Annotated in this window: 49 protein-coding genes and 2 pseudogenes (1 of these 51 cut by a window edge); 47 read left to right on the top strand and 4 right to left on the bottom strand. The window is 42.6% G+C overall.

All coding sequences use genetic code 11. From position 1 onward, the window contains the following. From pgsB to EBO34_RS13635, 5 genes are all read left to right on the top strand, one after another. A protein-coding gene (gene pgsB / locus EBO34_RS13650) for a poly-gamma-glutamate synthase PgsB (protein ID WP_122900105.1) crosses the window boundary here: on the top strand, positions 1–86 show its final stretch. Its footprint begins 1,108 nt before the window's first position; 86 of the gene's 1,194 nt are visible here — the last part of the coding sequence; its start codon lies off the left edge, out of view; its stop codon occupies positions 84–86. Between the two features lie 20 nt (positions 87–106). After that, positions 107–571, top strand: a complete 465-nt coding sequence (gene pgsC / locus EBO34_RS13645; protein ID WP_122899467.1) for a poly-gamma-glutamate biosynthesis protein PgsC — start codon at positions 107–109, stop codon at positions 569–571. Between the two features lie 27 nt (positions 572–598). Next, a complete protein-coding gene (locus EBO34_RS20740) occupies positions 599–763 on the top strand; it encodes a hypothetical protein (RefSeq protein ID WP_183163881.1) in 165 nt (54 codons plus the stop codon). A gap of 197 nt (positions 764–960) precedes the next feature. Beyond that, a complete protein-coding gene (locus EBO34_RS13640; protein WP_122899464.1) occupies positions 961–3,945 on the top strand; it encodes a gamma-glutamyltransferase in 2,985 nt (994 codons plus the stop codon). 253 nt (positions 3,946–4,198) lie between these two features. Next, the gene (locus EBO34_RS13635; protein ID WP_122899462.1) at positions 4,199–5,107 is read left to right on the top strand and encodes an LCP family glycopolymer transferase; all 909 of its coding nucleotides are present in this window, start codon (positions 4,199–4,201) and stop codon (positions 5,105–5,107) included. A 51-nt stretch (positions 5,108–5,158) separates the two neighbouring features. On the opposite strand, the gene EBO34_RS13630 is transcribed toward EBO34_RS13635, so the two are convergent. After that, the gene (locus tag EBO34_RS13630; protein ID WP_122899460.1) at positions 5,159–6,118 is read right to left on the bottom strand and encodes an LCP family glycopolymer transferase; all 960 of its coding nucleotides are present in this window, start codon (positions 6,116–6,118) and stop codon (positions 5,159–5,161) included. Between the two features lie 247 nt (positions 6,119–6,365). Here EBO34_RS13630 and EBO34_RS13625 point away from each other — a divergent pair, with 247 nt between their 5' ends. The 17 genes and pseudogenes from EBO34_RS13625 to EBO34_RS13545 all read left to right on the top strand — a co-directional run bounded on the left by EBO34_RS13625 (position 6,366) and on the right by EBO34_RS13545 (position 24,544). Beyond that, entirely contained in the window at positions 6,366–7,115 is a 750-nt protein-coding gene (locus tag EBO34_RS13625) for a YveK family protein (RefSeq protein ID WP_122899457.1), read from the top strand. Then, a complete protein-coding gene (locus EBO34_RS13620; protein WP_122899455.1) occupies positions 7,066–7,806 on the top strand; it encodes a CpsD/CapB family tyrosine-protein kinase in 741 nt (246 codons plus the stop codon). The genes EBO34_RS13625 and EBO34_RS13620 overlap by 50 nt, the downstream gene beginning before the upstream one ends. A 132-nt stretch (positions 7,807–7,938) precedes the next feature. Further along, positions 7,939–8,703: a tyrosine-protein phosphatase gene (locus tag EBO34_RS13615; protein WP_122899453.1), complete on the top strand. Its 765-nt coding sequence runs from the start codon at positions 7,939–7,941 to the stop codon at positions 8,701–8,703. A 323-nt stretch (positions 8,704–9,026) separates the two neighbouring features. Next, complete coding sequence (locus EBO34_RS13610) at positions 9,027–10,847, top strand: nucleoside-diphosphate sugar epimerase/dehydratase (protein ID WP_122899451.1); 1,821 nt, start codon at positions 9,027–9,029, stop codon at positions 10,845–10,847. Between the two features lie 27 nt (positions 10,848–10,874). Beyond that, positions 10,875–11,761, top strand: a pseudogene (galU, locus tag EBO34_RS13605) (UTP--glucose-1-phosphate uridylyltransferase GalU). Between the two features lie 301 nt (positions 11,762–12,062). Beyond that, entirely contained in the window at positions 12,063–12,398 is a 336-nt protein-coding gene (locus EBO34_RS13600) for a type II secretion system protein (RefSeq protein WP_122899449.1), read from the top strand. A 330-nt stretch (positions 12,399–12,728) separates the two neighbouring features. Continuing rightward, a complete protein-coding gene (locus tag EBO34_RS13595) occupies positions 12,729–13,844 on the top strand; it encodes a DegT/DnrJ/EryC1/StrS family aminotransferase (RefSeq protein WP_122900103.1) in 1,116 nt (371 codons plus the stop codon). After that, positions 13,844–14,488: a sugar transferase gene (locus EBO34_RS13590; protein WP_122900101.1), complete on the top strand. Its 645-nt coding sequence runs from the start codon at positions 13,844–13,846 to the stop codon at positions 14,486–14,488. The genes EBO34_RS13595 and EBO34_RS13590 overlap by 1 nt, the downstream gene beginning before the upstream one ends. Then, positions 14,485–15,102: an acetyltransferase gene (locus tag EBO34_RS13585; protein ID WP_122899447.1), complete on the top strand. Its 618-nt coding sequence runs from the start codon at positions 14,485–14,487 to the stop codon at positions 15,100–15,102. Before EBO34_RS13590 ends, EBO34_RS13585 begins: the two co-directional genes overlap by 4 nt. A 3-nt stretch (positions 15,103–15,105) precedes the next feature. Next, positions 15,106–16,206: a glycosyltransferase family 4 protein gene (locus EBO34_RS13580; protein WP_221175153.1), complete on the top strand. Its 1,101-nt coding sequence runs from the start codon at positions 15,106–15,108 to the stop codon at positions 16,204–16,206. A 1-nt stretch (position 16,207) separates the two neighbouring features. Next, the gene (locus tag EBO34_RS13575; RefSeq protein ID WP_122899443.1) at positions 16,208–17,587 is read left to right on the top strand and encodes a nucleotide sugar dehydrogenase; all 1,380 of its coding nucleotides are present in this window, start codon (positions 16,208–16,210) and stop codon (positions 17,585–17,587) included. A gap of 2 nt (positions 17,588–17,589) precedes the next feature. Continuing rightward, the gene (locus tag EBO34_RS13570; RefSeq protein ID WP_122899441.1) at positions 17,590–18,570 is read left to right on the top strand and encodes an SDR family oxidoreductase; all 981 of its coding nucleotides are present in this window, start codon (positions 17,590–17,592) and stop codon (positions 18,568–18,570) included. A gap of 25 nt (positions 18,571–18,595) precedes the next feature. Continuing rightward, the gene (locus EBO34_RS13565; RefSeq protein WP_122899439.1) at positions 18,596–19,165 is read left to right on the top strand and encodes an acyltransferase; all 570 of its coding nucleotides are present in this window, start codon (positions 18,596–18,598) and stop codon (positions 19,163–19,165) included. Further along, entirely contained in the window at positions 19,165–20,328 is a 1,164-nt protein-coding gene (locus tag EBO34_RS13560; protein ID WP_122899437.1) for a glycosyltransferase, read from the top strand. The genes EBO34_RS13565 and EBO34_RS13560 overlap by 1 nt, the downstream gene beginning before the upstream one ends. 345 nt (positions 20,329–20,673) lie before the next feature. Beyond that, positions 20,674–21,885 carry an oligosaccharide flippase family protein gene (locus EBO34_RS13555; RefSeq protein WP_183163880.1) on the top strand — a complete coding sequence of 404 codons (1,212 nt, stop codon included), beginning with the start codon at positions 20,674–20,676 and terminating at the stop codon, positions 21,883–21,885. Between the two features lie 19 nt (positions 21,886–21,904). Beyond that, entirely contained in the window at positions 21,905–23,188 is a 1,284-nt protein-coding gene (locus EBO34_RS13550; RefSeq protein ID WP_122899433.1) for a hypothetical protein, read from the top strand. Between the two features lie 294 nt (positions 23,189–23,482). Then, on the top strand, positions 23,483–24,544 hold the full coding sequence (locus tag EBO34_RS13545) for a glycosyltransferase (protein WP_122899431.1): 1,062 nt from the start codon (positions 23,483–23,485) through the stop codon (positions 24,542–24,544). Positions 24,545–24,946: 402 nt separating this feature from the next. Here EBO34_RS13545 and EBO34_RS13540 read toward each other — a convergent pair whose 3' ends face one another. Beyond that, the gene (locus EBO34_RS13540; RefSeq protein ID WP_283234595.1) at positions 24,947–25,555 is read right to left on the bottom strand and encodes an Abi family protein; all 609 of its coding nucleotides are present in this window, start codon (positions 25,553–25,555) and stop codon (positions 24,947–24,949) included. A gap of 633 nt (positions 25,556–26,188) precedes the next feature. On the opposite strand from EBO34_RS13540, the gene EBO34_RS13535 reads away from it, so the two are divergent. The 5 genes from EBO34_RS13535 to EBO34_RS21095 all read left to right on the top strand — a co-directional run bounded on the left by EBO34_RS13535 (position 26,189) and on the right by EBO34_RS21095 (position 30,421). Then, complete coding sequence (locus tag EBO34_RS13535; RefSeq protein WP_346725804.1) at positions 26,189–26,353, top strand: transposase; 165 nt, start codon at positions 26,189–26,191, stop codon at positions 26,351–26,353. A gap of 109 nt (positions 26,354–26,462) precedes the next feature. Next, positions 26,463–26,810: a hypothetical protein gene (locus EBO34_RS13530; RefSeq protein ID WP_122899425.1), complete on the top strand. Its 348-nt coding sequence runs from the start codon at positions 26,463–26,465 to the stop codon at positions 26,808–26,810. A 347-nt stretch (positions 26,811–27,157) separates the two neighbouring features. After that, positions 27,158–28,399 (top strand): flagellin N-terminal helical domain-containing protein, encoded by a 1,242-nt coding sequence (locus EBO34_RS13525; protein WP_122899423.1) that lies wholly within the window; start codon positions 27,158–27,160, stop codon positions 28,397–28,399. A 150-nt stretch (positions 28,400–28,549) separates the two neighbouring features. Further along, a complete protein-coding gene (locus EBO34_RS13520) occupies positions 28,550–28,780 on the top strand; it encodes a carbon storage regulator (RefSeq protein ID WP_122899421.1) in 231 nt (76 codons plus the stop codon). Between the two features lie 63 nt (positions 28,781–28,843). Continuing rightward, entirely contained in the window at positions 28,844–30,421 is a 1,578-nt protein-coding gene (locus EBO34_RS21095) for a flagellin N-terminal helical domain-containing protein (protein ID WP_122899419.1), read from the top strand. 66 nt (positions 30,422–30,487) lie between these two features. On the opposite strand, the gene EBO34_RS13510 is transcribed toward EBO34_RS21095, so the two are convergent. Beyond that, positions 30,488–31,606, bottom strand: coding sequence for a response regulator transcription factor (locus tag EBO34_RS13510; protein WP_122899417.1), 1,119 nt, complete (start codon positions 31,604–31,606; stop codon positions 30,488–30,490). Then, positions 31,603–33,378, bottom strand: coding sequence for a cache domain-containing sensor histidine kinase (locus tag EBO34_RS13505; protein WP_183163879.1), 1,776 nt, complete (start codon positions 33,376–33,378; stop codon positions 31,603–31,605). The genes EBO34_RS13510 and EBO34_RS13505 overlap by 4 nt, the downstream gene beginning before the upstream one ends. Positions 33,379–33,672: 294 nt before the next feature. Here EBO34_RS13505 and EBO34_RS13500 point away from each other — a divergent pair, with 294 nt between their 5' ends. The 20 genes and pseudogenes from EBO34_RS13500 (at position 33,673) to EBO34_RS13410 (ending at position 57,601) form a co-directional block, all read left to right on the top strand. Further along, a complete protein-coding gene (locus EBO34_RS13500; RefSeq protein WP_249414097.1) occupies positions 33,673–34,575 on the top strand; it encodes an endonuclease/exonuclease/phosphatase family protein in 903 nt (300 codons plus the stop codon). Between the two features lie 402 nt (positions 34,576–34,977). After that, on the top strand, positions 34,978–36,000 hold the full coding sequence (locus EBO34_RS13495) for an ABC transporter substrate-binding protein (protein WP_122899413.1): 1,023 nt from the start codon (positions 34,978–34,980) through the stop codon (positions 35,998–36,000). A gap of 63 nt (positions 36,001–36,063) precedes the next feature. Continuing rightward, a complete protein-coding gene (locus EBO34_RS13490; RefSeq protein ID WP_122899411.1) occupies positions 36,064–37,173 on the top strand; it encodes an ABC transporter ATP-binding protein in 1,110 nt (369 codons plus the stop codon). Continuing rightward, positions 37,130–38,806, top strand: coding sequence for an ABC transporter permease (locus EBO34_RS13485; protein ID WP_122899409.1), 1,677 nt, complete (start codon positions 37,130–37,132; stop codon positions 38,804–38,806). The genes EBO34_RS13490 and EBO34_RS13485 overlap by 44 nt, the downstream gene beginning before the upstream one ends. Positions 38,807–38,887: 81 nt before the next feature. Further along, the gene (locus EBO34_RS13480) at positions 38,888–40,342 is read left to right on the top strand and encodes a phosphoglucomutase/phosphomannomutase family protein (protein ID WP_122899407.1); all 1,455 of its coding nucleotides are present in this window, start codon (positions 38,888–38,890) and stop codon (positions 40,340–40,342) included. 104 nt (positions 40,343–40,446) lie between these two features. Then, positions 40,447–41,613, top strand: a complete 1,167-nt coding sequence (locus EBO34_RS13475) for an ABC transporter substrate-binding protein (RefSeq protein ID WP_122899405.1) — start codon at positions 40,447–40,449, stop codon at positions 41,611–41,613. 4 nt (positions 41,614–41,617) lie between these two features. Then, entirely contained in the window at positions 41,618–42,241 is a 624-nt protein-coding gene (locus tag EBO34_RS13470; protein WP_183163878.1) for an NUDIX hydrolase, read from the top strand. Positions 42,242–42,253: 12 nt separating this feature from the next. Then, positions 42,254–43,081, top strand: coding sequence for a hypothetical protein (locus tag EBO34_RS13465; RefSeq protein WP_122899401.1), 828 nt, complete (start codon positions 42,254–42,256; stop codon positions 43,079–43,081). 294 nt (positions 43,082–43,375) lie between these two features. Further along, complete coding sequence (locus EBO34_RS13460; RefSeq protein ID WP_122899398.1) at positions 43,376–43,624, top strand: hypothetical protein; 249 nt, start codon at positions 43,376–43,378, stop codon at positions 43,622–43,624. 161 nt (positions 43,625–43,785) lie between these two features. Beyond that, the gene (locus tag EBO34_RS13455) at positions 43,786–45,525 is read left to right on the top strand and encodes an InlB B-repeat-containing protein (RefSeq protein ID WP_122899396.1); all 1,740 of its coding nucleotides are present in this window, start codon (positions 43,786–43,788) and stop codon (positions 45,523–45,525) included. A gap of 105 nt (positions 45,526–45,630) precedes the next feature. Beyond that, positions 45,631–45,762 (top strand): annotated as a pseudogene (locus EBO34_RS21225) (hypothetical protein); the annotation flags it as partial. Positions 45,763–46,025: 263 nt separating this feature from the next. Then, positions 46,026–47,027 carry a LacI family DNA-binding transcriptional regulator gene (locus EBO34_RS13450; RefSeq protein ID WP_122899394.1) on the top strand — a complete coding sequence of 334 codons (1,002 nt, stop codon included), beginning with the start codon at positions 46,026–46,028 and terminating at the stop codon, positions 47,025–47,027. 106 nt (positions 47,028–47,133) lie between these two features. Next, entirely contained in the window at positions 47,134–48,090 is a 957-nt protein-coding gene (locus EBO34_RS13445; protein WP_122900097.1) for an ABC transporter permease, read from the top strand. Between the two features lie 15 nt (positions 48,091–48,105). Then, positions 48,106–49,002, top strand: a complete 897-nt coding sequence (locus EBO34_RS13440; RefSeq protein ID WP_122899392.1) for a carbohydrate ABC transporter permease — start codon at positions 48,106–48,108, stop codon at positions 49,000–49,002. Positions 49,003–49,095: 93 nt separating this feature from the next. Then, entirely contained in the window at positions 49,096–50,697 is a 1,602-nt protein-coding gene (locus EBO34_RS13435) for an ABC transporter substrate-binding protein (protein WP_122899390.1), read from the top strand. 71 nt (positions 50,698–50,768) lie between these two features. Next, positions 50,769–51,395 (top strand): YesL family protein, encoded by a 627-nt coding sequence (locus EBO34_RS13430; RefSeq protein WP_183163877.1) that lies wholly within the window; start codon positions 50,769–50,771, stop codon positions 51,393–51,395. Then, positions 51,361–53,646, top strand: a complete 2,286-nt coding sequence (locus tag EBO34_RS13425; protein WP_122899385.1) for a GH32 C-terminal domain-containing protein — start codon at positions 51,361–51,363, stop codon at positions 53,644–53,646. Before EBO34_RS13430 ends, EBO34_RS13425 begins: the two co-directional genes overlap by 35 nt. Before the next feature lies 1 nt (position 53,647). Continuing rightward, positions 53,648–55,162 carry a glycoside hydrolase family 32 protein gene (locus EBO34_RS13420; protein WP_122899383.1) on the top strand — a complete coding sequence of 505 codons (1,515 nt, stop codon included), beginning with the start codon at positions 53,648–53,650 and terminating at the stop codon, positions 55,160–55,162. Between the two features lie 477 nt (positions 55,163–55,639). After that, on the top strand, positions 55,640–56,626 hold the full coding sequence (locus EBO34_RS13415) for a substrate-binding domain-containing protein (RefSeq protein WP_122899381.1): 987 nt from the start codon (positions 55,640–55,642) through the stop codon (positions 56,624–56,626). A gap of 24 nt (positions 56,627–56,650) precedes the next feature. Beyond that, positions 56,651–57,601: a sugar kinase gene (locus tag EBO34_RS13410; protein WP_122899379.1), complete on the top strand. Its 951-nt coding sequence runs from the start codon at positions 56,651–56,653 to the stop codon at positions 57,599–57,601. The last annotated feature ends 70 nt before the right edge of the window (positions 57,602–57,671 follow it).

Here is a 57,671-nt window from a genome sequence, read left to right as displayed (position 1 = left end):
TTTATGGTGTTGGAAACATCCACGGCGGTGCAGAGCAGCTCGTTGAAAAACTTGAAGAACAACAAAAAATTAACCAAACAGCATAGAAAGGAGGTTCGGTCAGAAGATGTTTGTCTTTGACTCAGGTGATGTTTATTTAGCCCTTATTGCAGGTGCCATACTCAGTTTGTTTTATACGGAAAAAACAGGTGTACTGCCGGCCGGACTTGTTGTACCGGGGTACATTGCGATGCTGTTTACCTTCCCTGTAAGCATTGCGGTTGTGTTTATGATCAGCTTTTTGACTTATTTTATCGTTATGAAATTCGTAGGAAGATTTACGATTCTTTACGGAAGAAGAAAGTTTACCGCGATGCTCACTGTCGCGATTATTCTTTCCATCGGGTTTGATTATTTGTTCCCGCACTTTTCTCCCCCGCATATTGTGAGCGGCCTTATGGCCATCGGGGTGATTGTGCCAGGTTTAATCGCCAATACCATCCAAAAGCAGGGTGTTATTCCGACAACATTAAGTACGCTGCTGCTCAGCTGCGCAACGTTTGGTGTTGTCATGATTGCAAGCTTTATATAAGTAAGGACTACTGAAGGAGGAATAGAAGTGGAAATAACATTAAAGGGTCAGAAGCAGGAAGAAAAACAGGTCACGTTAACGTTCAGCCAGTGGATGCTGTATACGATTAAAAAACATAAAAAACGAACGAACACGGATGCTGCCGTTGGACTGGTGGTAGCAGGTACGCTCTTTTTCATCACATTGATGTAGTCGATCGCACCTATGCCCGCTGTTCATGAGAAAAGCCCGGCAGCTGAGACATCTATCTGCCGGGCCCGCAGCGTGCAGATTTAAAGTCTCAAGTGAAGGTTTTTGGAAAAAGGCAGCCAGTATACAGGCGCTTTTGGGAGCGGTTGCCTCTTTCTAAAACCCTTCACGGCTGAAAAAACAGAGTAGAGGTGACATGAATGTTAAAAAAAATACTCACGATCACGTTACTGCTCAATACATTTCTCATCGGGATTGCCAACCCCCACCTTGTATCAGGTGAGGGAGAAAACACGGCTGAACAAGACGAAGATTACGACAACTACGGCGTCAGTGCGGCCCACCCCGCTGCTGTAGAAGCCGGAATGGAAGTGCTGGAAAACGGCGGGAACGCTGTCGATGCGGCCATTGCGGTTTCCTATGCCCTCGGTGTTGTTGAACCGTTCGGATCGGGGATCGGCGGCGGCGGAAAAATGCTGATTCTGCCTCCGGAAGAAGAAGACCCTGTCGTTTATGACTACCGTGCCGCAGCACCTTACGATGACGAATGGGGTGATAAGATCACCGGTGTGCCGGGGTTTGTTGAAGGACTGAACAGAGTCCATAACGATTACGGACTGATGCCCTTTGAGCACCTGATCTCTCCGGCAATTGACCTTGCGGAAGACGGGTTCAGAGTGGATTACCTTCTTTGGGAACGTCTTGAGGCGGCTTCCTACCGCCTCCCTGTAGAGGAGTTATCTCACTTTTACCCGCGGGGAGAGGCGATTAAACCCGGAAGAAACCTCAAGCAGCCGGAACTGGCTGAAACATTGACCAAAATTCAGGCACACGGTGCCCACGCTTTTAACCGTGATCAATTCGGAGAAATGATCAATAATGCTGTTCCCTACCTGGACGGCAGTGACCTGGACGAGTATGAAGTGGAGCTCACTGAGCCTGTGGTTGGAGAGCTGAAAGAGGGGACCATTTACTCGGCAGACCCGCCCCATGCCGGAGTTTCCCTTGTTCAGTCCCTGCTTCTGGCTGAAGAAATGAATATTGAAGAGACAAAAGGCGACGAAGAAGAATATGTTCACCTGATGTCTGAAATTTCGAAAGTCACAAAGCGTGACCGAATCGCCAATATCGGGGACGAGTCGGATTCGCTAAAAGAAGAACTCACGAGCGAGAACCATATTGAAGAGCTGGCAGACGAGATTTCATCCGATGAACCTTCTCCTGACATTGGTACAGAGGAAGAAAGCGGCGACGATGAAAAGACAGATACAACTCATTTTGTTGTCGTGGACCAGGATGGTATGGTGGTATCAACCACGAATACACTGAGCAACTTCTTCGGCTCGGGAGAGTATACGGACGGTTTCTTTTTAAACAACTCGATTCAGCAGTTCAGCGAATTCGAATCCTCCCCAAACAGCTATGAGCCCGGTAAGCGTTCAAGAAGTTTAACCGCGCCTTCCATTTACGTGGATGATGAACGTGTGGTGGGAATCGGAAGCCCGGGAGGAAACCGGGTACCTTCCGTTATGGCCCAGGTGCTCACAAGACATCTCTACTTTGATGAGCCATGGGAAGACGCCGTCAATGCGAAACGGTTTTATGGTGAGTCAGACATCCTTTATGTAGAGGAAGACTTTGACGAGTCGGTACTCGGCGCCCTCAGGGACCGGGGTTATGAGCCGGAAACACGGAACTTATCGGTCTTTTTCGGAGGCATTCAGGCTCTTGATTTTAATATGGAAGACGGCTCCATAGTGGGAATTGCCGATTTCCGGCGTGACGGCTTATGGGATGCAAAAGACAATGTATCATGGATGGAATATGCCCAGTACGGACTTGTCGGCTTGTTTATTCTGAGTATCATTTTCCCGCTGATGCATATCATCCACTGTCTGCCGTTTTTCCGGACGAAGAACGAAACCGTGAACCGCATCTTGAGAAAAGAAAAAGGCATGAGTATTCTCATCCCTTGCTACAATGAGCAGGGCATTATAAAAACGTCTCTCGAAACCATTGAATCGCTCTCGTATTCGAACTTTGAAGTGCTCTATATTAATGACGGCTCAACGGACAAAACGCTCGCGTACCTTGACAATTTTCTGCAGTTAAAGCCGAGTAACCGTACGCCGCACAGAAAGCTGGATCATAAAAAGGTAAAAACCGTCTATCAGTCCCAGCTTTATCCCCACATTTATGTAGTGGATAAATGGAACGGCGGAAAGGCCGACGCCCTTAATGCAGGGATCGAGTATGCCAGTGAGGATCTTGTGATTACCCTTGATGCGGATACGATGCTCACCGACCAGGCGATGCCGAAAGTCAATGAAACGTTTGAGGATGAGGATGTCGTGGCAGCGGGAGGAATGGTTCATGTCCTACAGACGAAAACGGCCAATTCCTTAAGCCGTCTGTCCCTTAAGCACACCAACCTGCTTGTACGCTTGCAGATGCTCGATTTCCTGAAGGCGTTCTATATTACAAAGGTATCCCTTGCCCGCTTTAATGCCCTGGCTGTTATTTCAGGAGCATTCGGGATTTTCAGAAGACAGGCCCTGATTGACGTAGGCGGCTACCGCTCCACTGTAGGGGAAGACATTGACATTACGTTGAGGATGCAAAAATACATTGCAGCAAACAAAAACAAGAAGGTTGTCCACATTAAGGATGCCATCTCCTATACCGAGATGCCTGAAACGGTGAAGGACTTCTTCAAACAGCGTGTCCGGTGGCAGAAAGCCTACATCGATTGTATTATTCACTTTAACTCGTTCTTTGCAAAAACGCTCTTCAGGAAGGCTGTCTCTTTCTTCTATATCTTTGAGTCTTTCCTTGTGGGAATTGTATCGGCGTTTATTTTGACGGCCTTTTTCGTCATCAACGGGATCTTTTATCCGCCTGATTCCTACTTGCAGTATGTACTGTTTTATCTGACCTACTTGTTCCTGTTCGGGGTCATCTATGATATTGCCGCTCTGATCTTTACGAGAGCCCACGGCTTTAAGTTCAGGATGAGGGATATCTTCATACTTGGCGCAACGATTTTGTTTGATATCTTTATCTACCGTTTCATCCTCATGTACATTGTAATGCACGGTACGATCGCCTACTTCTTTAATACAGACTGGAACAAGGTTGAGAGAACAGGCAGAGACTACAAAACCGAATCAAAACCCGCAGCGTAGGAATGACCGTAAAAGCCTTTTTAAAGGAGGCTTTTGCGGTATTCCACTATCTAATACATCAGTTTTTAAAAGAAAATGGTTGATTGGAGCGAATGCGCGACACTCCTGCGGGAGGAGCGAGTTCCGGGGAGACCCCGCAAGCGCAAAGCGCTGAGGAGGCTCCCGAACCGCCCGCGGAAAGGGAGTGCAATGAGCGGAAATCAACATTCCATAATAAGTGGAATTCCTAAAACAACTTTAGGAGGTGACAAGAATGGGAAAGAAAATACTTCTTATTACGCTTACTTTCCTTGTGGTTCTCGTTGTGGGAGCGGGAGGCTATGTGTGGCAGGCTGTGAATGCCACGATCGGAAGCATCCAGGAAAACATCGACCGCTCTCAGTCGGAAAAGCGCCAGGAAGCGATTGACCTGGAAGAGGGTGATCCCATCTCCATCCTTTTGATGGGGGTGGACGAGCTTGAGACCCGGGATGATTTGGGTCGTACGGATACAATCCTTCTGCTGACAGTTAATCCGAAAGAAGAATCGATCAACATGGTGAGTCTGCCCCGTGATACGCTGACCGAAATACGGGGGCAGCGTACAGAGGATAAAATCAGTCACGCCCATGCCATGGGAGGAAGTGAAACAGCCTTGTATACGGTGGAGCACTTCCTTGATATTCCTGTTGATTATTTTGTAAAAGTAAACATGGAAAGCTTCGTCGGTCTCGTTGATGCTGTCGGCGGAGTCGAAGTGGACAATGAGTTTGAGTTTACCTTCCACGAAATGCATTATCCGGAAGGAACAATCAAGCTGGACGGGGAGGAAGCCCTCGGCTACGCACGCATGAGAAAGGACGATCCTAAAGGAGACTTTGGCCGTCAGATCAGGCAGCGTGAAGTGATCGAAGAGCTTATTGATAAAGGAGCAAGCTTTTCTTCCATTACGAATCTGACTGAGATTCTTGAAGTAGTGGAAGACAACGTTCAGACGAATCTCTCACTCGATGAGATGTGGGATATTCAGTCGGGCTACAAAAACACCATCAATAACGTCGAGCAACATGAAATCGAAGGGGAAGACAGAAAAATGGACGGCATATCCTATTTCTTCCCTAATGAAAGTGAGCTGGAGTCGCTCTCTGACGAATTAAAAGAACACCTTGAAGTAGAAGAATAAGAGAAGGCACAAAAAACGCCCGTAAATCACAGTGGATTTACGGGCGTTTTATTATGATTCATCGTCGTCATTTTCATTAACTGCGACCGAGTCACTGCCGTCGAGTCCGAGGTGGGCGCGGAGCTCGCCGCTTACACGCTGGCGTTCGTTTTCATCAACAATATAGTACCAGATGCCGTCAATGCGGCTTCCGGATCCGGCGATTTCAAGTGTCTCTGAGTTGTGACGGGCATCACGGTAATTCGACTGAATTTTTACCATTTTATCAAAGTTTAAGTCTGTGCTGATGTTGTTGCCGAGTGCGTCCAGGATTTCACCTGCTTTTGTGATGGAGGAGAACTGGGCGCCTTCTTTAATGATGGCATCAACGATTTCCCGCTGACGTTCGTTACGTCCAAGGTCACCACGAGGGTCACTTTTTCTCATACGTGAATATTCAAGAGCTTGAGAGCCGTCCAAATCGATCTGACCTTGTTCAAATTCGTATGAGCCTTGCTTAAAGGCGAAGCTGTTATCCACGGTGACGCCACCGAGGGCATCAACGATATCCTTAAAACCATCCATATTTACTGTCATAAAGTAGTCAATTGGAATGTCCAGGAAGTTTTCAACGGAAGCCATGGCCATCTCGGGCCCTCCGAAAGCATAGGCGTGGTTGATTTTGTCATCAACGCCGCGACCGAACATTTCTGTTCTCGTGTCACGGGGAATGCTCATCATTTTCATGGATTCGTCTGCCGGGTTTACGGTTACTACCATTAATGTGTCCGTACGTCCACGGTCTGTACGGCTGCCCCCTGTGTCCACACCCATTAACAAAAATGAAAGAGGCTCCTGATCTTCAATATCCACTTCCAATTCGCGCTTTTCTGATTTTTCGCGATCTACTGTAACGTGCATTTGGTTATCCACTGTATTCTGAACGCTTGAGTACATGTAATAGCCATAGCCTGCGACAGATCCTAATATAACAAACAAAATAAGGCCACTTATAAGTAGAAACTTTTTCATTAAGCTAACTCTCCTCTTAAACTATGATTACTTTGATTATATTTCTCTACCCTCTATTAGACAAGAAATATTTATAAGTAAATGTATTTTTTACCTATTTGTCGCATTCTTTCGATTGAAAACGCTTAATATGAAAATCATGTTAAAATATGATGTGTTTTCTGAATTTTTCCTCGAAAACCATTTACATAACCTGTTATCTTGAGTAACATATACGGAGACCTAATGAAGGAAGCAGGAGGAAATAATGGAAGAGACAATCAGCTTAAAAGATATTTTCCAGACACTCAGAAAAAGACTTACACTGATCATCGGTATTACCGCTGTAGCAGTAGCAGCAAGTGCTATCATATCATACTTTTTTTTAACACCGATGTATCAATCATCCACTCAAATTCTCGTAAATAAATCCCAGGAAGACAGTGCCCAGGTAACCCAGGCGGATCTCAGGACGAACCTGGAACTCATCAATACATACAACGTTATTATGACATCCCCTAGAATCCTGGAGCCCGTGATTGAAGAAATGGGCATTGATGCAACACCTTCACAAATCCGGAATCAAGTATCCGTAGGAAGTGAACGTGACTCCCAGGTAGTAACGATCAGAGTCGAGAACACTGACCCAGGACAAGCTGTAGAGCTCGCAAACACTATAGCAATGGTTTTTCAAAGAGACATTGTTGACATTATGAATGTGGACAACGTATCGGTTTTATCACCGGCAGAATTATCGGACAATCCATCACCGGTCAGCCCGAACCCTGCATTAAACATGGCGATCGCCTTTGTGGTCGGACTTATGGGTGCAGTTGGACTCGCTTTCTTACTGGAGTTTCTGGATAACACCATTAAAGACGAGGATGACATTGAAGAAGCACTTGGCCTTCCGGTTCTTGCAAGTATCGGATCCATTGATGGTAAAACAATTGATATGAACAAGTTAAATGAAACATCGAGACAAAACAGAACGGGGCGTGGAAGCATTGGCGCGTAAACGTAAAAGCAACCAGTTAACAGACAAACAGCGGAGCCTGATCTCCCATCACGCTCAAAAATCACCTGTCACCGAACAGTTTCGTACATTAAGAACGAACATACAGTTTTCTTCTATTGATAAAGTCGTAAAGAAGATTTTGATTTCATCTTCGGGTCCCGCTGAAGGGAAATCTACTGTTATCGCGAACCTGGGCGTGGTTATGGCCCAGCAGGGGAAACGTGTCCTGTTAATCGACTCCGATTTAAGAAAGCCGACGGTTCATTTTACTTTTCAGCTTGAAAACACATTCGGCTTAACGAGTGTCCTGACCCGGGCAGAATCTTTTGAGTCTGCCGTCCAGGAAACGGCTGTTGAAAACCTTGAAGTACTCACATCAGGTCCGGTTCCTCCTAACCCTAGTGAGTTAATTGGCTCAAGATCGATGGAATTATTCCTGAGCCAGATAGAAAAAGACTATGATTATATTCTCTTTGATGCACCGCCGATCAATGTGGTAACGGACGGTCAGATTCTGGCTACGAAGACTGACGGGGTCGTACTTGTGATCCGGAGCGGGAAAACGGAGAAAGAGGCAGCGATCAAAGCTGTTGAACTTCTTAAAAAGACGAACTCCAATATTATTGGCACCGTTTTAAACGACCGTGAAATGAAAGAGGATACGTATTATTACTACGCAGAAGGAAAGTAGCATAAAAACTGAAAAAATACAGAAGGATTTGACCCTTTTTTGGTAATAGTGTGATATTATGGAATGGACTCAAAAGAAAATAGTCCGATAGACCCTGTAAACATCTGCAATCGGGAAAGGGGATTCTGCTTTATGATTGATATTCACTGCCACATACTGCCGAATTTGGACGACGGTCCTGCAAATAAAGAGGAAGCCTTAGAGCTTGGAAAAGCGGCATTTGACGAAGGCATTCATACGATTTTAGCTACACCGCACCACCAGCACCCACACTACCACAACGATAAAAATACCATTCTTGCAAATATTGAAGCGCTGAACTTCTTATTTAAAGATCACCAAATCAATGTGAAGATCCTGCCGGGCCAGGAGACCCGCATATATGGAGAACTGCTTGAGGGGTTTAAAAACGAAGAGATACTTACTCTGAATGAGGGAAAGTATTTTTTTGTGGAGTTTCCCTCATCTGACATACCGAGATACAGCAAGCGTCTATTGTATGACGTCCAGCAACACGGGTTAAAGCCGATCATCGTTCACCCTGAGCGAAACCAGGCCGTGATGAAAGATCCGGACAGGCTTTATGAGCTTGTTCAAGGCGGATGTCTGACACAACTGACAGCGGGGAGTATTACAGGGAAGTTTGGAAAGAAGATTAAGAGATTATCAGAAGACTTAATAGAAGCGAACCTGGCTCACTTTATTGCAAGCGACGCCCACGATACCATTCGGCGTCCGTTTCTATTAAAAGATGCCTATGATGAAATAGAGAGAGAATTCGGAATAGAAACAAGATTCTATTTTCAGGAGAATGCGGAGCTGCTTGTAGAAGGTAAGCAAGTGATGGTTGAACCACCACAAAAAGTTAAAACGAAGAAGTTTTTAGGGCTGTTCTAAATATCAATTAATTATATTTATTGTACACCGACTGTGTAAATTCAGTGTTATATGACCATTACATTCAGGTAATGCCTCCTCACCTTTATCAACGGGGGTACTCGGCCACGCTGTGGGTCGTTCACCAAAGTGAACAACCTTAGACGCTCGTTGTCACCGGTGGGGTGTGAGGTTAGGTTTAATGCCTATTCATTATATAGTACGGAGGTAGTAGGGGGTTTACGGCCGTATTATTTAGAGAATTTAGCGAGGTCTTTGTTAAGGATAACGAACTCTCGTTAAGTGTTCTAAAGATTTATTTATTTTACATAGGAGGGGACGAGTTGGATTATAAAAAACGGTTAGGGCTGTTGGTTACTGCTGATTCACTGATTGTCGTGTTTTCGATTTTTATCGGTTTTTGGCTTTTGGTCCCGACATCAACGATTTTACCTGAGGCGATCATCGTAAGCTCTATTGCGTTATTTTTCGCTCACCATGTTTTCGCTCATCTATTTAAACTATATAAACGGGTCTGGCAGTATGCGAGCATCCAGGAGCTGTCAGCGATCTTTGCGGCAGTTTCACTTTCCATCACCGCTGTTGCTCTTATTCAGATTATCGGATATCAAACCATTTTTGCAAGAACATTGCTTGTCACGTGGATGCTGCATATCTTGCTCATCGGGGCTTCACGTTTTTCCTGGAGAATCTACCGGGATTCATTAATGAAAGGAAACACGGAGAAGAAACGAACACTCATTATCGGGGCTGGCAATGGCGGTACACTCGTTGCCCGTCAGCTCATGAACAGCATCAAGTCAGAGCTTCACCCGGTTGCTTTTATTGATGACGACTTCACGAAACAAAACCTGGAGATCATGTCGATCCCTGTACTGGGGCGGACAAAAGACATTGAAGATGTGGTTGTAACGAAAAACATCGAACACATTATCATCGCGATTCCTTCACTGACAAAAACGGAACTCAATACGATCTTTGATGCCTGTTCGAAAACAAAAGTACGGACGCAGATCATGCCGTCAGTGGAAGACATTATGAGCGGGAAAGTCACCGTCTCCCAGATCCGGGACGTACAGGTGGAAGACTTACTCGGCCGTGAGCCGGTTGAACTGGATACAGAAAAAATCGGTGCCAAGCTTACAGGTAAGACCGTCCTTGTAACTGGAGCAGGCGGATCGATCGGGTCTGAAATCTGCCGGCAGGTGTGTGCCTTTAACCCGGACAAGCTGATCCTTCTCGGTCACGGAGAAAACAGCATTTACAGTATCGACATGGAGCTGAAAGTCACGTTCCCTCATCTTAGTGTGGAAACAGAAATCGCCGACGTCCAGGACGCTGATCGGATGAAAGATGTTATGAATGAGCACCAGCCGGATGTGGTGTACCACGCCGCGGCACATAAACACGTACCGTTAATGGAAAAGAACCCTCATGAAGCGGTAAAAAACAATGTGATCGGTACGAAAAACACGGCCGAAGCAGCCCATGAAGCAGGAGTGACAACATTTGTGATGGTCTCAACGGATAAAGCCGTGAACCCCACAAGCGTCATGGGAGCAACGAAACGGATTGCTGAAATGGTTGTTCAGCACATGGACCGAATCAGCGATACGCGCTTCGTGGCGGTCCGTTTTGGTAACGTTCTGGGAAGCCGCGGAAGCGTAATCCCTCTATTCAAAAAGCAGATTGAAGCAGGTGGACCGGTGACGGTAACCGATCCGAAAATGACACGGTACTTCATGACAATTCCGGAAGCATCCCGCCTTGTTCTTCAAGCGGGATCATTAGCAGAGGGCGGCGAGGTGTTTGTCCTGGATATGGGAGAGCCTGTTAAAATCGTCGACCTTGCGAAGAACCTAATTCGGTTATCGGGGTTTCGGGATGATGAAATCGAAATCATGTATTCAGGCATGAGACCGGGAGAAAAATTATTTGAAGAACTTCTAGGGAAAGACGAAGTCCATGACGAACAGATTTATCCGATGATTTACCGCGGGAAGACACCGCCTGTTGACGTTGATGTGGTTTATGATCTTATTGAAGACTTTGAACAGTTCCCGATCACTACATTACGGGAATATACATTAGACCTGGCCCACTTCAGGCTGACGAAAGCGAAACAGTTGAGCTTGGTGAAATAACCACCATTAACTTGAAGGGATGATCGTATGCAAAAAGTAAAAAAGGCAATTATACCAGCTGCCGGACTCGGAACCCGTTTCCTCCCGGCAACGAAAGCAATGCCTAAGGAAATGCTTCCGATCTTGGACAAGCCAACGATTCAATATATCGTAGAAGAAACGGTTCAATCGGGATTGAAGACATCATCATCTTAACCGGTAAAGGGAAGCGCGCCATCGAAGATCACTTTGATCATGCTTTTGAACTGGAGCAGAACTTGTTTGAGAAAGGGAAGACGAAACTGTTGGAAAAAGTACAGTACTCTTCCAAGATGGTGGACATTCATTACATCCGTCAAAAAGAACCAAAGGGGCTCGGACACGCCGTATGGTGCGCCCGTAAATTCATCGGAGACGAACCATTCGCCGTTCTTCTCGGAGATGACATTGTTGAAGCGGAAAAGCCCTGCCTGAAGCAGCTTATCGAACAGTATGAAGAAACCAGAGCAAGCGTCATTGGCGTTCAAACGGTACTGGAAGAAGAAACCCACCGGTACGGGATTGTGGACCCGTTAACGCAAACAGGCAGACGCCACAGCGGGAACCAATTCGTCGAAAAACCCGCACAAGGTACAGCACCATCAAACCTTGCGATCATGGGCCGATACATTTTAACACCGGAGATCTTTATGTATCTTGATAAGCAAGAAAAAGGCGCAGGCGGCGAAGTACAGTTGACTGATGCAATTCAAAAGCTTAATGAAATCCAGCGGGTGTTTGCTTATGACTTTGAAGGAACTCGTCACGACGTTGGTGAGAAGATGGGGTTTGTGAAGACTACTTTGGAGTTTGCTTTAAAGGATAAGGAATTGAAGGGTGAACTTTTGAGAGTGATGGAAGAGATGTTGGAGAAAGAGAAGAGTTTATTGAAGTAGTAGATAAACACCCCGATCTGCTTTGGATTTGTGGAACGGATTGGGGTGTTGTTTTTTGTGTGTAGTGTTCTTGGCTCTTTGAAACAAATAATCTTAGCGGCTCTTCGAGCCTTGGGCTAATAATGAAATAAACTTATGAACATTTTAAACTTTTCGAGCTTTTGTGATTTCAAGATCTTCGGCTCTTTGAGCCTTTGACTTTTTTTAAATCTCATTGTATAAAACAGAGTAGTAATTATCAGCTCTTTGAGCTTTCTTACGGATTGTTTTATGAGTTTAATAGAGTGAGAGAGGGGTCGAGATGAGATTAATGAACCAAAAAGGATTGACGTTGGTTGAGCTTTTGGCTGTGATTGTAGTTTTAGGTATTATTTCGGCTATTGCTGTTCCTGCGATCGTTGGGGTGATTGAAAAGACGGAGAAGGATGTTTGTGAGGCGGAGTTGGTTCAATTTAAGAGAGGGTATGAGAATCATCTCGTATTGAATCAATTATCTCATACGGATGTAATGTTTAGTTCCTACATAAATGAATATAGCACTGGTGTTTGTGGTGGGTGTGAGTTGGTTTATATGGATGGTGAGGTTATGTGTAGTGAACGTGGTGATGAGGATGGTGGAGATGTGCCTGTTTTGTAGGTATATATAAGCAGGAAGGAACTCGGTATTTTGATGGTGGGTTATAGCGATGTGATGGAGATTGGCTTTCGAGGGTCAGTGTTAAGGATGATTTGTACGGCTCTTCGAGCTTTTTACAAGTATATCTATTGAAAGGCGAAGAGGAACTGATTTTTTAATCTATTTCGCATATTGTATATTAAATGCGAGGTGGTTATCAGAAGTAGATAACTCATTTTAGTGGTTTAGAAGTTGTTTGGAATAATAGTTTTGAAGATTCCAAGTAAGTCCTAATCTACTAAAATATTAACTTAATGATGGAAGGAAGTCTATAGGATGGAAACAACAAAAGTGAACGAAAGAATCTTTCTTTCATCACCGCATATGAGTGATGAGGGTTATGAAATGGAATATGTAAACGAAGCTTTTGATACAAACTGGATCGCCCCTCTTGGAGAAAACGTAAATGGATTTGAAAGGGAGCTAGCTGAAAAGGTTGGCTCTAAAGCAGCCGCCGCACTATCTTCTGGTACGGCAGCTATTCACCTAGCGTTAAGAGCCGCTGGAGTTGGTGAGGGAGATGTAGTGTTCTGTCCAACACTCACATTCTCAGCTACAGCTAATCCAATCATTTATCAGAATGCAACTCCAGTATTCATAGACAGTAATTATGAAACCTGGAATATGTGTCCGGAAGCATTAGAAGAAGCTTTTCAAAAATACCCTAAAGTAAAGGCAGTTATTGTAGTTCACCTTTATGGTTTGTCTGCTGATATGGATAGAATAGTAGAACTTTGTAAGAAACATAATGTTGTTTTAATAGAAGATGCTGCTGAAAGTTTAGGTACTTACTATAAAGGTAAGCATACCGGTACATTTGGAGACTATGGCATCTTCTCTTTTAATGGGAACAAAATCATCACTACTTCTGGTGGTGGGATGCTTGTTTCTAATAATGAAGAGAGAATTGCTAAAGCTAGGTTCTGGGCTACTCAATCTAGAGACCAAGCTAGACACTACCAACATAGTGAATTAGGTTTCAATTATCGTATTAGTAATGTTGTAGCTGGGATTGGAAGAGGGCAGTTAAAAGTTTTGGATCAACGTGTAGAAAAGAAGAATTATATCTATGAATTTTATAAGAAAGAACTTGGTGAGCTTGAAGGAGTTCGGTTTATGCCTAACAATGATTGGGACGAACCAAATTATTGGTTAAGCTCGATGACGTTGACTGGTAAAGTGAGACCTGTTGATATATTCGAAGCATTGGAAGCTGAGAATATTGAGTCAAGGCCAGTTTGGAAGCCGATGCATATGCAGCCGTTCTTTGAGAAGTATGATTTTGTTGGTACTGATGTATCGAAGAAGTTGTTTGAGAATGGTGTATGCTTGCCGTCTGATACAAAGATGACAGATGCTGACTTGGCGAAAATTGTAGAAATTATAAAGAAGTTGTGGTGTGAATGATGATTAGTTCAAAAGGCGGGTTTTATAGAAGGTTTATAAAAAGACCGATGGATTCTATATTGTCATTGGTGGCTATTGTAGCACTTAGTCCCGTTCTATTAGTGGTTGCTATCTTAGTAAGATCAAAACTAGGAAGTCCAGTAATGTTTAAACAGAAACGTCCGGGTCTAAATGATAAGGTCTTTATGATGTATAAATTTAGAACGATGACAGATGAAAGAGATGGGAATGGAGAGTTATTACCGGATAGTGTGAGGTTAACGAAGTTTGGTAGGTTCCTACGTTCTACATCACTTGATGAGCTTCCTGAGCTATTCAATATCTTAAAGGGTGATATGTCTATTATTGGCCCGAGACCATTATTAGTACAATACCTACCACTATATAATGATCATCAAAAGCGGCGTCATGAAGTAAGACCTGGCTTATCTGGATTAGCGCAGGTTAGTGGTAGGAATGCAATAAGTTGGGATGATAAATTTAATCTTGATGTGAAATATGTTGATAGCGTTAGTTTTATAGGAGATTGGAAGATTATTTTTCTAACGATAAAAAAAGTATTTGTTAGGGAAGGTATCAACTCAGAAACTACAGCAACGATGGAACCTTTTAAAGGAACTAAAAAGGAACGAATGGGATCATGAAAAACAAACTTCTTATAATTGGTGCTAGCGGACACGGTAAAGTTGTAGCTGATATCGCATTAAACACGAATAGATGGCAGAGTATTTCTTTTTTAGATGATAACGAAAACCTGAAATTCTCATTGGGACTCGCAGTGATTGGAAAGTCCAATGAGGCTATTAGGCACATAAATGATTTCGATATCTTTGTAGGCATTGGGAATAATGCAATTCGAAAAAAGATACAGGAAAGCCTTGAAGTCGAAGGAGCTACAATACCTACGTTAATTCACCCAAATGCAATACTTGGAGGACAAGTTGAAGTAGCATCAGGAACAGCTGTCATGGCTGGTGTAGTGATTAATTGTAGTACTAAAATTGGGAAAGGTTGCATCATTAATACTGGTGCTACGTTAGACCATGACAATATAATTGAGGACTTTGTTCATATATCACCTGGTGTACACTTAGCTGGAACAGTAAATGTTGGACAAGGGTCATGGTTAGGTATTGGTAGTATAGTGAGCAATAATATAAATGTTGCGAGTAACAGTATTGTTGGTGCGGGAGCTGTAGTAGTTAAGGATATAACTGAAACTGGAACTTATGTAGGTGTTCCGGCGAGGAGAGTATAATTGATGAGGGTGCTTGTGTTAGCCAATTTTGGTATGGGCCTTTTTAATTTTAGAAAGGAATTATTAGAAGAATTAATTAGACAAGGTCATGAAGTGTATGTTTCATTACCTAATGATGAATATGTACCAAAGTTGAAAGAGTTAGGATGTAAATATGTAGAGACTCGGGTGGACAGGAGAGGGACTAATCCAATAAATGATATGAAACTTTTATATCATTACATTAAATTAATTAAAAGTACAATACCTGATGTAGTTCTTACTTATACAATCAAACCTAATATATATGGTGGTATAGCTTGTGGTATCACAAAAACACCTTACCTAACAAATGTAACAGGGTTAGGTACAGCAATTGAAAATAGTGGATTAATTCAAAAGATTACACTTAGGCTTTATAGAATGGGATTAAGGAATTCTTCTTGCGTTTTCTTCCAAAATGAATATAACAGAAGTTTTTTTGTTGAAAACAATATTGCAAAAGGTAAGACTAGGTTAATTCCCGGTTCTGGTGTAAACCTAGAACACCATAACTTTAAAGACTACCCAACCAATGATAAGAACATAAGGTTTTTGTTCATTGGGCGTATCATGAAAGCTAAGGGAATTGAAGAGTTGTTTCAAGCCGCAAAAAAAATAAAAGGGATTTACCCAAATGTTGAATTTCATTTAGTTGGAGGTAGTGAGGAAGACTATACTAAACAATTAGCTGAATTAGAACAAACGGGTATAATTAAATACCACGGTCACCAGAGTGATGTACATTCTTTTATTAAAGTTTCACATGGCACAATTCTTCCGTCTTATCACGAAGGTACGGCAAACGTATTACTTGAGACTGCAGCAACAGGACGTCCCATATTGGCATCCAAAGTACCTGGTTGTATTGAAACCTTTAATCCCGAAATTACTGGTTTAGGCTTTGAGGCTAGAAGTGTTCCAAGTTTAGTAGAAGCAATAAGAAATTTTATTAAACTACCGTATCCTCAAAAGAAACTAATGGGTATAAAAGGGCGTAAAAAGATGGAAGAGGAATATGATCGGAAAATAGTGATAAATGCTTATTTACAAGAAATAGGAAAATTCACAAATGAGGAGATTTGAAATGAACTTATATGAAAAGATTGTTAACAGAGAAGAGAAGGTATCTTTAATCGGACTTGGATATGTAGGTATGCCAATAGCTGTAGCATTTGCAAAAAAGATAGATGTTATTGGTTTTGATGTTAATAAAGAAAAGATTGATCTTTACAAACAAGGGGTTGACCCTACCAAAGAAGTTGGTAATGAAGTAATAAAAAATACAACTGTTGAATTTACATGTGATGAATCAAAATTAAGAGATGCCAAATTTCACATTGTGGCAGTACCAACGCCAGTTAAGTCAGACCATACTCCTGACTTAACTCCGGTTAAATCAGCAACTAAAACCCTTGGAAGAAATTTAACTAAAGGATCAATTGTTGTTTTTGAATCAACAGTATATCCAGGAGTAACTGAAGAGATATGTGTTCCTATTTTAGAAAAAGAATCGGGCTTGGAATATGGAGTTGATTTTAAAGTAGGTTACTCTCCTGAACGTATTAACCCAGGGGACCAAGAGCACAGACTTGAAACGATTATAAAAGTAGTTTCAGGTATGGATGAGGACACATTGGATATTGTTTCTAAAGTATACGAAATAGTTGTAGATGCAGGTGTATATCAAGCTGAAAGTATAATGGTTGCTGAAGCTGCTAAAGTTATTGAAAATGCTCAACGTGATATAAACATTGCTTTTATGAATGAATTATCTATTATCTTTAATAAAATGAATGTTGATACAAAGGCTGTTTTAGAAGCTGCAGGAACTAAATGGAATTTCCTGAAGTTTTCACCTGGTCTAGTAGGTGGACATTGTATTGGAGTAGATCCGTACTATTTAACATACAAAGCAGAACAGGAAGGTTATTATTCACAAATAATTCTATCAGGAAGAAAAATAAATGATGATATGGGTAAGTATGTCGCTGAAAGTACTGTGAAAAAGATGATAAAAGCTAACAAGCAAATAAATGGAGCTAGGGTTGCCATCTTGGGTATTACTTTTAAAGAAAACTGCCCCGATGTAAGAAACACGAAAGTTGTAGATGTAATCAAAGAATTAGAGGAATACGGAATAGAAGTAAAAGTTATCGATCCAGTGGCTGATAAAGAAGATCTTTGGCATGAATATAAAGTTCATCCTTGCACTATTGATGAAGTACAGGGTATGGATGCAGTCATTGTTGCAGTTCCACATGAAGAATTTAAGAATATCAAATTAGAAGAAATTAAAAATATGTTTGGAGCACCTCAATATATCGACCCAGAAGTATTGTCAGAAGTTGCGGCTACAAGTGAGTTAAGTACTTTAGCTTATAATGATTGTGTGCTGATTGATATAAAAGGGATGTTTGATCGAAAAGAAGCTGAGAAATTAGGCTTTAATTACTGGAGGCTATAATAATGGGATATGAAGATATTATTTTTCCAAAAGGTTCAAAGTTTTTAGTTACTGGTTCGGCAGGTTTTATTGGATCTAACTTAGTTGAAGCAATATTAAATTTAGGTTATGAAGTTAGAGGCCTCGACGACTTTTCTAATGGTAAAAAAGAGAATGTTGATGAATTTAAAGATAATCCTAACTATGAGTTTATTGAAGGTACTATCTTAGATCCAGATACTTGCGATGCAGCCTGTAAGGATATAGATTTCATTTTACATCAGGCAGCTTGGGGAAGTGTTCCTCGTAGTATTGAGATGCCTTTAATATATGAGGAAATTAATATTAAAGGTACGTTAAACATGATGGAATCAGCAAGAAAAAATGGGGTAAAGAAGTTTGTTTATGCATCTAGTTCTTCGGTCTATGGTGATGAGCCCAATTTACCTAAAAAAGAAGGAATTGAAGGAAATGTTTTGTCTCCTTATGCTCTAACCAAAAAAGTAAATGAAGAATATGGGAGGTTGTATTCAAAACTTTATGGTTTAGACACATATGGCTTGCGGTATTTTAATGTATTTGGTAGAAGACAAAATCCTGATGGAGCATATGCTGCGGTAATCCCAAAATTTATTAAACTATTGTTAAATGACGAAAAGCCAACTATTAATGGTGATGGTAGACAAAGTAGGGACTTTACTTATATTGAAAATGTAATTGAGGCTAATTTAAAGGCTTGTAATGCATCTAGTGAAGCAGCTGGACAGGCTTATAATATAGCATTTGGTGGTAGAGAATTTTTGATTGATATATATGAAGAGTTAGGTAAAGCATTAGGAACAGACATTGAGCCAAATTTTGGACCTGAACGTAAAGGTGACATAAAGCATAGTAATGCTGATATTTCAAAAGCAAAGGAAATGTTGGGATACGAACCAGAGTGGAGTTTTGAATTAGGTATTAAAGAAGCAATTGATTGGTATAAGGAAAATTTAAAAATATGAATATAATGTTTGGAGGCAATTATCAATGAGGGGAAGGGATAAATTTAAGAGATTTAAGCCCATGATTAATTTTCTAGTAACGATTTATTCAATATTCCCATATCAAATACGAGTTAAATTATTTGAACACTATCGTATGGTCAAGGGTACAAAGGGCTTGGTACTTAGATATGTTCTCTTAAAATCAATTGCTAAGAATTGTGGGGATAATATTTCAATTCATCCTAATGTGTATCTTTTAAATCCTCGAAATTTTTCAGTGGGTAATAATGTTAGTATTCATCCTATGTGTTATATTGAATCATTCGGTGGGATAGAGATAGGAAATGATGTATCAATAGCACATGGGGTTACAATAATGTCTACAGGACACCATTTTGCTAGTTTAGATACAACTATTAATAATCAAGGTGGTTTTATTGATAGGATTGTAATTGATGATGATGTATGGATTGGTGCAAAAGCCACAATATTGGCAGGTAATAAAATTAGTACAGGGAGTGTAGTAGGGGCTGGTGCTGTAGTAAGTAAAGAAGTTCAAGCATATACAGTTGTTGGTGGGGTCCCAGCTAAGGTAATTAAGGAGAGGAAATAATGAAACTCGTGTTTGTTCATGACCATAAATTTCTCAAATATGAAGATCAATATTATAGTACCGGTGGATTATCTGGTGAAGCTTTAAAACGTTATGTAGATGCTGCTGGAAATGTTACTATTGTTGCAAGATGTATTGAAATCAATGAAACTAGTAAACACTTATCCCATTCTAGTATAGAAGGTACAAGATTTGTGCCAGTTCCCAACCACAAATCTGTTAAGTCGTATTATAAAATAAGTTTAGTTAAAACTATTTTAAAAAAAGAAATATTGGAATCTGATTTAGTAATAGCAAGAATAAGCTCACTAGGTAATATGGCTATTAGATTTGCAAAAAAATATAATAAACCGTATTTGGTTGAGGTTGTAGGTTGCCCCTGGGACTCTTTATGGAATTATAACTGGAGAGGGAAAGTTGTTGCGCCGTTTAGTTATTTAAATTTAAGGAAATTAATAAAAGAAGCACCATATGTGTTGTATGTAACTAATAATTTTTTACAGAGTCGTTACCCTACAAACGGATACAGTGTAAATTGTTCAAATGTTTCACTTACTGACTTTGACGAAAAGATTATAAATAAACGACTAGAAAAAATAAACAATATGAATAGTTCTAAGAAATTAATTATCGGAACTACTGCTGCAGTAGATGTTAAATATAAAGGCCAACAGTCTGTGATTAAAGCCTTAAGCAAATTAAAGAAGCAAGGAATAACTAACTATGAATATCAAATTGTCGGTGGTGGGAATCAATCGTATTTAAAATCAGTTGCTAGGAAATATGAGGTATTGGAGCAAGTAAAGTTTTTAGGAACTATACCGCATAAAGAAATTTTTAGTTGGCTTGACACCATCGATATTTATGCTCAACCAAGCAAGACGGAAGGGTTACCACGTGCTTTAATAGAAGCAATGAGTAGGGGGATCCTTGCTATAGGTACTAATGCCGGAGGTATTCCAGAGTTGTTAGACGAAAAATATATTTTTAGTAAATCAACAAATAACGATGAGGAAATATGTAAAATACTAAGGGAAGTAAAGAAAAGTGATCTATATTCCCAAGCAAAACAAAATTATGAAACTTCTAAAGAATATGATAAGAAATTAATAGAATCACGACGACAATCATTCTTTAAAAATTTTATTGAACATAATAGTTAATCCAATACTATAGGATAAGTATAATATTTACTAGCACTTATAGATATAAAAGCGAATATTATCGATCAAATAATTTAATTATGTTAAGTTTAGATTTTTAAATTTTTAAATTTAACTGAATTTAAAAAAGGCGAAAAGTTAATGATTTTCATTTTTTTCAATGAAAATAAGCAATACAGTAACTTTTTCTTCAATAAAGTACATTAACATTCCTTTAAATAGATATTTGAATAATAAGAAAATATTAACAGGAAATCATTAATAAATATTCCTTGTTAATAATTTCTATAATCATATTTATTTTAAATAAATATGATTATGATTATGTTATAAGGGAGAATTATTTTGTTAAAAAGAAATTTTTCATGGGCTTTAATTGGTAATGTAACTTTAGCATTGTCACAGTTTATAATTCTCATAATTTTCACTAAGTTAGGTGGACCTATAGCTGTGGGGCAATATACGTTAGCATTAGCTATATGTGCACCTATTTTCCTTTTTTTAAGCTTTAAATTACGTGCAGCAATATCTACTGATAAGAAAAACGAATTTGATTACAATGAATATAGTTTAATAAGAAGATTAGGGAATATAGTTGGTGTTATACTAGTAATTATAATATTAATTATGTCAAATTACTCATTTGAAGTAGCAACAATGATTTTTTTAATGTCTATCTTAAAAGTTTTTGAATCTCAAAGTGAAATAATATTTGGCGCCCTACAAAAAAAAGAACGTATGAAACTTATTTCAATTTCATACATTTTGAGAGGAACCTTGAGTGTACCGGTTGTTTTTGTTACTTATTTATTTTTAAATGACCTAGTTATTAGTATAATTGGTTTAATAATAGTTAGGATTCTAATTCTGTACACATATGATAAGAAAAATTTGAAAGATTTAGGAATAAATCAACAGAACCGATTAATATTTAACAAAAAAATATTATCTTTATTATTACTAGTTTTACCTTTAGGGATATCAGTTACTATTGGTTCACTAAAAACAAATGTACCTCGATATTTTATTGAGGGATACTTAGGACAATATGAATTAGGTATTTTCGCGAGCATCTCTTATTTACTTGTTGCTTTTGGAACAATGATTTCTTCATTAAGTCAGGCTGTACTACCTAGATTATCTCAATATTATGGTGAGAATGACAATGAAAAGTTTAAATCTTTGTTATCTAAATTAATCTCATTTGGCTTTTTGGTTGGTTTATTCGCAATAATACTTGTTTTCTTTTTTGGTGAGATATTTTTAACCTTAGTTTATAGTAGAGAGTATGCAGCCTATAATCATATACTACTTTTAATTACATGTGGTGCAATATTTCAATATGCTACGGTTTTTTTGGGTACATCTATAACTGCGATGAGGAAGTTTAAAAAAGAACTACCAGTTCACTCAAGTGCATTAATAGCAATTACTATAGCATCTTATGCTTTAATACCGAAATTTGGGTTGGAAGGTGCGGCTATTGCGTTAGTTATTGGATTCATAGTGTCTACTATTGGTTATATAATAACTTATCTTAATCTAATAAGAAATTAATTTTTAATTGGAGAAAAATATGATTGGAATTTTTTATTACTTTACACTAGTGGTAATGTTAATTTATAGTGTTTTTTTACTGTTTAGATCAATGAATTTAATACTTAACGGTTATTATAGAGTAATTTATTTTATAGTAATAATTTTTTATATTTTTTTTGTTGTTCCCTCTATTATGAATGTAGTGTTTGGGGTACCAGAATATTCTTCACAACCTGCATTTAGTGGACTTCATGAGGATTTTTTAGTAAGTGGAATATATAATCTTTATATTATATATATATCCTTTATATTTCATATATTCGGAAAAAATTCTAACATAAGTAGTTATAAACTTTCTATTTATAAAGTAGGCGGAAGTAAAGGCTTATACCTTTTATCAATTTTAGTTGCAGTCTTATTTTTGTTTAGTCCAGTATTGTTATTACTATTTGCTCCAGATCCTTCTGTCTATTTAAATTATGGAGTATCTACTCGTGGACTCTTAGATGGTGAAAGTCAAGATTTTCATAATACAATAAACTTATTTACTCGAATTGCTAGCTTCTCTGCACTTTTTTTTATTTTTATAATAAGAAAACATTTGATTCAGTTAATTATAATACTTTCTCCATATTTGTTTATTATTTTTTGGTTAAATGGAAAAAGAAGCATAGTTATTTCTTTCTTATTACTGCTTATAATAATTTTAATAATGAAAGGGATGTTAAAAGGATTAAAAGGAGTTGTTGTCGGTGTAGGTATTCTTATAATATGTATTTCCTTTTTCTTTGGGTATCAACAAATAATTGATAACTTAATTTCTTATGACTTAGACCGAGACCATTACCAAGATTATAGAGTAAATTTTGGAAGAGATGATGTTACTAAATTAACTATCTTGTCTGAACTCGATGATAATAGACAAATTTTAGAAAAAAGAGGCCAAAGTTTTATTTTCTATCTCACAATATTTGTTCCAAGAGAACTTTGGAATGAAAAGCCATTACCTTACGCGCAATACATGACCTCTGCTATATTTAACACGGAACCTCGTTTATGGGGGTGGGGGATGACCACAAGTGTATTAGAAGAATTTATAGCTAATTTAGGTTTTATTGGGGGGATTATCGCACCATTTTCTATAATTACACTTGCAAGAATTGGTGATAGGGCTTCAAACTCACTGCTATTTTTATTTACGATCCTTATAACTATTTTCTTTTTAACAGTTCACTTATCTTCATTTTTTGTATTATTTGTAATTTGGGCGGTTTGGGCGCTTAAAGATCATTTTAAAAATAAAGTTAAAATTGTAGCTTAAATTTTTAAAATTATCATTGTTCATACTATGTATACTATTAGATCTTGGAACTAATCTTGAAAGTTATGATTTGAATTAAGAATCAAAGTAAATCAGCTTAACAATGGTTAGATTCAAAAGCCCACTTTTACAACAAGACCATGTCATTTAATGTCTAATATCGTTTTCAAAAGCGCTATATATGCTATGGTTATGTTTAGGTGGCAAAAAAACTTTTTGTGGTGAATTATAACACTATCTCTTACTTTAGGTAAACAATAATAAATACAGAGTAGAGGGAGAGCTTTAGAAATTATGAAAATCATACATTTTTTTGGTACCATGAATAGAGGTGGGGCTGAACTACGGACCTTAGAGGTTATAGATAGAGTAGGTGGTTCCGTTGAAAACCATTTCTGTGTATTATCCGGCAAAAGAGGAGCTTTAGATGATAAGATAATAGAAAATGGAGGGAAAATACACTATCTAAAGTTTAACTTGCTTTTTCTATTTAAATTATATAATTTATTGAAAAATGAACGCCCAAATGTCGTACACTCTCATGTATTTTATACCTCGGGACTAATTTTATTAGTTGCAAAATTCAACGGGGTAAAAGGGCGGATTTCACATTTTAGATCCTCGTCTAACGGTAGAGATATAAATATTTTTAATAATATAAAATATGGATTTTTAAAGATGTTAACTTTATATGCAGCGACCGACGTTATAGGAGTAAGTGAAACTACAATGAAGGCAGCAATAGGGGAAAGGTGGAAGGAAAACAGTAAGTGCCAAGTAATTTATAATGGTATAAAAAATAACGGTAAATTTAAAAAAAATATTCAAGTAAACAGTACAACTAATTTAGTTAATGTAGGACGTTTAATTAGTAGTAAAAACCAAATGTTTCTTGTTGATTTATTAAAGACAATGGATACTGGCAGATTTAACTTGAAATTGGTTGGAAATTGTAAAACTGAGTACGCAGAGGGAATAGCAAAAAGTTTAAAAGAGCTTGAAATAAATAATATAAATTTAATTGGTGAAAAAGAAAATGTACATGATTTTTTACGCGAAAGTCAAATTTTCCTATTTCCAACGGAAAGAGAAGGATTACCCGGAGCTTTATTAGAAGCCTTATATCATGGTCTACCATGTATAGTCTCAGATATTGATATACACCTAGAATTGAAAGAGTATTTTCCAAAACAATTGACTATACTACCTTTAGAACTATCACTGTGGAAAGATGAACTTTTAAAAGTAGATCACAGTCTTAGAAACGGCCTATACGAATGTGATGACATATCAAAAGCACCCTTTGATTTAGATAGGTCTGTTTTAAAATTTAAAGACCTCTGGAGCAAATATTAATGAACTAATGGAATTACTCTACTTTTCCTAGACCTCTCAGCATTTATTACTCTTCTAGCTCTGGCTTCATTTTTAATATCATCATGGTAATAAGTCATGATATTTCTTGGACATAGAAGCATACTCTTAGTTGCCATTACATTCACCTCAATAAATTATATGAGGTGGTTCGTTTGTCTCATTCCAATGGACTTGATGGTTATATATGACGGTATGATTCATTATGTTGTCTTAATATTTATTAAAAATCAAATAAGGATAGTCCAAGATGTAATAGAAAAAAGAGGGGACGACTTATAAATGATTGGAACCTGGCGCAAAAAGAAAATTCACTTAGTACAATGTCTTAGTGACAACTACTTAGTGAATTTTATTTTTTCTAAAGTTGAAAGAGGTATGTTGTTAGCTTCTAATCATTTCATACCAGTCAAAATTCATACCCATGGATCTTTCAATTTCACTTATGGGGATTGTGTTTAATTCTTGACTTAGCTTATCAAACTCATTTTTAATTTCTTTTATAAAAATATTTAATTCTTTGCTATCCATGAATAACGATATAATAAAAATTAACGCGTAAATACCTTGGCGTGAATTTAGTCTCTTCTTTTTTTGAGAAGAGTTTAACCTTCGACGAAGAGTCACATCAACATCGTTAGGTAATTTCTTTCCAAAGTTCATATAAATGTCATCTAAAGGTACTTTTATCTTTGTTAAATAAAATCGCTCGTTATGTGCACATATATTTCGATAAATACTTAATATTTGTAAAATTCTAGATGTATTAATAATTGATAAATCTTTTTGAATTGAAGGCTGAGATTTTAAGCCCAAAGACTCTATTATCTCTAATTGAACAGACTCCTTTTGAAGTGTGAAAAGATGACTCACATTCCCAAATGTTATTACATTCATTAAAATCCACATCGGCATGTAGCCGTGTTGTTCAAGATAAGATTTAATGGAGTCGTTTTTATTTTTACGTTGCTGGCCTAACGTTCTATGAAGCACCGGGACGGTTCTGGTGCTTCCGGCCCGCAAACGATGAACTCTCCCTATGGGAAATGTCTTGAAAATGACTTATCTCAAATTTGAATTGAATGAATGTTAATTCATTGATTAAGCATAGCAGGTGGGGTTGGTATAGCTGGGACTTAGAAAAGCGAGATGGCCGTTATTTAGAAGTGAGTGAGATGAAATTGGTTTGATAGTACAGCAATCGCATGGTCAGTTAAGAAGAAGTGTCTTTCACCCTTCTAGGAAGCGCGGGGACGGTTCTTTGCTTCCAGCAAGGGAGTTATTCAGGGGGTGGGAAGCAAATAGAAGCCGTCCCCGAGCTTCCTTTTTTATTTTGAGAACTTTTGTTCCCCTTTTTGGTTTTTTGTGCTATATTATTTTCAACGTATGATTTTCTTCGAATTCTCCTTAATTTCTTTCCTCAGTGTAATACCTTTCCTTCAATTCTATTATTTCTTTTGTTTTTTGCCTTATGTCCTCTATTTGGATACTCCTTTATTCCTTAATGCTCCCCATACATTCTTCAATCTTGTTTTTTATCTCTTGTTCTTTGTCTAATTTATTTACAAAGGTGGTGGTTGTGTGCCTCAAGGGGCGAGGGTGAAAAGCCGGACTGGGATTTATCATATGATGTGGAGAGGATCTAGCGGGCAAGAGATCTTTCATGACGACGATGACCGTACTCAGTTCCTTGAATTCGTTAAAAGATATAAACGGCGTTTTAATATGAAGGTATACGCCTGGTGTTTGATGAATAATCATGTCCATTTCCTCATAAAAAGAAGGCAATGAACCGGTTTCCGATACGGTGAAACGGATCGGTGTGTGCTTTGTTAAGTTTTACAATTGGAAATACAGGATATCGGGCCATCTGTTTCAGGACCGTTTTAAGAGTGAGAGCGTGGAAACCGATCAGTATCTCCTAACGGTTGTCAGATATATTCATCAGAATCCGGTAAAAGCGGGAATGGTCACCCGTGTTGATGAGTGGAAGTGGAGCAGCTGTCCTGGGTATTACAAAGGTGCAGGGGCACTCTTTTGTGAACTTCTGGATTCACGTTTTGTATTATCTCAGTTTGCGAACAACATGGTGAAGTTTAAAGAGTTTAATGAGAGAGTCAATGATGATCAGTGTCTCGATATAGAGATGAGTCAGAGGTTAACGGATGATGAAGGAAGGGCATTGATTGTGGAGCTTTTGGGGACTACCTTGAATATTGCACTGGTTAAGAGATGGGAACGGTTCTGATGCTTCATGGCACACTGGAAGGTGTGCTCACGAAAAATATTAAAGATGAAGTTGTAATCCTCCTGTCATTTTGTGGTTTAGTTCTTCAAAATTACCTTAATGTTGGTCCTTCTCATTACGTATTCAGAACTTAATCAAAACGGGGGAGATTCAGACAGGTGGATAAGCTAAGTGAAGCTAGTTTTAATTTTTTTCAATAATCACTCAAAGTTTATTAAACCGTGTCGATATAATATCTGAAGGTGAAAATCTTCATAACCAAACCGGTGTTAAGTGCTCTATATAGAGACTTACATATAAAGACCACACGGACGTGGTCTGAAAAACTACAATGGAGGTAGATCATTATGATCATCAACAACAACATTTCAGCGTTGAACACCCACCGTCAGATGGGAATCAACCAGGCAGCAAACCAGAGTTCAATGGAGAAGCTTTCTTCAGGTCTTCGTATCAACCGTGCTGGAGACGACGCCGCAGGTCTTGCGATTTCCGAGAAGATGCGCGCACAGATTAACGGGTTGGACCAGGCGAGCCGTAACGCACAGGACGGAATCTCACTAATCCAAACGGCTGAGGGTGCCCTTGACGAAACGCACTCGATTCTTCAGCGTATGCGCGAACTTGCGGTACAGGCAGCGAACGACACAAACGTTGACGTGGACCGTAACGAGATCCAAAAAGAAATGAACCAGCTTACTTCTGAGATCAACCGTATTGGTAACACGACGGAATTTAACACGCAAAACCTTCTTGATGGAGGAACTGGTAAGATTAGTGTCGGTGATCCATCGCCAGGAACAGATTCTGATGCAAGTTCTATTTCATTTACTGTTGATGAGAATTTTGCGGTAGGTCAAACAATTGAGATTAATGGAGAAAGGTTTACTGCAATTGAAGCTGGTGGAACATCAGGAACTAATACTTTTGAAATTGGTGAAGATGCTGACGAAACTGCCGGGAACTTGAGAGCTGCGATTGGCGATCACGATGATTATACTGGTGGAGGCAGTGGAAATACCATTACAGTTACTACAGCGACAAATACAGATGAAGAAGTTTCTGTATCATTAGGTGAGAAGCCAGGGTTCTCTGCAAACTTCCAGATCGGAGCAAACCAGGGGCAGTCAATGACAATTGAGGTAGCTGATATGAGAGCAGGAGCTCTCGGAATCAGTGGTGTGGCTGGAGATGATGCTAACGGTGTCGGAAGCAAAGCAGCGGGTGCTGTTTACGCAGCGGGTACAGATGTTACTGACGGCACAACAAACACTGGATCAGAAGCAGCTCTTGATGTAACCACTCACGAAAATGCTTCTGCAGCTGTTGAAGTATTAAATCAGGCGATTGAAAGCGTATCTGCACAGCGTTCTGAGCTTGGTGCGTTCCAAAACCGACTTGAGCACACGATCTCAAACTTAAACAATGCCTCTGAGAACCTTTCGGCTGCGGAGTCTCGTATCCGTGATGTAGATATGGCCGCTGAGATGATGGAGATGACGCGTACAAACATCCTTTCTCAGGCTTCTCAGTCTATGCTTGCACAAGCAAACCAACAGCCACAATCCGTTCTTCAACTTTTAGGTTAATAAAAACAGCCTCCATTTGGGGGCTGTTTTTTTAATTTCTTAACTTAGGTACGACAAAGAAATGATTTAGAATAAAATAACTCTCGATTTATTAAAGGTATGTAAAAAAATGTCGATATAAAAACAGAAGACATCAGGGAGGATGAGAATATGGGACTTGTTATTGGCCGGAAGCCGGGTGAATCAATCATCATTGGTGATTGCATTAAAGTCAAAGTAATCATGGACGATTCAGATGAGCTGAGATTGCGGATTGAGGCTCCAAGAGAAGTTGAGATTTTAAGAGAAGAGCTTCATCCGTCATATACAGATTTTAATATTCAGCTGACGGAAAAGCAGAAAAAAGAACTTATTGAAAAAGGTGTTAAGTTCTCTACTTAAGAGACTTACATATAAAAGACCACACGGACGTGGTCTGAAAAACTACAATGGAGGTAGATCATTATGATCATCAACAACAACATTTCAGCGTTGAACACCCACCGTCAGATGGGAATCAACCAACAGGCTAACCAAAGTTCCATGGAGAAGCTTTCTTCTGGACTTCGTATCAACCGTGCGGGAGACGACGCAGCGGGTCTTGCGATTTCCGAGAAGATGCGAGCACAGATCAATGGTTTGGACCAGGCAAGCCGTAACGGCCAGGACGGCATCTCACTAATTCAGACGGCTGAAGGTGCGCTTGATGAATCACACTCGATCCTGCAGCGTATGCGCGAACTTGCTGTACAGGCAGCGAACGATACAAACGTTGACGTAGACCGTAACGAGATCCAAAAGGAAATGAACCAGCTGACTTCTGAAATCAACCGTATCGGTAACACGACGGAGTTTAACACGCAAAGCTTGTTAAACGGCGGTGGGGATGTATCCGGTCAAGTCAGTATCACTGAAAATACAGCGAGTGTTGAAGCTGTATCCGAAGTGGCAGGGGTATATTCTTTCGAGCTTGATGCAGTACCATCCAATGGTGATACATTAGAGATTGGCGGAGAGACGTTTACTTTTGGAAACGAAGATGGAGAAGTTACAATTGGTTCGTTGAATGAGACTGCCGAAAACCTTCGGCAAGCAATTAACGGAAGTTCATTAGCAAGCAGGTTCGAATCTGCCACTGGGGCTGATGCTGAAATCATCCTGACAGAGTCTTCAGGTCAAGCTACAGGAACTGATATCGCTGTTAATGGAGACTCTGTATCAGCCTTCACTGTTGATGTGGAAAGTGTTGAAGGAATTAGTGAACAGGCAGGGGTATTTGAATTAACAATTGAAAATGCTTTTGCAGACGGTGAAGCCATTGAAATTGCAGGAACCACATATACTTATCAATCTGACGGTTCAGGAGATTTTGATGGAGCTGATGTTAACTCTCAAGCTACAGCTTTAGCTAGCCTTCTTCAAAGCGAATCACAATTTGTTACTGCTAGTGCTTCATCAGGGATAATAACTATTACTGAAGCTAGTGGTGAAGCTGGTGGTGAGACGCTTACGGGAGGTGTAACAGGGGTTGGAGGAAGTGAATTCTCTGCCAACTTCCAAATCGGTGCAAACCAGGGCCAATCGATGACAATTGAAATTGCTGATATGAGAGCAAGCGCTCTTGGAATCAGCGGAGTTTCTGATGCTGCTGCCAATGGTGTAGGCGGTAAAGATGCGGGTGCTGTATTCACAGATGCCCATGATGTAAGTAACGGAACTGACAACGCAAAGTCCGAATCTGCCCTTGATGTTTCTACACACGAAAATGCTTCTGCAGCCGTTGAAGTATTGAATCAGGCGATTGAAAGCGTATCTGCCCAGCGTTCTGAGCTTGGTGCGTTCCAAAACCGACTTGAGCACACCATATCAAACTTAAACAACGCTTCTGAGAACCTGTCAGCTGCGGAATCCCGTATCCGTGATGTAGATATGGCTGCTGAGATGATGGAAATGACACGTACAAACATCCTTTCCCAGGCGTCTCAGTCTATGCTTGCACAAGCAAACCAACAGCCACAATCCGTTCTGCAACTTCTAGGTTAATAATAAAAAAGCCTCCAATATGGGGGCTTTTTTTCAATTTGACTGTACTTAGTATCCAGCGTTTAATTAATCCTCTTGTTTCCGGTATTCCTTCGGTGTCACCCCGCACTTCTTTTTAAAAGTCTGACTGAAGTACCGGGAATCTGTATAGCCTACCTTTTCTGCAATCTCGTAGGTTTTCAGGGATGTTTCCCGGAGGAGGCGCTTAGCTTCTGTGAGCCGCTTATCTGTGATGTAGTCTACGAAGTTTTTGCCGGTGAGCTGTTTAAACAGCTTGCTGAACTGGCTGGTGCTGATGTGAAAAAAATCCGCAAGCTCGGCCTGGTTTAATTGCAGGTTAATGTTGGCGTCTATGTAGTGCACGGCTTTTGTAATATCTACCGTAAACTGTGTACTTTGGTACAGCGTATATCCGGATTCATTGGCCAGGTCCGTTTGTTCGATTGCCCATTTGGCTTCCTCATACAGACGGGACCAGTCAGTTATTAAAGAGGAGACTGAGCTTACTCCTGCCGTTTGTGGCTTAAGGGTCGATAACAGCGATTCGATATGCTGTGGCCAGCTTCTGCTGTCAGTAATGTTATAGATAAGAAGTTCCAGTTTAGTGGGGTCTGCACTTATATTGAGATGGGCAAAGTCAGTATAGTGATCGGTAACTTCCTCACAGGATTCCTTCAGGTCCACAATAACGAAACCGAATGGAGGAGAGGGAGAGAAATAATCATTCAGACGAGCGATGTTTTCCGCTGTAGGGTGAGACACAACTTCCCTTGCGAGGAGGGATATAATGTCTTTCTTTTCACTGCGGTCTGTTTCAAGCTCTCCGAGTATTTTCTCCATCGTTGATTGAAGCTCATTTTCGTCCGTCGGCTTCAACAGCAGATCCCTGGCTCCCAGCTTCAATGCTTTTTGGGCATATTCAAATTCATTGTGACCTGTCAGGATGATGCTTTTCATGTCGGGATATCTCTCTGAACAGTGCTCCATTAACGCCAGTCCGTCCATCCCGGGCATACGTATGTCCGTTAACAGGATATCGGGTTCGTGAAGTGCGATAAGAGAAGCCGCTTCCTTTCCATTTGAAGCTGCTCCGAGTACATTGATCCCCCATTCTGACCAGGGGATTGTTTTTAATAAGCCCTCGCGTATAAGCCATTCGTCATCAACAATTAATAGTGTTGTCATGCGGATTCCTCCCTGTAGGCGGGCAAGGTTATGGAGAATTTTGTTCCTTCGTTTTCCTTCGTTTCAATATGCCATGTAAAATCATTTCCGTAATATAAAAACACTCTTCGTTTGACGTTTTGAAGTCCTATTCCTGTTCCTTTAGATTGTAATGGTTTTTCCAGATTGATCCTGTCTAACGTTTTACTGTCTATACCTGCCCCGTCATCTTCAACGATAATTTGCAGGCTGTTTGAAATCACCGTAATCGTAATGGAAAGATTACCTTTTTCCACTTTTCCTTCGAGTCCGTGGCTGATGGCGTTCTCTACAAGAGGTTGCAGCAGAAGGGAAGGGATGAGCGCTTTCTTTGCTTCTTCATCTACATGCATATGAATGTTAAATTGGTCCCGGTAACGGACTTCTTGAATATTCAGGTAATTTTTAAGCTGTTTAATGTCTTCTTCCAAAGGAACAAGGTCGTCCCCCCGTTTGATGGAATATCTCATAATTTCCCCCAGTGAGACCACCAGCTTGCTAATCTCTTTTGCACCATGTAAACGTGCCATCCAGTTGACGGTTTCAAGTGTGTTATATAAAAAATGAGGATTAATTTGAGCCTGGAGAGCTTTAATCTCGGACTCTTTCAAACGGATCTTTTTCTCATAATTCTCCTGAATCAGCTTGTTCACCCTTCCAAGCATCCGGTTAAAGCGGCGGGCGAATATGCCGATATCATCGTTGTACTTCGGTGCAAAGCGGGCTGTCAGGTCCCCTTTTTCCACCGTTCTCATGACTTTCATCACTTTATACAAAGGATCAGTGACCGTTTTGGACAGGAAATAAGCGAGCCAGGATGAGATGATAATTCCCAGTATGGCAAAGCTCCAAGTAAGGTTTCTGATCAGACTGTTCTTTTCATGAATCAGTCCGATAGGTGTAAGACTGACAATTTTAAAGCCCGTATCTTCAGCCGTGTCATAGGTGAGAACAGAGGCCTGACTTTCCCACTCTGCTTCAAAGAAACCCTGATCGCCCTGGATGACACGGGGTAAAAAATCATAGCTCAGACGGGTACCCACAATCTCTTTATTCGGCTGGCTTGAGATGATATAGCCCTGTTCATCTAATAAAAACAGCTGATCGTTAAGGTGTTTGCCTCCCGTGGCATAAATGTCCGAGAGTGCTGATTCATAAATATCGATCATTAAGTAGCCAAGAGGTTCTTGTGTACTGTGGTCATGAAGCATTCTGCCGGATGTCAGAACCACCTCCTGCATTTCCTCAGGCCTGATCGAATAGTGGGTATCCCAGATGTTTTTTCCGTCAGCCGCCTGGGCCTTTCTGAAGGCGCCCCAGTTGTCCCGGATGTGATTGTAGTGAGGAGGCAGGTGCTGGGTGGAAAAATAACGGTCTCCGTTGGCTCCGATGATGTAAATGCTCACATCCCAGTTTTTGGCCCCCATGACTGTTTCAAAGAGGCGCTCTATTTGTTGCAGGTCTTCATCCTTTTCCTCCGGGCTCCGGTAAGGATCTTTATTTAAAATCTCCTGAATCTCCTCATTTTTATAGAGAAAGAGAGACAACTGCTCAACATCGTTTATAAAATAAGTCAGGTTATTGTTCACCTGCTTAAGCCGCTCCAGTTCACCTTCACTGATTTCTTCCTGCATCAGTTTTGTTACATAGTTGTAGGAAAACAGACCGAGTAAGGAGACGGGGATAAATGCCGTAACAATAATCAGGGCAATTAACTTGGTTCGCAAATTTAAACTCAAAAAACGACGAATCATCCTCCCATTCCTCCTTCTTTTCCCGTTCTTTTTCCAAATGTGACCAACGGCCCGAATCGTTGGAACTGTATTTCTCATTTATAGCACTTTATGGAAAATAATCATACTAATCTCGAAAAAACACCCCACAAGAAAGCGCTTACTAAAATGATAGAATGACTATATTCTACCACGTTTTAGGAGGTGTGTTGAGGTCCTTTCGGTTTACTAAGGAACCTTTGTGGTGTTTCAATTCTGGTTTTTATACGTGCCACTCGTTGTTTGACTACTAAAAAAGGATAAGGAGCGATTGAGTTGAAAACAAGAAAAAAAGGATTAATAGTCTTTTTCGCAGTTGCTTTGCTGTTTTCATTTATCATTCCCGTCAACCACCAGGCAAGCGCCGATACTCCAAGGGGAAATGAAGTAAACGTGGACGTAATGTCATTTAATATTGCTCATGGCCGAGGGATGGACGGAGTCATGGATTTGGAACGAATCGCAACGGAGATTGAAGAATCCGGTGCTGAGATTATAGGTCTTCAGGAAGTAGACCGTCATTGGTCCGACCGAAGTGATTTTGAAGATCAGGCGAAATGGCTCGCAGAACGTCTTGATATGCATTATGTGTATGGGGCAAACCTTGACCGGGAGCCGTTAGAAGAGGGAGATCCCAACCGTCAGTATGGAACCGCTGTGTTAAGTGAGTATCCAATCATTGATTCGCAAAATCACCTTCTCACTCTCATGGTTATTGAAGGTGAACACAATGAACAGCGAGGGTTACTGGAAACAGTAATCAATGTAAAAGGAAACCATATTCGCTTTTTCAATACACATTTAGGATTAAAAGAAGTGGAGCGGCTGGTTAACATTCAGGAGATCTTTGATATTGTAGATGAAGACAATAAACCAAGTATTATCGTAGGGGATTTCAATGCTTATCCCGGTGACGAGGAAATAGATTTAATGGAAGAAAGATTCGATGATGTCTTTGTGAGCCTAGGGTTAAATGATGCCTACACCTTTCCTGCACCTTATGTGGATCCTGAGACTGGTGAAGTAACAGAACCAAATGCTAGAATTGATTACATCTTTTCGGATAAAGACCTAGAATACCAGAATGCCAGAGTGATTCATACAAGTGTATCTGATCACCTGCCGATTCTAATCGAGTTTACATTGGACAGAAGCAGACCCTATGAAAATGGAAGATAAATAGTGCGTTTAAGAGGCTGGGACATAAAGAAAGTGTTTAGCTGAAAATCCGAACAATACGCGAACATAGCGGATGAAATATACGTAGACTCCTGCGGAATGAAAAAGCAAAGGTGAGACCCCACAGTGCGCAGCACGAGGAGGTTCACCAGCTTTCCGCGGAAAGCGGAGTATATTTCAGGAGCGACTTGTTTGCACCGTATGTTATTTGTTCGGATTCTCGTTGACTAAAACACTTCTGTCCCAGCCCTTTTGCCGGCTGAAATGGTAATTGGAATAGAAGTTTGGCATACAGGAAAAAAAACATACTTTTTCAGAAAGATTACAACATTAAAATCAGTTTCAGACCTGCTACGATAGATTACAAGGAAAACGTATTACTACATTAAAGGGGGATTTATTATGAAAAAGGCAGGGTTTCTGGCTTCGTCTCTTGCAGTATTAACGGTTTTTGCAGCTGCTTGCGGCGCAGAGGATGATGCAAGCGGAGAAAGCTCATCAAATGTTGTAACCGTTTACTCACCGCACCAGTCTGAAATTATCAACCCGATTGTAAGAGAATTTCAGGAGCGTTCCGGGATTGAGGTGGACCTTGTAACCGGCGGAACAGGGGAGTTACTGAACCGGGTACAGGCTGAATCAAACAATCCGGGTGGTGACGTGTTCTGGGGCGGAGGTGCCGAGTCCCTCGAAGCCTACAATGATTATTTTGAACCGTATGTAACAAGTGAAGATGACAGCATACCGGAGGAATATAAGAGCCCTACGAACCACTGGACAGGCTTCTCCGCTTTACCGATGGTCATTATGTATAACGAAGAGATGGTCAGTGAAGAGGATGCACCTACAAGCTGGGAAGACCTTCTGGATGAGCAGTGGAAAGGGAAAATTGCCTACACGGATCCAGGCCGCTCAGGATCTTCCTATACACAGCTCGTGACGATGCTTTTTGCCTATGAAGAAAACGGAGAAAAGGGTTGGGATTTTGTTGAGCGTTTCGTGGAGAACCTTGACGGTACGATGCTTTCCGGATCGAGTATGGTATTCAGAGGTATTGCAGATGGTGAATTCCCGATCGGAATTACCCTTGAAGAAGCAGCTCACCGTTACATTGCCGGCGGGTCTCCCGTTAATGTAGCCTACCCTGAAGAGGGAACGTCAGCAGTTCCGGATGGCATGGCACTCGTGAAGGATTCAAAGAACAGTGCAGAAGCACAGGAGTTTATGGACTTCTTAGTGAGTGAGGATGTACAGGAAATGATTGTAGAAGAATTTAACCGTCGTTCCATTCGTGAGGATATTGATCCTCCTGAAGGTCTTGTAGACTCTTCAGAGATCCCAATGGTCGATTACGACTTTGAATGGTCTGCTGAAAATCAGGAAGAAGTCATGCAGCAGTTCCAGCAGTTAATTATGCAGCAGTAATATATTGTACTGAAAGGGATCGGGACATTTCTTGATCCCTTTTCTTTTAAGGGAGGAAAGGACATGGGAAGCATCAACATCAAAGAGGTTAGTAAACTGTTCGGAGAAACAAGAGCGGTTGACCGTGCTGATATTCAAATAAAAGAAGGGGAGTTTTTCACCCTCCTTGGTCCGAGCGGGTGTGGAAAAACCACTCTTCTCAGAATGCTTGCAGGGTTTTACAGACAGGAAGAGGGAGACATCTACTTCGATGAAAAGCTGGTCAACGACCTTCCTGCTCATAAAAGAAACATCGGTATGGTTTTTCAGAACTATGCCATCTTTCCTCACATGACGGTCTTTGACAATGTGGCTTACGGTCTGAAAGCAAGGAAGGTAGGCAAGAAGCAATTGACAGAGCGGGTAGAAGAAGCACTGGAAATGGTGGAGCTTTCCCACTTAAAAGATCGCCAGCCATCCCAGCTTAGCGGCGGACAGCAGCAAAGGGTAGCACTTGCCAGAGCCGTTGTCATTCATCCTGGTTTGTTATTGATGGACGAACCTCTCTCGAACCTGGATGCAAAGTTACGTGTGAAAATGAGGGATGACATCCGTAATCTGCAAAAGAAACTAAACATCACAACGATTTATGTCACACACGATCAAGAAGAAGCTCTGGCTGTGTCTGACCGGATTGCTGTTCTGGACAGTGGTAAAATTCAGCAGATCGGAAAGCCACATGATATTTACCTCCACCCTAAAAATAAATTCGTTGCCAACTTTATCGGCACGACCAATTTTTTGGATGGTACTGTAAGCGGGAAGACTCTTCGCGTTGGCGGAGCAGCCTATCCGATAGAGCTGAACAACAATTATGAAGGAGACGTTTTGTATTCTATCAGACCGGAGCAAATCAACATTCTTGGAGACAACGATCACAGTGAACGAGCCCTGAGCGGGGTTGTAACGGATGCGTCGTTTTTAGGAGAATCTGTCGTCTACCGTGTAGGGTTGGAAAACGGAGACGAGGTTCGTGTGCATGAACACTCTATTCGATACCATGAACTGAGGGAGATAAAGGATTACGTACGAATTGACCTTAACCCAAAAGACGCTGTGGTATTTAATGCGAGCGGGGAGGAGGTCCTCAATGAGCCCGAAACCAGTGACAACTCCTCAGTCAAATCCCTTTAAGTTTCGGCTGGATTTTTGGAACGGAATTACCATTGTTGCATTTCTTCTCATCGGTCTATTCCTTCTTTATCCGCTGTTCAATATTTTTATTAATAGTTTCTGGCAGGATGGAAGAATCTCTCTTGAAAACTACCGGGATTTCTTTTCCTACCGTTATTACTACAGTGCTCTATTTAATAGTTTTATTGTATCTACATCAGCTACGTTCTTTGCATGCTGTATCGGGATTCCGCTGGCCTATGCCATGTCCCGGTTCAATATCCCGTTTAAAGGGCTGATTAATATACTGATCGTCCTTACGTTATTATCCCCGCCGTTTATCGGAGCCTATTCCTGGATTTTAATGCTCGGAAATAACGGGTTCATCACAAACTTCCTGGGTAATTTCGGACTCGATATTCCGTCTATTTACGGGCTTCACGGGATGATCTGGGTTTTCACACTGCAATTTTACCCCCATATCTACCTTTATGTATCAGGGGCGTTGAAAACGATAGACAGTTCCTTGGAAGAAGCGTCGGAAAACCTGGGTGTTGCCGGGTGGCAGCGGATCCGTCAGGTCACATTGCCGTTAATTTTCCCAACCCTGTCTACAGGGGCGCTGATGGTATTTATGGCGTCATTTGCAGATTTTGGCACACCGATGCTGATCGGGCAGGGTGAGAAGGTACTGCCGATTCTTGCATACGAACAGTTTATCAGTGAAATGGGAACCAACCCTGCAATGGCCAGTACGTTAAGTATGATTCTATTGACGGTTACGACGCTCGTCCTGTTCGTTCAAAGGTACTTAGTAACAAAGAAAACATACACCATGAGTGCATTGCGGCCTCCTAAACTTATAAAGCTTAAATGGCCACTTCGGCTGGCAGCCACGCTGATGGTGTTCAGTGTAATCGTGGTGTCGATTATTCCGCAGGCGACGGTTATCACCACGTCTTTCCTAAAGACAAACGGGCCTGTATTTGTGCCACAGTTCAGTCTGGACAGTTATCGTGAGGTGATGTACCGGGTTCCCGGGGCGATACAAAATACGTTCACCTATGCAAGTATTTCGATCGTAATCATGGTATTTGCCGGTCTCACCTTGTCTTATGTGATTGTCAGAAGAAGCTCCAAGCTTACGTCGATATTGGATGCACTGATTATGATTCCGTATGTTATGCCGGGAACGGTGCTGGGAATCAGTCTGATCATTGCGTTTAATGAGCCGCCTATAGAACTGACGGGTACCTGGGTCATCCTTGTTATCGCCTACTGTATACGTAAACTGCCGTATACGATGAGATCGAGTACCGCCATTCTCTATCAGATTGACAAAAGCGTGGAGGAAGCGTCCATCAGTCTGGGTGTCCCGCCAATGAAGACATTCTTTAAAACCACAGCTGTGTTAATGATACCGGGTGTTTTATCGGGAGCCATTTTGAGCTGGGTAACGACGATCAATGAGTTAAGTTCAACCATTGTTCTTTACTATGGAGCAACAGCTACCATTACGGTCTCCATTTACAGTGAAGTGTTCACCGCAAACTTCGGTACAGCTGCGGCATTGGCATCGATCCTGTCGTTAAGTACGATCGTGTCGTTGATTGTGATCACCAAGTTGTCCGGGAAAAAAGAGTTCAATATCTGATTTAAAAGGAGAGTGCGAAACAGTCCTGGGTTAGCGATTGGGATTTCGCACTCACCTTTATCTTAAACAAAGGGGAGATTCATGATGATACGGTTTGGTACAGGTGGTTGGCGGGACATTATTGGTGAGAATTTCACCTTTGATAATGTAAGGCGGTTTTCACAGGGAGTCGCCAATCATATTATTGAAAGCGGCAAAGAGAAGCAAGGTGTCGTTATTGGGTACGATAACCGGTTCATGGCAGAAGACTTCGCCAAAGCATCATCAGCAGTGTTTGCTGCCAACAGCATTCCAGTATTATTACTCACTCCTTCTGTTCCCACACCTCTTGTAAACTTCGTAACCATCGAAGAAAAGACAGCTGCCGGGCTGACATTTACAGCAAGTCACAATCCCTATATTTATAATGGAATCAAATACGTGAGAGAACATGGGCTTCCTGCTACTGAAGAGGTCACAACCGAACTACAGGAGTCCATAAACAAAATACCCACTTCCCATATTAAAACGATGGAGTACGACTTGGGAGAAAGGGAAGGACTGATCAAAAGGCTTGATTATCATGATGAGTTCATTACCTTTATTGAATCTCAGGTGAACATGGACAAGCTGAAAGAAGCAAAGCTGAAAGTTTTGTACGACCCCATGTTTGGAACCGGGGTCAATGCCATCTCAACCTTACTCGTGGACGCACGGTGTCAGGTGAGGACCATTCATAATTCCATGGATCCTTTGTTTGGCGGTCGTGTGCCGGCACCTACGGAGGAAACGCTGTGGAGAGTGGTCTCCATGATGAAAGAAAAGCCGGGAGACTATGATATCGGCATAGCAACAGACGGGGACGGAGACAGGATTGCGGTCATTGATGAAAACGGAGAGTACGTCCACCCGAACGAGATCATTACCCTTCTTTATTACTACATGCTCAAGTACCGGAAGCAGAAAGGAGCTGTAGTCAGAAATGTGTCCACGACCCACCTTCTTGATCGTGTGGCCGAGGACTTTGGCTTCGAGTGTATTGAAAAACCTGTGGGATTTAAACATATTGCCGAAGGGATGACACAAACGGATGCCATCATCGGAGGTGAAAGTTCCGGCGGGATCACAATCAAAGGCCATTTACTTGAAAAAGATGCGATCCTATCTGCCGGTTTATTATTGGAAATGCTGGCCGTTACCGGTAAAACGCTCGGGCAGATTCGATCAGAAGTGAAAGACCGTTACGGCATCAGACATTATAAAGAGGACAATTATGCTTACTCGAGTGGTAGAAAAGAAGATCTTAAGGAGTTGGTAAATCGTCTCGATCCCGAATTCATCTATGAAGCCCCGGTGACGAAAACCAATCGTATGGATGGTGTGAAATGGGAGTGGGAAGACGGAACGTGGTGTGGTGTCCGGTTCTCGGGCACCGAGCCCCTCCTGAGAATTATTGTCGAATCACCTGAAGAGGAAATCCAAGCGAGTGTTTTAGCAAACTTGCGTCAAAAGATTGATGCAGCTCTTTCAGTCTCAAAGAATACCAAGTCAGTTTAGCCGCGGAAACGGGGAATCGTGCAGATTGTTTTCATTCTGGACTATTCCCCTGAAGTGGCTTTCAGTTAAGATAAAGGTATTATCTGTTATTTAGGAGCTTGTATATGAAGGTGAAGGTTTTATTTATTGTTTCAACAGCAGCCGTTTTGATTATCGGCTGGTATATTTTCAGCCTCTACAACCAGGAGTTCACCTTGGACAGAGGAGATACGTTTGAGAAGCAGTTTACCATTTGGACGACCACTTCTGCTGTAAGAGAAGCAGTAACACGTTTCGAATCTGCAGATGAAAGAGTAAGAGTGAATGTAAGAATGTATGACGACTCAGAAGCTCTCCTGGAAGATTGGGAAGTGAGAAGGGATACTGAAGAAGCCCCTGATGTGATTGAGCTCAATGCTCAATATGGTTTTTCCGATTTGGAAGAGCCGGATGTTACCCCGATAGACGCAATCGGGGTTGATGAACATTTTCACAAATCCATTTATGACGCATTTAGTCTGAATGACATCCTTTATGCGGTTCCCTTGGGGATTGAGATACCTGTCGTTTATTCAAATGCCTCATTGGTTGGTGGAACGAACGGGTTGGAACCTTTCTATTTTAATGACTTACATACGAACGAACAGCTTGCAGAGCTTCAACAAGGAGTAAATGAGCGAAACAGCAGCGGAACCTTCCATGCTTTTCAAACGGATCGTGAACTTCCGTGGTACTGGACGTCCTGGAATGAAGGGGAGTCTGACCGGCCGGCTGAAGTGTGGTGGGAAGAGATTGTTCAGGACTATGAGCTGATTCCACCTTTGGATCATCACATGGCCTTAACGCGCTTTGTTAATAGAGAAGCGGGTTTGCTGTTAAGTTCATCAAGACATCAAACGACGTTGTTAAGTTTGATCCGAAACCAGTTCGATTTACAGGTGACCCCTTTTCAGGGAACAGAAGGGTCTCCCATCTTAGTCGGAGGGAATGGATTGGCGGTCGTGGGTTCAGATAAAGAAAAGCAGGAGGTCATTTCCGAGTTTATTGCTTTTCTTTTTACAGAAGAGGAACAGGTCGCTTTGTTATCGGAAACAGGGTGGCTGCCTTCAAAGGAGAAACAGCTGCTTGACCGGTCCTTTCTCATGAAACTTCCCATGGGAGGCAACTTGGTTGAATTGGCTGGTTATGAACATTTATATACCGGTGATGCGGAGAGCAGGCTGACCTTTGAACGTTGGACGGAATTAATGGAGCGTGCACGGGAAATTGAAAGGAACACAAGTGAGAGGTGATCACGTGGGTATTGAAGAAAGATTGCTTGAATGGGCCAAAAGATTAAAGGCTGTCTCACAGACAGGGCTTGAGTACGGTAATGATCATTTTGATTATGAGCGCTATAAAGAAATGAACGATTTATCGAATGAAATGATTGCTTATTTATCAAAGGAGAAAATTGAAGAAATTGAACGGCTTCTTCCGGTAGAAAAAGGGTATGCGACTCCTAAAATGGCGGTAAGGGCAGTTGTTATGGCTGAGGGGAAGCTGCTTATGGTAAAAGAAGCGGCAGACGGTTTGTGGTGTTTGCCCGGTGGCTGGTGCGATACAGGAGTGACCCCTGGGGAAAACATTGAAAAAGAGGTAAGAGAAGAGACCGGTTTGAATGTACAGGCAACGAAACTGCTGGCTTTCTTTGACCAGACCAAGCACCGCCCATCTAAAACACTTCAACATATCTATACGTGTTATTTTAAGTGCGAGGTCACAGGGGGAGCCATCAGGGGAAGTGAAGAGACAACAGATGTGGGTTTCTTTTCACCGGATGCTTTACCCCCGCTTTCAATTGAGCGAATGACAAAGCAGCAGCTGGACGTGGCTTTAAAGGAGATGGATGCAGGCTCACCGAGTATTTACTTTGACTAGGGGGAAGGATTGTTGGAGATAATCGAGTATTTTCTCAAAGCCAAAACAGGCAACGAAAGGGATTGTGAAGACCAGATCGTTGTAACCGATCATTTTGCAGCGGTAATAGATGGTGTCACGAATGTCTCAGGCTGCTTTTATGACGGGGAAGCCCCGGGAAGGCTTGCAGCTGAGACGATCAAGAATACGATTAGGGGACTTGATGAAAGAGACAGCATAAAAGAAGTTGTAGATAAAATCAATATCGACCTTCATAGACTTAATCGGAAAATCGGTATAGCAGAAGAGGTGGATGATGTTCCTCACCTGCGCCCAAGCGCTGCTATGATTTTATACAGCAGGCATTATCGGAAGATATGGATGATCGGAGACTGCCAGTGTTTTCTGGAAGGAAACGCACTTCAAAACACAAAAATAATCGATGATATTACAGCCAATGCCCGGGCCATGATGGTAGAAGCTCAGCTGGTTAAAGGAAAGACTGAAAAGGAGCTTCTCTCCCATGATATGGGATTTGAAGCTGTTAAGCCTTTTATCCAGCAGCAGTTTGCGTTCCAAAATGGAGATCCCGCACACCCATACAGTTACGAAGTCATCAACGGTTATCCTTTGCATGTGGAAGCAATCAAAACGGTTGATGTCCCGACAGATACCGGGTACCTGTGCCTCGCATCTGATGGATATCCGATGATTTTTGAAACGTTCGAAGAAACCGAAGCGCATCTGCAGGAACTTTTGGTTAAAGATCCTCTTTGTATCAGGGAAAATCCAAGTGCAAAAGGTTTGGTAGAAGGAAATGTGTCTTTTGATGACCGGGCGTTTGTGAAGATTCGGATTTGAGAATTGGAGAGTGCAGTGCCCATATGTTTATAACAGCATCTGTCCTGTGGCAGGTGCTTATTTTATGTCTTATAAAAAGGGGGGAGGATGGTTCTTTTGCTTCTTTAGGAAGCGGGTGAACCTTTCCCACACTGTCAGTGTTTCTTAGTCTTTTATTCATTAAACAATAATAGACACAAAATTATTCCATTTTTCTTCCTTAAATTTATGATTTTCAATTCAATTTTATGTTAAAATTATTAGTAACATAGAGGGTGATTACATAGAATCAATATGTGTGCAGGGGGGACTAAATTGCTAATCATTAAGGTTTGCAGTGCACAGAAAGAGAGCTATTGGTACAGGGGAATGATTGGGAAAGAGTGTGAGGCTGAAGCCATAGGCAGGGATTTTTCGTTAGTAAATACAGAGAATAACCGAAAAATTCTGCCAGAGTATTTGGTTTCGCGCCTCGAACAGGAAGGTGTCTGGCTCACGATCAGCAGTGAAGACTGCAAAGTCATTGGGGGAGTGACGACCCACCGGGAGATAGCAAATCAATAGGACTTTTTTAAAACACTTTTCTAATGTGGGAGAGTGTTTTTTTATTGCCCGAACCGGGTCCATTCTCGAATCTTCCTGAAAACGATGTAAAATGATGTCGCTTTATGGTATGTTTTCTTTATAATACATAATTCTTACAGTTTTTAGGGAAGGAAGAACCAATGGATAGAAAAAAGATCGTTATTATTGCCCTCACAGTCATTCTCGTGCTGATTGCCGGCGCGTTTACGTATAACGCAGCCCAGTCGGAAGATGCAGGCAGCCTTTTTGAAAAAGCAGAAGCCTATTTTGAAGAAGAAGACTATGAAACTAGCATTGAGTATTATCTCGAGTATTTAAATATAGACCCCGGGCACCTTCCGGCACGGTTAGGTCTTGCAAAAGCCTACTTTATGCTTGAAGAGTGGGGTAAAGTTGAGCATACGCTCCTTCAGGGAATCCGTCTGAAACCACGAGAGTCGGCCTATTACATCACGTTGGCGGATGTTTATTTTTATACCGGCCGCATTGAAGAAGGCATTCAAACGGTCCTGGACGGTCGCGGATCTTCCCGCTCCCAAGGTATGGACCAGATGTTGGATGAGATCACGGAGCGCCTGTCCATTCAGTCCGCCCATTCCCGTCTTCAGCAAGACTATGAAAATCCTTTGATGCTTGTGTGGGACGAGGACACCACTGTTGATATGGAAATAGAGTGGACGTTGGAAAACGGATCAGGAGAGTTTAGTCACGATGAAGAAGGTCAGCTTTTTATCGTACCTAAACAGATCGGGATAGTAACCCTGGATGCAGGGATCGAGTCCCTTACCCTATCTGAAGACTTTGAGGTTGCCGAACAGGTACTCAATGAATTGGTTGTGTCGGCCGAGGATGCTGATGCTGTTGAAATGAGCATTGGAGAAGAGGTAACGCTATCAGTAACCGGGTTTGATTTGGCAGAAGACGAGATGGACATCGTGCCTGAGTGGTCCCTGGACAAGGAACTCGGGACATTGAGCGAAACAGAGGACGGAGATTTCCTCTTCACTGCTGAAAAAAGCGGTACTGAAACGATCACGGCAGAAGCAGACGACCTCACATCAGAGGTGACAGTTAAGATTGATGGTGATAATCTTGTTAAAGTAGATTATGAGATTGAAGGGGAAGGGACCGTGAGCCTCACACCGGAGCCAGAGGAATTGACTTACGGTACAGAGATTACCCTACATGCAGTACCGGCTGAAGGCTGGGAATTCGCAGGTTGGCATGGAGAGGCCCAATCGTTGAATAACCCGTTGGTTGTCACTCTGGAAGGTGATCTCTCTGTCACCGCAGTTTTCACCGAGGAAGGATCCTATGATCTGTCAGTAGGAACAGATGGAAGCGGCAGGGTACTTCAGGACACCATGACCTATACGAACGGTGATACCGTATCCCTGACTGCTGTACCGGACCGCGGGTGGGAGTTTGTCCGGTGGGAGGGCAGCGTTACGGGATCGGCTGAATCCATTTCCGTAATCATGGACAGGGATCATCATATGACCGCTGTTTTCAGTAAGGAACAGGAGGAAGCCGTGGAAAATGAAAGCAGTAATACCGGGGGCACTGAAACAGAGGCTTCCACGGGCTCCGGTTCGGGCGGCACTTCCGGAGGATCTTCAGTAGGTGGGGATTCCCCTGACAGGCAAGAATCATCAAGAGATTCCGGAATGAAAGAAGAAGAGCGTAAAGGTGAGGAGAAAGAGAAAAAGGAAGTTATAGAACCAGATAAAGATGAAAAGAAAGATAAAGAATCTGGTCAAGAGCCCGCAGAAGGTGACTCCGAAAATGTTGAGGATAAACAAGAAGGTGAAGATATAGAAGAGGACTTACCACCGGATGAAGATGATCAAGAGCAGGAAGAATCACAGGGAGAAGAATAGCAGTTACGACTTCCTACTCTCACAGCAGGAAGTGAAGGCGGCGGTTCCGTAACCGTCGCACCATCCGGGTCAAGGTTTGAAAAAGGAACATAAGTCACCGTTACGGCAATACCTGATTCAGGGTACACTTATACTTGGACCGGTGCTTACTCCGGCAGCGGCAGAGCGGCAGCCATAACGATTGACGGGGACAAAAGTATAACGGCTGTATTTGAAGTGGAAAATGAGGATGACTAGTGAAGGAGGCTGTCTCTTGGAGGCAGCTTCTTTTTTTTCGAAAAAACCAGCGACCTTTCGCGTCCATTGATGAGTCCCCCCTACGGAAGGATAAGCTTTGAAAAACAGCACTTTTGTAAAAAGTAAAACAATCCTACTAAAAGTCTTATTGCGAAAAAATATTCAGAATTTTGTTGACATTATTATAAAATCAGGTATAAACTTAATGTAATCGATTACGTAATCGATTACTTGAAACTAAATCAGAAAATGAGGGCGCTTACATGGTGAACGCAAGTATGAAGGATGTTGCTATTAAAGCCAATGTATCCACGGCAACGGTGTCTCATGTGATTAACGAGACGCGGTACGTGGCAGAGGAGACGAAAAAGAAAGTCTATGCAGCCATGAGAGAGCTGGATTACCAGCCCAACTCGGTAGCTAGAAGTCTCAGAAGCCGGAAAACAAATATTATTGGTCTGCTCGTGCCCCTTGTGGCGTCGGACACGTCAAACTTTTTCTTTATGTCCATTGCGAATGGGATTGAACAGGTGTTAAAAGAAAACGGTTACAATCTCATTTTGAGTAACAGTGGCGAGGATCTTGAAGTGGAGCAGAATCAGATCAAAGTGTTTAATACGCAGTTCATTGATGGGCTTATCGTGGCGCCGGTGGACTCGAAGGAGCATGACTACAGAGAAAACCTCCACGGTACATATCCAACCGTCTTTATTGACCGGGAGCCAAAGGATCGCGTCGGGGATACGGTACTGATTGACAGTGGCGCCGGTACGTACGATGGGATCAGACTTTTAATTAAAAAAGGGCATCATCGCATCGGCTATATAACAGGACCACTTGGAATAACAACCAGTGACGAACGACTGGCAGCGTACCGCCGGGCGTTTACCGATAATGGTCTCGCCCTGGATGAAGCCCTGATTAAAGAAGGGAAAGCCACATTCGAGACCGGAGAAGAGCTGACAGAAGAATTGGTGAAAGAAGGGGTCACGGCGATTTTCGTAGCCAATAACGTCATGACAATGGGCGCGGTGAGGTATCTGCAGGATCACAAAGTCAGGATTCCGGACGATGTGGCCATTATTGGGTTCGATGACTACGACTGGCTGCGGATTACGTCACCACCGCTATCGGTTGTTAAACAGCCGTCCTATGAACTTGGAAGAGCTGCGGTGGAGTTTCTGATCGATCGGCTTAATGGAAATGAAGAGCCTTATCGTTTGCACCGGTTGCCGTCTGAACTGGTGATCAGAGGATCATGCTAATCAGCATGATTATCTTCACAGGGTTTACGTAATCGATTACGTAAATGAAAACAGAGATAGAAGGAGGGGTATGATGAAACCTGGTTTATCAAAAGAGTCCAACTCGATGCCGAACCCGGCTCCACTATTCACAAAGGGAATTGAAAAACCGCCTAAGTACCATAAAAACCGATGGAAGTTGATAAAACAGAATTGGGAACTGTATTTATTTTTACTTCCGACCCTTGTGTATTTTCTTATCTTCCACTATTGGCCTATGTACGGGGTACAGATTGCGTTTCGGAACTTTTCTCCGGCACTTGGAATCACTGGGAGTGAATGGGTTGGATTAGAGCATTTCATTCGTTTTTTTGAATCGTACAATTTCTGGACGTTAATGTATAACACCCTGTCACTGAGTGTGCTGCAGCTGGTAATTACATTCCCGCTGCCGATTATTGTGGCACTTATGCTCAATCAATTGATCTTTAAGCGTTACAAGAGATTTGTACAGACCGTCATCTATGCACCTCATTTTATTTCCGTCGTTGTTCTTGTTGGAATGGCGTATGTATTCTTTTCCAATAACGGTCTGATCAACAATTTTATTATGATTTTTGGCATGGACAGTATTAACTTTTTGGCCGACGCGAACTGGTTCAAACCACTGTATGTCGGTTCAAGCGTGTGGCAGGAAACCGGCTGGGCAGCAATTATTTATCTGGCTGCCCTGGCTGCGGTCAATCCGGAACTCCACGAAGCGGCAATTGTGGACGGAGCGAGTAAGTTCCAGCGAGTCATTCATATCGATATTCCGGCTATCTTGCCGATCATGATTATCCTGCTCGTTCTTTCAGTCGGAAATATCATGAACATTGGCTTCGAAAAAGCATACTTACTGCAGACACCGCTCAATCAGAGCTCGTCTGAAATTATCCCGACATACGTGTATAAGGTCGGGTTGCAGCAGGCTCAGTACAGTTTCGCGGCTGCCGTGGGACTCTTTAACGCCATTATCAACTTGATCCTGCTCTGGTATGTCAACCGAATTGCCAAGCGTATCTCAGGACAGGGACTATGGTAGGGGAGGAGTGAAACGATGGATTTGTCGTCAATAAACCGATCAAAACAGGATAAGATATTTGATTTTTTCAACATTGCCCTGCTCACTCTCCTTTTAATTGCGGTTATGTATCCGCTCTATTTTGTCATTATTGCGTCGATCAGTAATCCGGACCGTATTTTTGCCGGAGATGTATGGTTGTTTCCGCGGGACATTACGTTTGAGGGGTACATCCGGATTTTTCAGGACGGTAAGATCTGGACGGGATATAAAAACACCATTATATACACCACGCTTGGGACTGCACTTAATATTGCACTCACGCTGACAGCTGCCTATGCATTATCGCGACAGGACTTTTACGGACGCACATTCTTCATGGTCATGTTCATCTTCACGATGTTCTTTTCCGGCGGCTTGATTCCCACTTATTTGGTCGTAAAAGACCTTGGGATGGTCAACACGATGTGGGCACTGATCATTCCGAAAGCTGTGGCCGTGTGGAACATCATTGTAGCCCGGACGTTTTTTCAGGCAACGATTCCAAACGAAATGCACGAGGCGGCGAAAGTGGACGGCTGTTCGAATACGAAGTTCTTCCTCAAGATCGTCCTGCCGCTGTCCAAACCGATTATTGCCGTTATGGTTCTGTTTTACGCAGTGAGTCACTGGAACTCGTACTTTGACGCATTGATTTATCTGAATGATGAGAGTCTTTACCCGCTTCAGATGGTGCTTCGGAACATTCTGATTCAGAACGAGGCAGCGGCCTCAATGGTGGGCGATCTCGATTCGTTTGCTGCACAGCAGCGGATTGCTGAGCTTATTAAATACGGGGTCATCATCGTCGGAAGTCTGCCTCTTCTCATTGTATATCCGTTCATTCAGAAGTATTTTGTTCAGGGTGTCATGATTGGCGGGATCAAAGGTTAATGGGGTTGGAAGTTTTGGTTCGGTTATTCCACCGGGGAGCGTTATTTTACCTCGCCGGTGTTCGCAAGATAAATTCTTAAGGGGGTTTGCAAGGTGAAGAGAAACGTTTCGAAAGCATGGTTAGGGTTATCTGCAGGGATTGTGGCACTTGGGTTGACAGCCTGCTCCGATGAGAGCAGCGGGGAAGAGAAGGAGTCAGCGGAGTTCAATTCAGAAGGGCTTCCCATTGTAGAAGAAGACGGGTTCACGCTTGAATTTGTGTCACCAAAAGCACCACTGGCACCGGACTTTGATGAGATGGTGATTTTTGACTGGCTGGAGGAAGACACAAACATCACCATCGACTGGACGAATATTCCGGCTGATGCCTATGAGGAGCGGAAGAATCTGATGCTTGCCGGCGGTGAGCTGCCTGATGCCTTTTACAATGCGTCGTTTTCTGATAACGACCTGGTGACATACGGGCAAAACGGGACGATTATTCCACTTGAGGATCTAATTGAAGAATATGCACCAAATTTATCGGCACGAATGGAAGAGCGCCCGGAACTAAGAAGTGTTGTAACAGCGCCGGACGGACACATTTACTCCCTGCCATCAGCAGAGGAAGCAGGAATAGGGGACTTCCCGAACTTTTTGTCCATTAATACAAAATGGCTCGATGAACTTGGTCTGGATATGCCAAAAACACTTGACGAATATGGTGATGTGCTGCGTGCATTCCGTGATGAGGATCCAAACAATACCGGTAAGAATGACACGATTCCACTGAGCTTTATGTATAACTTCTGGACCGGGAACATGGGGGATCTATACGCGTCATTTGGTGTGCCGAACAATCCTGATTACCGGATTGTAAGAGACGGTGAAGTTCTTTTTACAGCTGTGCAGCCTGAGTTTAAAGAAGCGACAGCCTACTTCCACGAGTGGGTGGAAGAAGGTCTCATTGACGAAGAATCGTTCACACACGATGTGAGTCAGTATTTTGCAAAAGGGAAAACAGAAGATGCCCGCCTCGGTTCTTATATCTGGTGGGAAACAGAAGAGATTGTAGGACCTGACAGAGCAGGTGACTATGCCCTTCTCGGGCCGCTCGAAGGACCGAATGGTCATCACATGGTCGGACGTGCCAACGCTTCTGACATGGGGCGCGGCGCATTTGTCATTACATCTGCCAACGAAAACCCTGAAATTACAATGCGTTGGGTAGACCAGCTGTATGATCCGGAAATGTCCGCTCAGATCAACTGGGGACCGGAAGACGATGTGTTTGAGCGTGACGAAAACGGCACGCTTGTATGGGCCGAACTTGAAGAGGGTGTTTCCATGGGTGAGTACCGCCAGCTTGTGGCACCAAACGGTCCGTCTGTGATCCTCGCAGAGCATTTCGGAACTGTGGTGGAAATGGATCCCCGTGCCAAGCAACGTCTGCTTGATATCGAAGAGCACTACGAGCCGTACGCGGTAGATGAGAAGTATCCAAACATTTTCTTTGAACCTGAAGAGCTTCAGCGTATCAACCGTCTACAAACAGACATTTTGAACGTGGTGGAAGAGAAACAGGCACTCTGGCTTATGAATGGCGGGGTTGAGGAAGAATGGGACGATTTTGTAGAGCAGCTCAACCAGATGGGACTCGAAGAGCTGATGGAGATTTATCAAGACGGTTACGACCGCTTTTATGAGAACCAGTAAAGAAGTCTCAATTTTTGGGGCCGGATGAATAGGACCGGCCCCATACTATAAAACAGAAGAAGGTGATGATGATGGGGTTTCTCGATTCAAAGCTTTACCAATGGCTTGAACATATCGCGAATTTTTTCTTTCTTAACCTGGTCTGGATTGTTTGCTGTCTTCCTTTAGTGACGGCATTTCCTGCCACAACCGCCATGTTTGGCGTTCTTCGGGACTGGCATAAAAACGATAATAGGGCTGTGGTCGTACCCTTCTTGCGGTATTTCAGGAGAAACCTCAAAACAAGTCTGGGTGTTTCGCTGCTTTGGACAGCTGGATTTGCCGTTGTTTACGTGAATCTACGGATAATCGATCCCTTTTCATCCGTATTTGAGTTTGTCCTTATGGCGTTCATCGGTCTTGTTATCATCGGCTTCGTGTTTACGACAGTGTATTTGTTTCCGGTCCTTGTTCACTTTGAGCTGCCGCTGAGGTTCAAAGTCAGAAATGCGTTTTTCATTTCAGTGAGCCAGCTTCCATATACTCTTTTGGGGAGTGCGGTTATGTTTTTTACTGCTTATTTTGTTTACCATTGGCCGGTGCTTTTACTGTTTATCGGCACATTGAGCGGTTACCTCATGTACATGATTTGCTACATGGCGTTTGAAAAAATCGGAGCTTCGTATGAGTATGAAGCACAACATGCAGGAAAGGCGTGAGGAGATGGAAAAACAGGATGGATTGTTGGCACGATGGCGGTTTGAAGAAGGAAATGAGCGTTTTGTCACAGATGAGGTGAAAGGTCTCAAAGATCAACTTTCCTATGTTTTTCATGAGGCCCGGTTTCAGCCGGATCGTGTCTGTAAACGAAGAAAAGGCATTCACGGACAGGCGCTTTGGTTTGATGGTTTTTCTACGTTTATCACGCGTGAAAAAGAGCAGATTGCTCTACCGGCAGAAGGTTTTACCGTATCTGCCTGGATAGCACCGCGCTCTTTTGGAGGCATTGAAGACGAGCGGCTTTCCGCCATTGTAAATCAGCACGACCGGGCTTGTGAGACGGGGTTTATTCTGGGGTTTCATAAACACGGACAACTAGGCTTTCACGTGGGGCTCAATATCGGATGGCAGGAGCTGACCTGTGAACGAACCTTTCTTAAGAAAAACGAATGGTCGATGGTCACAGCGGTTTTTGACAGTGCTCTGGGTGAGATGAAGATCTTAGTAAACGGACAGACAGCGGGAAAAAAACAGGTGCTGCAGGGAACAACCTTGAAGCTTGCAGATGCGGATTTATACATCGGGAAAAACAATGATCCATTTATGGTGGAAAACACGTTTTCCTTAAACATGTTTAGCGGATTGATGGATGATGTGGCGATCTACGACTCGGCATTAACAAATGAAGACGTGGCGACCCTTTATCAGGGATATCTTCGCGCAGGGAGACACCCGGTGCTGGAAAAAGAAACGATTGCGATTCAGCGTGATGATTTCACGAGTGATGTCCATCGCCCCCGTTTTCACGCATCACCTCCGGGGCACTGGATGAACGAACCCCATGCACCGTTTTATTATGAAGGGAAATACCATCTGTTTTATCAGCACAATCCTCAGGGGCCGTATTGGGGGAACATTCACTGGGGTCATTGGGTAAGTGACGATTTGATTCATTGGGAGGACGCCCCTGTGGCACTGGCGCCGGAACTTGGGGCGGTGGATCCTGACGGTACATGGTCAGGTTGTGCGCATATGGATGAAAACGGAGAGCCGGTGCTGTTTTTTACGGCAGGCAATCATCAAAGGCTGCCAAACCAGATGGTGGCTCTGGCGCACCCGGTGGACGCTGCCGATTCGACACTGGCAGAGTGGAGCAAGCGGAATAAGCCGGATTTGGTCCAACCGGAAGGGTACGATTTATATGATGATGGATTTCGTGATCCTTTTGTCTGGAAAGAGGGCGGGACGTGGTTTCAGCTCGTGGCCTCGGGTATTAATGGAAAAGGCGGTACGGCTCTATTATTCAGCTCAGAGGATTTAAAAGAATGGACGTTTCACGGTCCCCTTTACGTGAGCGATTATGAAAGTTTCCCTTATCTCGGCATCGTTTGGGAACTGCCCATTCTCCTTCCCCTTGGTAAAGATACAAAGGGAGAGGAAAAGCATGTCTTTATCATCAGCCCTGTAGGTGAAGGTGCGGACGTTGAAGTGTTTTACTGGATCGGAAAGTGGGACATCGATTCGAAACGTTTCCTCCCGGATTTTGAAGAACCGCGTTTGTTTGATTACGGTGACTTTCATTTTACCGGGCCGAGCGCCATGGCGGACCCGGTGAAAAACAGGCTTATCTTGTTTACGATTGCCCAAGGGGAGCGTCCTATTGAGTATGAATATGCTGCGGGATGGGCACATAACGCAGGGATGCCGGCAGAAATTTTTTTGAGTGAGGACAATGATATGGGCATCAGGCCGGTGGAAGAAGTGAAGTCTCTTCGTGGAAGACAGCTCGTGGATGTAAAGGGAATGACCCTGGCTGAGGCGAATCGAAAGCTTGAAATAGTCAAGGGCGATATGCTGGATATTGAGCTGGAGATCGAGGCGGTTGATGAGCCGGTTGGCATCTATGTCCGGCAGGCTCCGGAACGTCGGGAAGAGACACTGTTTTATTACGACGGTACACGTGAAGCGTTTTATGTAGACCGAACCTGTTCCACTCTGGATGATTCGGAAAGAACGGGGGGCATTCAGGGAGGGAAAGTGCAGCTTAAAGAGGACCCATTCTCTCTTCGTCTGCTTCTAGACCGGTCTTTAGCAGAAGCGTATGTAAATGAAAAAAAGAGCTTGACCACGAGAATATACCCGGCACTGCCGGAGTCAAAAGGACTTTCCCTTAAAGGGGATGAGGATGTGTATGTCCGCTCTCTGAAGGTGTGGGAGATGGACGGAATTTATAGGAGTGAGGAGTGTTAGTGTGACGTTGGATAATAAGCTGGCAAATAAAACAGAAAAAACAACTTACCAGGAGCCGTACCGCCCGCATCTTCATTTCACACCCGAAGAGAAGTGGATGAATGACCCAAACGGAATGGTTTTCTACGAAGGGGAGTACCATTTGTTTTACCAGTTCCATCCCGATTCGATGCAGTGGGGTCCCATGCACTGGGGGCATGCGGTGAGCAGGGATCTCCTTGAATGGGAGCATCTCCCTGTTGCCCTTGAGCCTGATGAACTGGGGATGATTTTTTCAGGCAGTGCCGTGGTGGACTGGCATGATACATCCGGCCTTTTCGGTGGGGGACACGGTTTGGTAGCGATTTATACGAGTGCTTCAGAAAACACTCAGCAGCAGAGTATAGCATACAGCACCGACCGGGGACGCACGTGGGTGAAATACGCCGGCAATCCGGTGATTCCAAATACAGAGCTGAAGGATTTTCGTGACCCGAAAGTGTTCTGGCATCATGAGACGAGCAGATGGGTGATGGTGCTTGCTGCCGGGCAGGAAATAATGATCTATTCTTCACCGAACCTGCTCAACTGGACGTATGAAAGCTCATTTGGAAAATGCGAAGGCGCTCACGGAGGTGTCTGGGAATGTCCGGATTTGTTTGCTCTGGAGGTAGAAGCAACCAAAGAGGTAAAATGGGTCATGCAGGTGGACATTGGAGACGGTGCTGTTGCCGGGGGTTCGGGCGGACAGTACTTTGTAGGTGATTTTGATGGTCGGACGTTTGTAACGGAACCGAAAGTAACGGGTACATCTGATTGTGATGCTGCTTGGGTGGATTATGGAAAGGACTTCTACGCGACCCAGTCGTTTTCAGATATACCCGCAAAAGACGGCCGGCGAATCTGGATGGCGTGGATGAGCAACTGGCAGTATGCCAATGATGTTCCCACAAGCCCGTGGAGAAGTGCCATGTCACTCCCAAGAGAGGTTTCACTTGTGCAGGAACGAGGCGCGTATGAGCTAATCCAAAAGCCAGTGTCAGAGCTGTTTGACCGCTCTGAAAACATTTTTGTAGACCGAACGATAAGTATAGGAGAAGACATCACGTCAATTATCGCTCAACCGGATGTACCTTTTGTGCTTGATCTGAAGATGAAAAACGTAGATGGAGATGAATCTGGACGAGGGAAGATGTTCGTTACGTTGTTCCAGTCCGATAGTAAAAAAGGCTGTACTGTCACGGTGGACTTCGAACAAGGAGAGGTTGCATTTGACCGTGCAGGCATGAAAAACAGTAAGTTTCATAAACAATTCCCGGCTGTTACAACAGCTCCTTTCAGTGCCAAAGCTGGAGCGCTGGACCTTCAACTCGTTGTGGATCGGGGATCTGTAGAAATCTTCATCGACGGCGGACGCAGGACGATGACCAACCTCATTTTGCCGGAACAAGCTGAAAGCTATGCGATTGTGGTTTCGGAGTCAGGTGGAAAGACAGAGGTTGACTGCTTCGGGCGTACGATAAAGTCAGTGTGGTAGGGTTACCTGCTCGAACAATCGAGTTTCACCTGGCTTCCATTCTTAACCGTCTCACCTTCCCGAGATTTGAGAAAGGAACGCAAGTCACGATTACGACTGTACTTTACATTTTCGTCGGATGGACTAAAGATCACTCCAGAAGCAGCAGAACAGAACCAATTACAATGGATGGGGACTGAAGTGTGGCAGCTTTGTTTGAAACGGAATACGTGGATGATTAGGGTGTAGAGGTTGTCTCTTGGAGGCAGCCTTTTTTATATGGTTTATGTAACTTCCACTCAGAGCCTCGACGTTGAAGATGTCGAGTTAACCCCTCTTAATGTCTGAATTAAAATATCTATGCAGTTTTAAAAGAATATTTTTAAATTTACACCTTGTAAAGCGCTTACATTTGTTTTATACTCTTACTAAATCGATTTACTAAACCGATTTAGTAATGCGGGAGCGAGCTGAGTCAATGTGAACAAACGAATAACGATGGCCGATGTAGCAAGGCAGGCCGGTGTGTCAAAGAGTACGGTATCGCAATACTTAAACAAGCGGTTTGACTACATGGGCGCAAAAACAAAAGCACGAATTGAAAGCGCAATCAGCGAGCTGGGGTATCAGCCGAATATTGTTGCCCGCAGCTTAAAACAGAAATCTACACAGACAATCGGGGTGATTGTGGCGAACATTCTTCATTCCTTTTCCACCCAGGTGATCAGAGCTATTGAAGATTACTGTCATGAGCATGATTTTCATCTCATTGTGTGCAATGCCGATGATAATCCGGAAAAAGAGAAGAAGTATATTGAAATGTTGCTGGCCAAGCAGGTGGACGGACTTATTGTGTTTCCCACTGGAGGCAACCTGGATTTATATAAAAAGATGAAGGAAGGGGAATTCCCCCTGGTATTTATGGACCGGATCATTGATGAAGTGGAGGTTCCCACTGTCCAACTGAATAACGAAAGGGCTTCTGACCTTGCCGTTACTCACCTGGCCGGTAAAGGTTATTCCAACATTGGGATGTTAACCACCTCGCTTAAACAAAAACCTTCACCGCGGGTGGAGCGGATCAACGGATTCAAACAGTCGCATAAAGACAATGGTCTTTCACTGAAGGAAGGGTGGATCAAGAGCGTGGACGTAGAAGATATGCAGGGCGCACTCAGAGAGATGTTTAACGGACCTTCAAAGCCGGATGCGATTTTGGCTTCCAATGATCTTTCCTTGATTGAAGTGTTGAAGTTTGTGAAGGAGTCGGGTCTTTCCATGCCGGAGGATTTGGCAGTGATCGGGATTGACAGAGTTTCCTTTGCCGATCTGTACTCTCCGACGCTTACGTATATTGCACAGCCGACCTTTGAGATGGGTAGAAAAGCAGCGTCCATTATTATTGATAAAGTCAAAAACAACAATACCGGGGATGAAATGGTGTACCGCTATGAGCCGGAATTGATACCCGGAGAATCTTGCTAATCTGGCAGACAGGAGTTAACCGACATGGATGTAATTACGATCGGGGATGCCATGGTATCCATGCAGCCCCAGACAAAAGGACCGATGAGATTTGTGAATGCATTTGACCGGAAAGCAGGCGGCGCTGAGTTTAACCTGGCTATCGGCTGCGCGAGACTCGGCCTTCGTACCATGTGGATCAGCCGGCTCGGCAATGATGAGTTTGGCCGATTTATCCGAAACTTTGCCCGAGGAGAAGGAGTGGATACTTCACAGGTGAAGCTTGTGGACGGCTACCCGACCTCGGTTCAGTTCAAGGAAGTGTATGAAGGCGGGGGCGGGCGAACGTTTTACTACCGCTCCAACTCACCGACCGTGACCCTCACGGAAGAGGCGATCGACGCGTCGATTTTTAAGGGAGGGCGGGTGCTGCACATAACCGGTGTGTTTATGGCCCTGGATAAAGAAAAAAACGTCCCTCTTGTAAAGAAAGCCATTCGTCTTGCAAAAGATCAGGGTCTACTCATTTCCCTGGACCCTAACATCCGCCTGAAGCTTTGGCGGAAGGAAGAAGCGAGAGAGGCCTTACTGGACATTCTGCCGGAAGTGGATCTTTTACTTGCAGGTATGGAGGAGGCTGAGATCCTGTTTGACAGCGTGGACGCCGATGTTATTTTCGAAAAATGCAGTCGTTTTGAGCTTACATCCGTGGTGCTGAAAGATGGCGGGAACGGATCGACGGGGTGGGAAAATGGCGAAAAAGTCATCGCACCTCCGGTAAAAGCACCTAGTGTGGTAGATACAGTAGGGGCCGGTGACGGGTTCGACGCAGGATACTTATACGGCTGGCTGCAAGGCTGGTCTCTGGAGAAACGGCTGCATGTGTCCAATACCATCGGGTCAATGGTTGTGGGAGTCTCAGGTGATAATGAAGGTCTCCCTTACCTGGAAGACGTGTTAATAAAGCTTGGTGAAAAAGAATTCATAGAAAGATAGGACGGCACTGAAAAAGTTCGGTCTTAAACTTTTTTTAAGTGCCGTCTAAGCAATGAGCGGAACGGTTGCA

This window comes from Alteribacter keqinensis (assembly GCF_003710255.1).
GTDB lineage: Bacteria > Bacillota > Bacilli > Bacillales > Salisediminibacteriaceae > Alteribacter > Alteribacter keqinensis.
Note: the sequence above shows the minus strand (reverse complement) of the source record. Positions and strands in the feature narration are given on the sequence as shown.

Excerpts from the sequence above, each read along its gene's own strand:
- pgsC (WP_122899467.1), top strand. The coding sequence starts at position 107 with ATGTTTGTCTTTGACTCAGGTGATGTTTATTTAGCCCTTATTGCAGGT.
- EBO34_RS13640 (WP_122899464.1), top strand. The coding sequence starts at position 961 with ATGTTAAAAAAAATACTCACGATCACGTTACTGCTCAATACATTTCTC.
- EBO34_RS13635 (WP_122899462.1), top strand. The coding sequence starts at position 4,199 with ATGGGAAAGAAAATACTTCTTATTACGCTTACTTTCCTTGTGGTTCTC.
- EBO34_RS13630 (WP_122899460.1), bottom strand. The coding sequence starts at position 6,118 with ATGAAAAAGTTTCTACTTATAAGTGGCCTTATTTTGTTTGTTATATTA.
- EBO34_RS13625 (WP_122899457.1), top strand. The coding sequence starts at position 6,366 with ATGGAAGAGACAATCAGCTTAAAAGATATTTTCCAGACACTCAGAAAA.
- EBO34_RS13620 (WP_122899455.1), top strand. The coding sequence starts at position 7,066 with ATGAAACATCGAGACAAAACAGAACGGGGCGTGGAAGCATTGGCGCGT.
- EBO34_RS13615 (WP_122899453.1), top strand. The coding sequence starts at position 7,939 with ATGATTGATATTCACTGCCACATACTGCCGAATTTGGACGACGGTCCT.
- EBO34_RS13600 (WP_122899449.1), top strand. The coding sequence starts at position 12,063 with ATGAGATTAATGAACCAAAAAGGATTGACGTTGGTTGAGCTTTTGGCT.
- EBO34_RS13590 (WP_122900101.1), top strand. The coding sequence starts at position 13,844 with ATGATTAGTTCAAAAGGCGGGTTTTATAGAAGGTTTATAAAAAGACCG.
- EBO34_RS13585 (WP_122899447.1), top strand. The coding sequence starts at position 14,485 with ATGAAAAACAAACTTCTTATAATTGGTGCTAGCGGACACGGTAAAGTT.
- EBO34_RS13580 (WP_221175153.1), top strand. The coding sequence starts at position 15,106 with ATGAGGGTGCTTGTGTTAGCCAATTTTGGTATGGGCCTTTTTAATTTT.
- EBO34_RS13575 (WP_122899443.1), top strand. The coding sequence starts at position 16,208 with ATGAACTTATATGAAAAGATTGTTAACAGAGAAGAGAAGGTATCTTTA.
- EBO34_RS13570 (WP_122899441.1), top strand. The coding sequence starts at position 17,590 with ATGGGATATGAAGATATTATTTTTCCAAAAGGTTCAAAGTTTTTAGTT.
- EBO34_RS13565 (WP_122899439.1), top strand. The coding sequence starts at position 18,596 with ATGAGGGGAAGGGATAAATTTAAGAGATTTAAGCCCATGATTAATTTT.
- EBO34_RS13560 (WP_122899437.1), top strand. The coding sequence starts at position 19,165 with ATGAAACTCGTGTTTGTTCATGACCATAAATTTCTCAAATATGAAGAT.
- EBO34_RS13550 (WP_122899433.1), top strand. The coding sequence starts at position 21,905 with ATGATTGGAATTTTTTATTACTTTACACTAGTGGTAATGTTAATTTAT.
- EBO34_RS13545 (WP_122899431.1), top strand. The coding sequence starts at position 23,483 with ATGAAAATCATACATTTTTTTGGTACCATGAATAGAGGTGGGGCTGAA.
- EBO34_RS13535 (WP_346725804.1), top strand. The coding sequence starts at position 26,189 with ATGATGTGGAGAGGATCTAGCGGGCAAGAGATCTTTCATGACGACGAT.
- EBO34_RS13525 (WP_122899423.1), top strand. The coding sequence starts at position 27,158 with ATGATCATCAACAACAACATTTCAGCGTTGAACACCCACCGTCAGATG.
- EBO34_RS13520 (WP_122899421.1), top strand. The coding sequence starts at position 28,550 with ATGGGACTTGTTATTGGCCGGAAGCCGGGTGAATCAATCATCATTGGT.
- EBO34_RS21095 (WP_122899419.1), top strand. The coding sequence starts at position 28,844 with ATGATCATCAACAACAACATTTCAGCGTTGAACACCCACCGTCAGATG.
- EBO34_RS13510 (WP_122899417.1), bottom strand. The coding sequence starts at position 31,606 with ATGACAACACTATTAATTGTTGATGACGAATGGCTTATACGCGAGGGC.
- EBO34_RS13505 (WP_183163879.1), bottom strand. The coding sequence starts at position 33,378 with ATGATTCGTCGTTTTTTGAGTTTAAATTTGCGAACCAAGTTAATTGCC.
- EBO34_RS13495 (WP_122899413.1), top strand. The coding sequence starts at position 34,978 with ATGAAAAAGGCAGGGTTTCTGGCTTCGTCTCTTGCAGTATTAACGGTT.
- EBO34_RS13490 (WP_122899411.1), top strand. The coding sequence starts at position 36,064 with ATGGGAAGCATCAACATCAAAGAGGTTAGTAAACTGTTCGGAGAAACA.
- EBO34_RS13485 (WP_122899409.1), top strand. The coding sequence starts at position 37,130 with ATGAGCCCGAAACCAGTGACAACTCCTCAGTCAAATCCCTTTAAGTTT.
- EBO34_RS13480 (WP_122899407.1), top strand. The coding sequence starts at position 38,888 with ATGATGATACGGTTTGGTACAGGTGGTTGGCGGGACATTATTGGTGAG.
- EBO34_RS13475 (WP_122899405.1), top strand. The coding sequence starts at position 40,447 with ATGAAGGTGAAGGTTTTATTTATTGTTTCAACAGCAGCCGTTTTGATT.
- EBO34_RS13455 (WP_122899396.1), top strand. The coding sequence starts at position 43,786 with ATGGATAGAAAAAAGATCGTTATTATTGCCCTCACAGTCATTCTCGTG.
- EBO34_RS13450 (WP_122899394.1), top strand. The coding sequence starts at position 46,026 with ATGGTGAACGCAAGTATGAAGGATGTTGCTATTAAAGCCAATGTATCC.
- EBO34_RS13445 (WP_122900097.1), top strand. The coding sequence starts at position 47,134 with ATGCCGAACCCGGCTCCACTATTCACAAAGGGAATTGAAAAACCGCCT.
- EBO34_RS13440 (WP_122899392.1), top strand. The coding sequence starts at position 48,106 with ATGGATTTGTCGTCAATAAACCGATCAAAACAGGATAAGATATTTGAT.
- EBO34_RS13430 (WP_183163877.1), top strand. The coding sequence starts at position 50,769 with ATGGGGTTTCTCGATTCAAAGCTTTACCAATGGCTTGAACATATCGCG.
- EBO34_RS13425 (WP_122899385.1), top strand. The coding sequence starts at position 51,361 with ATGAGTATGAAGCACAACATGCAGGAAAGGCGTGAGGAGATGGAAAAA.
- EBO34_RS13415 (WP_122899381.1), top strand. The coding sequence starts at position 55,640 with ATGGCCGATGTAGCAAGGCAGGCCGGTGTGTCAAAGAGTACGGTATCG.
- EBO34_RS13410 (WP_122899379.1), top strand. The coding sequence starts at position 56,651 with ATGGATGTAATTACGATCGGGGATGCCATGGTATCCATGCAGCCCCAG.